This is a genomic window from Szabonella alba, assembly GCF_016765775.1.
Classification (GTDB): Bacteria; Pseudomonadota; Alphaproteobacteria; order Rhodobacterales; family Rhodobacteraceae; genus Szabonella; species Szabonella alba.
Map to the genome: position 1 here is coordinate 512,162 of NZ_JAESVN010000001.1, position 56,371 is coordinate 568,532.

Sequence of the window (56,371 nt, forward strand, 5' to 3'; positions counted from 1 at the left end):
CGATTCAGTCGATCCGGGAACGGAGCCACTGGAACATTGCCAATATCAGCCCCATTGACCCAGTTGCCTTGGGCCTGTGCCGCCAGTCGGAACTGGATGCCGCCGTGCAGGTGGCCGCACGGCGCAAGGCCTCCGAAGGGTCGGTCATGTCGGATGACGAACGGCGCAAGCTGGTGTCCACCGAACAAAGCCTTGGCATGGCACCCGAGCCGAAGATCCCGTCTTCCATCGCCGGGCTGGAAAACTTCTCGCTGAGCGAGCAGGAAGAAAAGGCAGCCGATTATTCGGATGCCGACAGCTTCTTCAACCTGCCCGAAGCGGATGAGGATGAGGACGACGAGGACAGCCCGGTCCGGTGATCCCGGGGCGCAGGGTAGGTTTCGGGTCGCATGATCCGCGCCAAGCCAGGAAATGCACAAAGGCCCCGGAGCGCTCCGGGGCCTTTGCCGTTCCGGGCGGACAGGATCAGCGCTTGGCGGTCAGAGCTTGCGCCGCGCGCGCAAGGCGGCCCCGATCGTGCCATCGTCAAGGTAATCCAGTTCTCCGCCCACGGGCACGCCCCGGGCCAGTGAACTGACCTCAACCCCCGAAGGCTCCAGCGCCTCGGCGATGTAATGCGCGGTGGTCTGGCCGTCGACGGTGGCATTCAGCGCAAGGATCACCTCACGCTGGCCTTCCTGCTGCACCCGGGTCAGCAATTCGGGGATGCGCAGTTCATCGGGCCCGACCGCGTCCAGCGGCGACAGGGTGCCGCCCAGCACATGATAACGCCCCTTGAAGGCGCCGCCGCGTTCCATCGCCCAAAGATCGGCAACATCCTCGACCACGCAGATCTCGCCCGTCTCCCGGGCCGGATCGGCGCAGATCGCGCAGATCTCGCCCGCGCCGATATTGCCGCAGATCGTGCATTCGCGCGCGCTTTGGGCCACCTGCGCCATGGCGCGGGCCAAGGGTTCCATCACCGAGCCGCGTTTCTTCAACAGCAGCAGCACCGCACGCCGGGCCGAACGCGGCCCGAGACCGGGCAGCCGGGCCATCAGGTCGATCAGATGTTCGATATCGCGCGGCGTTTCGGTCATTTGTCAGATCTGCATCGTTCAGAAGGGCAGTTTCATGCCCGGCGGCAGACCCAGCCCTTCGGTCAGCTTTTCCATCTCGCTGCGCGAGCGTTCGGCAGCTTTGCCCTGTGCATCCTTGATTGCGGCAAGGATCAGATCCTCGACCACTTCCTTTTCCGAGGCGACGAAGATCGAAGGGTCGATCTCAAGCCCTGTCAGTTCACCCTTGGCGGTGGCACGGGCGCGCACCAGTCCCGCACCGCTTTCGCCGATCACGACGATGCTGGCCAGATCGTCCTGCATCTGCGCCATCTTCGTCTGCATTTCCTGTGCGGTCTTCATCATCTTGGCCATATCGCCAAGCCCGCCCAAACCTTTCAGCATTCTGCCTCTCCATCGTTTCCTGCGGCCCTGACGGCCATGCAGCCCTGTTCCGTTCCGGGTTCAGCCCTCTTCGAACGGATCCCATTCATCCTCGACCTCCGGCAGGGCCTCGGCGGCGGCCTCGATCTGCGGTTTGCGGATCTCGCGGATCTTCGCGCCCGGAAAGGCCGCGATCACCGCCTGCACCAGCGGATTTTCCGCCATCACCCGCGCGCGGGCTGCCGCCTCATCGCCGTCGCGGGTTTGGGCGATGGTCGCCGCACCGCCCGAATTGACCAGCGTGACGGCCCAGCGGCTGCGGGTCCAGTTCTGCAATTGCTGCGCCAGACGGGCGGCCAGATCGCGCGGCGCGTCGTCGGTCGGCTGGAACTCGATCCGCCCGGGCGAATATTTCGCCAGCCGCAGGCAGGTTTCTACCTCGACCAGCAGTTTCACGTCGCGCCGGTCGCGGATCAGGTCGACGACATGATCGAAACTGACAAAACCGGCCAGCCCCGGGGCCTCCTGCGCGGCGAGTGCCGGTTGCGCGCCCGACATCGTGGCGCCCATCGCCGGGCCGCGCGGCGGGGCCATCGCGGGGCCCATGGCACCCGTTCGCGCCGCATGGGTCATCCCGCCCCCGCCGCCCCCTGCCGGGGCGCCGCCGCCCGCAGGCGGGTTGGGGGGCGGGGCAGGCGGCGGGGCCTCGGATTGCAGGCGGCGGATCAGGGTTTCGGGATCGGGCAGATCGGCCACATGGGTCATGCGGATCACCGCCATCTCGGCGGCCATCATCGCATTGGGCGCGATCCCCACCTCTTCCAGCGCCTTGAGCAGCATCTGCCACAGCCGCGACAGCACCCGCATCGGCAGACGGCCAGCCATGTCCAGCCCGCGCGTGCGTTCATCGGGGGGCGTGGTCGGGTCATCGGCGGCCTCGGGCGTGATTTTCAGTACGGAAACCCAATGCGCGATTTCCGCCAGATCGCGCAGCACCGCCATCGGATCGGCCCCGGCGGCATATTGGCCCGACAGTTCCGCCAGTGCCGCCGCCGCATCGCCCCGCAACACCATGTCAAAGAGATCCAGCGTGCGGCCCCGGTCGGCTAGCCCCAGCATGGCGCGGACCTGTTCGGCGCTGGTTTCGCCCGCACCATGGGCAATCGCCTGATCCATCAGGCTCATTGCATCGCGGACAGATCCTTCGGCGGCGCGGGTGATCAAGGCCAGCGCCTCGGGGGCAAGGCTTGCGCCCTCCAGCCCGGCCACGCGGGCAAGATGGGTCATCATCACCTCTGGTTCAATCCGGCGCAGATCAAATCGCTGGCAGCGTGACAGCACGGTGACCGGAACCTTGCGGATCTCGGTGGTGGCGAAAATGAATTTCACATGGGCGGGCGGTTCCTCAAGCGTCTTCAGCAGCGCGTTGAACGCGCCGGTGGACAGCATGTGGACCTCGTCGATGATATAGATCTTGTAGCGCGCCGAGGCCGCCCGGTAGTGAACGGAATCAATGACTTCGCGGATATTGGCCACCCCGGTATTCGAGGCCGCATCCATTTCCAGCACATCGACATGCCGGCCTTCGGCTATCGCGCGGCAGGGCTCACAGACCCCGCAGGGTTCGGTTGTCGGGCCGCCGGTTCCATCAGGGCCGATGCAGTTCAGCCCCTTGGCCACGATCCGCGCCGTTGTCGTCTTGCCCACCCCCCGCACGCCCGTCAGCATGAAGGCATGGGCGATCCGGTCGGCGGCAAAGGCGTTTTTCAGCGTGCGCACCATCGCCTCTTGCCCGATCAGATCGGCAAAGGTGGCGGGGCGGTATTTCCGGGCCAGAACCTGATAGGCAGGCGGCGCGGTCATGGGGGGGCTGTCGGTCATGCGCTTCCGGAAGATTCGATACCGCGTCACGTTAGGCCGGGACAGTCCCCGCGTCCACCCGACCCGGGGCCTGCCAAAGGCTGCGACCTGCGGAAAGCCGCTTTCCCCGGCGGCGGAAACCGCTAGGCTTGGAGCCGACGGAAACAGCGGGTCAGCGCGATGTCGAAGGTGCAATCGGTCCGGTTCATGCTGGTCCTCTGGGCGGTGCTGTTCGGCGGCTCGCTGGTGCTGCGCGCCATGGCCGGGGCCAGTGGCACGCCCGATGGCGCCATCGGGCACGGGCTGGCCGTTGTGGCGGCGCAACTGATGGCGGCGATGGCGGCGGTGATCTGCTGGCGCTTTGCCGGGACGCTGCACGCCGGTCATCCAATGCGCCGTGTGGGGCAGGTGCCGCTGGCGGTGACGCTGCTGGTGCTGTGCTATCTGCTGTGGTCCGTTCTGGGGGCCGCGATGCGGGGAAGGGCGTGATGGAGGGGGAAGCGCCCGGGATCACCACGCTTGCGCTGGCCGGGGGATGGCTGGGGCTGACGGCCTTTCCTGCGCCGGGTGAGGCACTGGCGCGGTTGCTGCACTGGCGACCCGATCTGGTGCTCAGCCTGACCCCGCTGGAGGAAATGGCACTACTGGGCGGTTCGGATCTGCCGCCACGGTTGGCGGCGGGCAAGATCGGCTGGCTTCATCTGCCGGTTGCCGATTTCGGAACGCCCGGCCCCGATGCCGCATGGCCCGTGCTGTCGGCGCGGATCCGGGCGCGGCTGGCAACCGGCGGGCGGGTCGTGATCCATTGCCGCGCGGGATGCGGGCGGACGGGGATGATTGCGCTGCGGCTGATGGTCGAGACGGGCGAGGCGCCCCTGCCTGCACTGGCCCGGCTGCGTGCAGTCCGGCCCTGTGCGGTCGAAACCGATGCGCAATATCGCTGGGCCGCCACTGATCAGCCCGCCACAGGGTGATTCCCCTATGGGGCCGGTACTGCGGTTGCCTGCAGCACCGGCCCCCCGAATCGCCCCGATTCGCGCAGATGAAGCGCAGCATTGCCGGATTTTTGAGGCCAGGCGGGCGTCATCCTGCCGTTGGGTAAGGCATGATTCCCCTTGTTTCCGGCTTCACCCCGTCCGCATTGCGCCCGACAAACCGGCACTTGTCATGGAACCGTTACACGGATGTTGCACAAGGTTCACAGCCCATCATTAGGCAGCGGATCAGGCCACAAGGCTGCCAATGCCAGACAGGAGACTGTGATGACGAATAAGATGCTCACCTCGGCGATTGCGATGATCGCGCTTTCGGCCGGAGCTGCCGCCGCACGCGATCAGGTTCAGATCACCGGTTCCTCGACCGTTCTGCCCTATTCCACCATCGTCGCCGAAGCTTTCGGTGAAAACTTCGATTTTCCCGCACCGGTCGTTGAAGGCGGTGGTTCGGGTGCCGGTCGCGCCAAGATGTGTGAAGGCGTCGGCCCGAACACCGTGGATATCGCCAACTCCTCCTCGCGCATCACGCAGCGCGACCTTGACACCTGCGCCGCGAATGGCGTGGGCGAGGTCATGGAAGTCCGTTTCGGCTATGATGGCATCGTGTTCGCGTCCGACGTGAACGGCGCGGAATTCGCCTTCACGCCCGGCGACCTTTACAACGCAGTCGCGGGTCAGGTCGCCAAGGACGGCGCGATTGTCCCGAACACCTACGCCCAGTGGTCGGAATTCAACACGAATCTGCCCGCCCAGAACATCCTTGTTCTGTCGCCCGGCACCAAGCACGGCACCCGTGAAGTCTATGACGAGCGCGTGATCCTTCTCGGCTGCAAGGAAACCGGCGCTTATGACCTGTTCCTGGCCGTCGCAACCGGGGATGACGACCGTGCCAAGCAGCGCGCCGCCAATGGCGAATGCACCAAGCTGCGCACTGATGGCCGCAATGTCGATATCGACGGCGACTATACCGAGACGCTGGCGCGTCTGGATGCCGACAAGGATGCTGTGGGCGTGTTCGGTCTGTCCTTCTACCAGAACAACACCGACAAGCTGCGTGTGGCCACGATGGGCGGGGTCGTCCCCTCGACGGAATCCATCGCCTCGGGTGAATATCCGGTGTCGCGTCCGCTGTTCTTCTACGTCAAAACGGCGCATCTCGATGTGATCCCGGGCCTGCAGGAATATGTCGAGTTCTTCGTGTCCGATGACATGGCCGGCCCGGATGGTCCGCTGGCGCAATATGGTCTGGTGTCCGACCCGGAACTGGCGGCGACGCAGGCGATGGTCGCTGACCGCACGCCGATGGCTCCGCTGAACTGATCCTGCTGCGGCGTCCCGGTCTGACCGGGACGCCGTTTCCACAATGCCCGATATCCGGGCCGGGGATTTCCTGATGTCGGTTTTCATTCTGATCCTTGCCCTGCTGGTCATCGGACTTGCGGGCTTCGTGCTGTGCCGCGCGCGCGCTGTGGCCTCGGTGCAGGGCAATGTGCGCCAGCTTCACTCGCTGCCGGGCTATCACGGCTGGCATGGGTTCATCATGGGGGTGCTGCCGGGGTTGGCGGTGCTCGTGCTCTGGGTCATCGCCCAGCCGATGGTGATCGAGCGCAACCTGTCGAATTACTTTCCCACCGCACAGTTCGAGGATGCCGCACAGCGCACATTGCTGATGGCCGATGTGCGCCGCGTGGCCGCCGGTCTGGATACCGCCGTGGCCCGGGGCGCGATGAACGCCGAGGAGTCGGTGACGCTGAGCACCGATACAGGATCTGTGCGCGACCGCCTGGCCTCGGTCGGGGTGGCGCTGGGGGCCGAGGTGACGCCGCAGGTGCTGGAGGCCGCACAGGCCTATCGCGCGCAGGCCGCGACTGGGGCGCTGTGGCGCACGGTGCTGACGCTGGCGGTTGCGGGTGTCGCCTTTCTTTGGGCCCTGCGCCTGACGCAGGGCGAATTCCGCGCCCGCAACCGGGTTGAAACCGTGATTCTGGGGCTTCTGATGCTGGCCTCGACCATTGCTATCCTGACAACCATCGGAATTGTGCTGTCGATGTTGTCGGAAACCATCCGCTTTGCCTCGATGTATCCGATTGCGGATTTCTTCTTCGGCCTGACATGGTCACCCAATTTTCAGGGCAACAGCGAACTTGGACTGCTGCCGCTGCTGTGGGGCACGTTGTATATCAGCCTTGTGGCGATGATCGTCGCCGTGCCCATCGGCTTGTTCACCGCGATCTATCTGGCCGAATATGCCTCGGCCCGGGTGCGGTCGGTCGTCAAGCCGCTGATCGAGATCATCGCGGGGATTCCGACCGTCGTGTTCGGCCTGTTCGCGCTGGTCACGGTCGGCCCGCTGATCCGCGACTGGCTGGCCGTGCCCAGCGGTCTGGGATCGTCGGGGTCGTCGGTGATGACCGCCGGTCTGGTGATCGGCATTCTGAACATTCCCTTCATCTCATCGCTGGCCGATGACATCATCAACGCGGTGCCGCAATCGTTGCGCGACGGATCCTATGGCATGGGGGCCACGCGGTCCGAAACCGTGCGGCAGGTGATCCTGCCCGCCGCCCTGCCGGGGATCGTCGGCGCCGTGCTGCTGGCCGCAAGCCGCGCCATCGGTGAGACGATGATCGTCACCATGGGGGCAGGGGCGGCCGCGCGGCTTGACCTCAACCCTTTCGAGGCGATGACCACCATCACCGTGAAGATCGTCAGCCAGCTGACCGGCGATACCGAGTTCAACTCGCCTGAAACGCTGGTCGCCTTCGCCCTTGGCATGACGCTGTTCGTCATCACGCTGGGGTTGAATGTCTTCGCCCTCTACATCGTGCGCAAATATCGGGAGCAATACGAATGACCGACGCGACCGCAGGCGGAATGTCCGCCGGACCCGACCGCAGATCGGCCTCTCTGCTGACCGCCGATCCCCTGATGCGCCGCCGCAATGCGGCCGAAACCCGGTTCCGTCTTTACGGCGTCGCGGCGATCATGATCAGCCTTTCGATGCTGTTCATCATGCTTTGGACGATCTTTTCCGACGGGGTCTCGGCCTTCCGCCAGACCAGCTTGACCATGGCCGTCACACTGGATGCCGAACGGCTGGACCCGCAGGGCAATCGGGCGCGCGATGACATGATGAAGGTCACGACAATCGGCTATACCAACCTTCTGAACGATGCGCTGAAATCCTATATGGAGGCCCGCGGCATCGACACCGGTGAGGTCAGCGACCGCGAGCTTTCGGCCTTCATCTCACGCGATACGCCTGCGCAACTGCGCAATCAGGTCATTGCCAATCCTGATATGCTGGGACAGACGATTGAGGTGAAAGGCTTTGCCACGGGCCGGATCGACGGCTATTTCAAGGGCCGCGTCACGCGGGAGACCGCGCAGGTCGATACCAATATCTCGGTCGCGCAGCTTGAACTGGCCGACCAGATGCGTGAGGCCGGAATCCTGACCGTCGGCTTCAACTGGAAATTCCTGACCAATACCGACGCCTCTGACCAGCGCCCCGAAGCGGCCGGTCTGGGCATCGCGATCATCGGTTCGGCCTATATGATGCTGCTGGTCGCGGTTTTCGTGCTGCCCATCGGGGTTGCCGCCTCGATCTATCTTGAAGAATTCGCGCCCAAGAACCGCTGGACCGATCTGATCGAGGTCAATATCTCGAACCTCGCCGCCGTGCCGTCCATCGTCTATGGGATCCTCGGGCTTGCGATCTTCATCAATTTCGCGAAGTTCCCGCAATCGTCGCCGCTGGTGGGGGCGCTGGTGCTGACGCTGATGACGCTGCCCACGATCATCATCGCGACCCGGGCCGCAATCCGCGCGGTGCCGCCCTCGATCCGCGATGCGGCGCTGGGGATCGGGGCCTCGAAGATGCAGACCGTGTTTCACCATGTGCTGCCGCTGGCCGCCCCCGGCATCCTGACCGGCACCATCCTTGGCCTTGCCTCGGCCCTTGGGGAAACAGCGCCGCTGTTGCTGATCGGCATGGTGGCCTTCGTTGCCAATTACCCCTCGGGACCGCTGGAGGGCGGGATGCTGGAACCCGCGACCGCGCTGCCGGTGCAGGTCTATTCCTGGGCCTCGCGGTCCGATCCGGCCTTCATTGAAAGGTCTTCGGGTGCGATCATCGTGCTTTTGGCCTTCCTGCTGGTCATGAACATCATCGCCATCGTGCTGCGTCGCCGCTTTGAACGCCGCTGGTAAGGACACCAAGATTATGAATGATATGAGAATCGTGGAGAGAGCCGTGGAAACCCGCAACATCAAGATTTCCGCCCGCGGCGTGCAGGTCCATTATGGTGACAAACATGCGCTGCGCGATGTCGATGTGGATATCCTCGACAATACCGTGACCGCCTTCATCGGCCCCTCGGGCTGTGGCAAATCCACCTTCCTGCGCTGTCTGAACCGGATGAATGACACGGTGGCGGTGGCGAAGGTTTCAGGCACGATCCTGCTGGATGGCGAAGATATCTATGACCGCCGCGTCGATCCGGTGCAGTTGCGCGCCAAGGTCGGCATGGTGTTCCAGAAACCGAACCCCTTTCCCAAGTCGATCTATGACAATGTGGCCTACGGCCCGCGTATCCACGGCCTGACCCGCAACAAGGCCGAACTGGATGAGGTGGTCGAAGCCTCGCTGCGCAAGGCGGCGCTGTGGAACGAGGTCAAGGACCGCCTGCAGGAGGGCGGCACGGGTCTGTCGGGCGGCCAGCAGCAGCGGCTTTGCATCGCCCGGGCGATTGCCACCTCGCCCGAGGTTCTGTTGATGGATGAACCCTGTTCGGCGCTGGATCCGATCGCGACCGCGCAGGTCGAGGAATTGATTGACGAATTGCGCGCCAGCTTCTCGGTGGTGATCGTGACCCATTCCATGCAGCAGGCCGCCCGTGTCAGCCAGCGCACGGCGTTTTTCCACCTTGGCAATCTGGTCGAATATGGGGAGACGGGTGCGATCTTCACCAAACCCAGCGATCCGCGCACCGAAAGCTATATCACCGGCCGGATCGGCTGAGGAGGCAGAAATGATGACGACCGAACCCCATATCGCCAGCGCTTTCGACCGCGATCTTGAGGCGATTCAGGCCATGATGCTCAAGATGGGCGGACTGGTGGAGGCCGCACTGCTGGATGCCGCGCAGGCGCTGGAAACCCGCGACGACGATCTGGCCGAACGGGTGCGCCGGGGCGACAAGGCCATCGACGCGCTGGAGGAACAGATCAATATCGAGGCTGCGCGCCTGATCGCGCTGCGCGCACCGACGGCGGGCGATCTGCGCACGGTGCTGACGGTGATGAAGATCGCCGCCAGTCTTGAACGCTGCGGCGACTATGCCAAGAACCTTGCGAAACGGTCGTCGGTCCTGTCGCAGATGTCGCCGATCAGCGGTTCGGCCGGGGCGATCCGGCGCATGGCCAAGGCGGTCGAAGTGCTGCTGCGTGAATCGCTGGACAGTTTCGTGCAGCGCGATGCGCGGCTGGCGGCGGATGTGCGGCTGCGCGATGCGGAAGTGGACCAGATGTATAACGCGCTGTTCCGCGAGTTCCTGACCCATATGATGGAAGACCCGCGCAACATCACCGCCTGCATGCATCTGCATTTCATCGCCAAGAATATCGAACGCGTGGGCGACCATGCAACCGGGATTGCGGAACAGGTGATCTATCTGGTCTCGGGTGCATTGCCCGAAGAGGCGCGGCCCAAGGATGACCGCACCTCGACCGCGTTGCCACCGGGGGCGAAGTGATGTCGCCCGCCAGCCAACCCACGGTCCTGCTGGTCGAGGATGAGCCGGCGCAACGCGAGGTCCTGTCCTACAACCTTGAGGCAGAGGGCTTCCGCGTCGTGCAGGCCGTGGATGGCGAGGAGGCCATGCTGATGGTCGAGGAAGCCACGCCCGACATCATCGTGCTGGACTGGATGCTGCCCAATGTCTCGGGCATCGAGGTTTGTCGTCGGCTGAAGATGAACCCCGAAACCCGCGGCATCGCGATCATCATGCTGTCGGCCCGGGCCGAAGAGGTGGACCGGGTGCGCGGGCTTGAAACCGGGGCGGATGACTATGTCATCAAACCCTATTCCGTGGTCGAACTGATGGCGCGGGTGCGTGCGCAACTGCGCCGGACGCGCCCCTCGACCGTGGGGCTGGTGCTGGAATTCGGCGATATCCGTCTCGATACCGAAACCCACCGGGTCTATCGCGCCGACAAGGTGCTGAAACTGGGACCGACCGAGTTTCGTCTGCTGACGACCTTCATGGAGAAACCGGGCCGGGTCTGGAGCCGCGACCAGTTGCTGGACCGGGTCTGGGGCCGCGATATCTATGTCGATACGCGCACGGTGGATGTCCATATCGGCCGTTTGCGCAAGGTGCTGATGCAGCATGGCGGCGAGGATCCGCTGCGCACGGTGCGCGGTGCGGGTTATGCGCTGGGGTGAAGCCGTGATCCTTGGCTGAACGGGGCAGGGGGGCTGTCTGCCCCCCTCGGATTTGCAAGACGCAAATCCTCACCCCCCGAGGATATTTCCGGACAGAAAAAGCGCGCGCCGGAAGGCTGGATCAGCCGCTGAACAGGAAATGCAGCACGTCGCCGTCCTTGACCTCATAGGTCTTGCCCTCGACGCGGAATTTCCCGGCTTCCTTGGCGCCTGTTTCACCCTTGCCCGCGATGTAATCATCATAGGCCACGGTTTCGGCGCGGATGAAGCCCTTTTCAAAGTCGCCATGAATCACGCCTGCCGCTTGCGGGGCCAGCATGCCTTTGGTGATCGTCCAGGCGCGGGCCTCTTTCGGACCGACGGTGAAATAAGTCTGCAATCCCAAAAGCTGATAACCCGCGCGGATCAGACGGTCGAGCCCGGCCTCTTCCAGCCCCATCTCGGTCAGGAACATTTCGGCCTCATCGGCGGAAAGCTGGCTGATCTCTTCCTCGATCCGGGCAGAAATCACCACGCTGCCTGCGCCCTGTGCGGCGGCCATTTCGGCCACGCGGGCGGATTGGCTGTTGCCTGATCCGGCCGAAGCCTCTTCGACATTGCAGACATAGAGAACCGGTTTCGAGGTCAGAAGCTGCAACAGCCGCCAGTTGCGCAGATCATCCGGGGCGACATCGACCGTGCGGGCGGGGCGGCCGCTTTCCAGCGCCTTCTGCGCCACGGCCAGCAGTCGGTCCTGATCGGCGGCTTCCTTGTCATTGCCCTTCAGCTTGCGCGCAAGATTGGCGCGGCGGCGTTCAATCGAGTCGAGATCGGCCAGCATCAGTTCGGTCTCGATGGTCTCGGCATCGGCCACGGGGTCGATCCGGCCCTCGACATGGGTGATATCGCCATCCTCAAAGCAGCGCAGCACATGGGCGATGGCATCACATTCGCGGATATTGGCCAGAAACTGGTTGCCCAGCCCCTCACCCTTGGAGGCGCCACGCACCAGCCCGGCAATATCGACAAAGGTCATCCGCGTCGGGATGATCTGTTTCGATCCGGCAATCGCGGCCAGCTTTTCCAGCCGCCCGTCGGGCACGGCCACATCGCCGACATTCGGCTCGATCGTGCAGAAGGGGAAATTGGCAGCCTGCGCTGCCGCCGTGCGGGTCAGTGCGTTGAACAGCGTCGATTTGCCGACATTCGGCAGACCCACGATTCCCATTCTGAATCCCATGACGCATCCCCTTGCAAAACTCCGCCGCTACATAGGCGGACGGGCGTTCCTGCGCAAGCAAGGGCTTTACCGGCGCGGGGAGTTGCAGTTAAAGTTGATATCAACATTATTTCGGAGGATCCCATGCGCATAACCCCCTATCTGCATTTTGAAGGCGGCTGCGAAGCGGCGATGTCCTTTTATGCCGCCACATTCGGCGCAGCCCTGCCCGAGTTCTTCCGCTTTTGCGACATTCCCGGCGGTTCGCCCGAAATGGCCGCTTCCCGCAAGATCTGCCATGTCAGCCTGACCCTGCCCGGGGGCGGAGAATTGTTCGCATCGGATTTCCCGCCGGGTGTGGCGGGCGATGCGCAAAAGGCGGTTTCGGTGCATCTGTCCCTGCCGACAGTGGCCGAGGCGCAGGCGCTGTTTGTCGGATTGTCCGAAGGGGGCGACGGGATCATGCCCTTCGCGCCCACCTTCTGGTCGCAGGGCTTCGGCATGGTGCGGGACCGGTTCGGCACGCATTGGATGGTTTCAGGTCCCGAGGTGGGCTGACCACCCTGCGCGTCCTGTTCCTGCCGCGCGCATGGCTTGCCTTTTCAGGCAGGCTGCCGCATGACGGTGGGATCAGAGCCGGAGGAAACCCTTGACCCGCATCGACCAGACATTCGCCCGCCTGCGTGCCGAGGGACGCAAGGCTTTCGTGTCCTATATCATGGCCGGAGATCCCGATACCGCGACCTCGCTTGCCGTGATGAAGGGCTTGCCGGGGGCCGGGGTGGATATCATCGAACTGGGCATGCCCTTCACCGATCCGATGGCTGATGGCCCGACGATTCAGCTGGCCGGGCAGCGCGCGCTGGACGCAGGCCAGACGCTGGAAAAGACGCTGGCCATGGCTGCGGAATTTCGCAAGGGCGATGACCGCACGCCGCTGGTGATGATGGGCTATTACAACCCGATCTATTCGCGCGGTGTGGACCGCTTTCTGACCGATGCCAAGGCGGCGGGAATTGACGGTCTGATCGTGGTGGACCTGCCGCCCGAGGAAGACGACGAATTGTGCATTCCGGCGCAGAAGGCGGGCCTGAACTTCATCCGGCTGGCCACGCCGACGACCGATGATGCGCGCCTGCCGAAAGTGCTGCAGAACACTTCGGGCTTTGTCTATTACGTCTCGATCACCGGGATCACCGGGGCGGCGGCGCCTGAGGCCGCCGATGTCGCGCCCGAAGTGGCGCGGATCAAGGCCGCGACCGATCTGCCGGTGATCGTGGGCTTCGGCATCACCACACCGGAGGCGGCCGAGGCCATTGCGGGCATCGCGGATGGCTGCGTCGTCGGTTCCGCCATCGTCAAGGATATCGGTGAGGGCAGGCCGGTGGCCGAGGTTCTGGCCCGTGTCGCAGCCCTTGCCGAAGGCGCGCATCGGGGCTGAAATCCGGCATTTGTGGCGGCGCCTCCCGCAGGTGCGCGCAATTGAAAAGGCCCGGCACTGCCGGGCCTGATTTTTTTGGGTCTGGTCAACTCAGGAAGCCTTACTTACCCCAGTTCAGCACCAGCGGATCCAGTGGCCGCAGGATATCCAGCAATGCCGCGCGCGTATCGGGATGCAAGGGCTGGATCGGGTGGCGCGAGAAGTCCGATTTGATGACCCCGCCCGCCATCATCGCTGCCTTGGCCGAGCGGAAACCGCATTGCCGGTTCTCGAAATTCACCGCCGGAAGGATGCGGTTATAGGCGGCTTCGGCCTCGGGTTTGCGGCCCGCATACCAATGGGTCAGCACCGGCTTGATCTGGTCGGAAATCATGGCCGAGGTCATCGAGCCGGTCGCGCCGGCCTGAAGATCGGCCAGCAGGGTGATCGCCTCTTCACCGTCGAACGGGCCCTCGATCGCATCGCCACCTTCGGCGATCAAGGCGCGCAGCTTGGCGGCGGCCTGCGGCACCTCGATCTTGAACAGTTTCACCATCTCGATTTCGCGCGCCATCCGCACCAGCAGCGGCACCGGCAGATCGACGCCCGCCAGCGGCGCATCCTGCACCATGATCGGGATGCCGACGCGGCCCACGGCCTCAAACTGTTCAAAGCTTTGCTGTGCCGTGCCTTTCAGCAGCGCGCCGTGATAGGGCGGCATCATCATGACCATGGCCGCGCCCAGATCCTTGGCCAGTTTCGCGCGCTCCACCACAATCGGGGTGGCAAAATGGCTGATTGTCACGATGACCGGAACGCGGCCCGCGACATGATCAAGGCACAGCCGTGTCAGCGCCTCGCGCTCGGCATCCGAGATCAGGAACTGTTCCGAGAAATTGGCAAGAATGCAGATCCCGTCCACGCCCTGATCAATCATCAGGTCCAGAACGCGGCGCATCCCGGGCAGATCAAGCGTGCCATCCTCATGGAAGGGGGTAGGGGCTACGGGCCAGATGCCGGTATAACGGGCCATGGGGTTTTCCTCCTCGGTGAATCGTGTCGCTGCATGGCATAGCAGGTTCGGAGGGTTCTGGTATACCAAATTTGCAGCCCGACGCGCCCGATGGACGCCGACCCCCGCTTGGATATAGTCAGGTGGCAGAAATTGCGGGGCAGGTTTGGCGGGGCGGTGACGGTGGATCAGATTGCAGGAATTGACAGCGGACGGTTGCGGGCCTTTGCCCGGGCCGAGGCCGCGCGCTTTGCAGCACAGCGCCCGCAGACACGCGCGGCACTGGAGGCCGGGGCGGATGCCTTTCTGGACCGGGTGCCGATGCATTGGATGCGCGACTGGCCAATGCCCTTTCCGCTGCTGGTGAAAACGGCCAGGGGCGCGCGGCTGGAGGATCTGGACGGGTTCGGGATCGACGATTTCTGTCTGGGCGATACCGGGTCGATGTTCGGCCATTCGCCGCCCCCCGTGGCGCGCGCGATCCGCAAACAGGCGCGGCGCGGCCTGACCTATATGCTGCCGACCGCAGCGGCGCTGGAGGCGGGGCGGCTGCTGTCGGATGTGTTTGGCGCCTTCCGCTGGCAGGTGGCGACTACCGCGACCGATGCCAACCGCTTTGCCATCCGGGTGGCGCGGGCGGTGACGGGGCGGGCGAAGATCCTTGTCTTCAACGGCTGCTATCATGGCACGGTCGATGATGTGATGGTTGCGTTGCAGGACGGGCGCACCGTGGCGCGGCCGGGGCTGGTGGGGCAGGTCGCGGATCTGACGGCGGGGGCCGTCGCGGTGGAATTCAACGATCTGGCGGCGGTCGAGGCGGCGCTGGCGGGGGGTGAGGTGGCGGCGATCCTGACCGAGCCGGTGATGACCAATTCCTGCATGGTGCTGCCCGAACCGGACTTTCTGCAGGGTTTGCGCGCGGCGGCGGACCGGCATGGCGCGCTGCTGATCGTGGATGAGACGCATACGATATCGTCCGGGCTGGGCGGCTATGCGCGGGGACAGGGCCTGCGCGCCGATATTCTGGTGGTCGGCAAATGCGTGGCGGGGGGCCTACCCTGCGCGGTCTGGGGCCTGTCGGATACGGTGGCGGCGCGGTTTCACGTCTATGATGCCGCGCGCGCGCCGGGCCATTCCGGCATGGGCACCACGCTGTCGGCCAATCCGCTGCAATTCGCGGCGCTGCGGGCCACTCTGGCCGAGGTGATGACACAGGCGAATTACGCAAGGATGGAGCGGCGCGCGGCGCGGCTGGCCGAGGGGCTGACGCGGGTGATCGCCGCCCATGGCCTGCCCTGGCATGTGGTGCGCGTGGGCGCGCGGGTGGAATTCATCTGCGCGCCGGGGCCCTTGCGCAACGGAACCGAGGCCGCCGCCGCCCATCAGCCGGAACTTGAGGCCGCACTGCATGTCGGGCTGGTCAATCGCGGCTGCCTGATCGCGCCGTTTCACAACATGATGCTGGCCAGCCCGGTGACGACCAAGGCGCAGGTTGACCGCCTGATCGCCGCTTTCGATGAAATCCTGACCGAATTGACGAGGCAAGAATGACTGATGCAGCAAGCCCCTCGGGCAGCAGCCCGGCCGAGGCCGAAGCCTTCCTAGCGGCCCATCCCGATATTGAGGCGGTGGATATCGTCTTGCACGATTCGAACGGAATTGGCCGGGGAAAGATCATTCGGCGCCATGAGCTTTTGTCGTTTTACAACAATGGACGGCATTTGCCGATTTCGATTCTGGGCCTCGACATCTGCGGCGAGGATGTCCATGAAACCGGGCTGATCTGGGATCAGGGCGATGGTGATCTGCGGGCCTGGCCGGTCCCCGGCACCTTGACGCGGCTGCACAATACCAATCCGCCCCGGGCCGAGGTGTTCATGTCGCTCTATGATCTGGACGGGGCGCCGATGACATCTGACCCCCGTCACGCACTGGCGCGGCAGGTCGCGGCGCTGGCGGCGGAAGGGTTGCATCCCGCCGGGGCGTTTGAACTGGAATTCTTCCTGCTGGACAAGGAGCGCGGCCCGGATGGCCGGGTGCGTCCGGCGCGCGATGTGCTGGACGGGCGCAGCAGCGACAAGACCGAGGTCTATTCCGTCGATCACCTGCACGGGATGCTGCCGCTGTTTTCTGATATCTACAAAGGCGCGGAACTGGCGGGCATCACCGCCGAGACGCTGATCTCGGAATATGCGCCGGGCCAGTATGAACTGACGCTGAATTACCGCAGCGATGTGATGCAGGCGGCGGATGATCTGATGCGGCTGAAACGCATCGTGCGGGCGCAGGCGCGGGCGCATGGGGTGACGGCCTGTTTCATGGCCAAACCTGTGGAGGACTATGCCGGATCGGGTATGCATTTCCATGTGTCCATGCAGGACAAGGCCGCGCGCAATGTCTTCATCGAGGCGCAGGAGGGGGAATGGTCCCCGATGATCCTGCACGCCCTTGGCGGGCTGCGCGCGACGATGGGGGAATCGATGCTGGTCTTTGCGCCGCATGCCAATTCATGGCGGCGCTTTGCCAGCCAGTCCTATGCGCCGGTTTCGCCCTCATGGGGGGTGAACAACCGCTCCGTCGCGCTGCGCATCCCGGCGGGCGATATCAAGGCGCGGCGGATCGAGCATCGTCCGGCCGGGGTGGATGCCAATCCCTATCTGGTGGCGGCAACCGTGCTGGCGGGTATCCGTCACGGGCTGGCGCATCGCATTGATCCGGGGCCCGAGACAACCGGCAACGGCTATGAAGGGTCGGATGATCTGCCGATGCCCGCCGACTGGCGCGAGGCGATCCGCGCGGCACAGGGATCAGCCTTTCTGAAGGATGCGCTGGGGCCGGACATGCACCGCACCTTCTGCGCGATCAAGGCGGCGGAACAGGCCCGGGTGGCGCGCACCATTTCGGGCGTGGATTACGATCTGTATCTGCATACGGTCTGATCCCCGCAACGGGATGTGAGGGGCGGACAAGCGGATTGCGCGGGCAGGCCTGAATTGGTAAGCCGATTTTACCAATACCCTGTTCCGCCCACCCCTCTGCCCCTGTCCAAGGACCGCCGCCATGCCCGTCATCACCGAAATCGCCGATCTCAAGCGCATCTACAAGCGGCGCGTGCCGAAGATGTTCTACGATTACGCGGAAAGCGGCAGCTATACCGAACAGACCTTCCGCGCCAATACCGAGGATTTCGCGAAGATCCTGCTGAAGCAGAAGGTCGCGGTCGACATGTCGGGCCGCAGCACCGAAAGCACGATGATCGGCGAAAAGGTGTCGATGCCGGTGGGACTTGCACCGGTCGGTCTGACGGGAATGCAATCGGCGGATGGGGAAATCAAGGCGGCCCGCGCGGCCGAGAAATTCGGCGTGCCCTTCACGCTGTCGACGATGTCGATCTGTTCCATCGAGGATGTGGCGGCCCATACGACCAAACCCTTCTGGTTTCAGGTCTATACGTTGAAGGATGAGGATTTCATGCGCCGCCTGTTCGAACGCGCGCGGGCGGCGAATTGTTCGGCCATCGTCATCACCGTCGATCTGCAGCTTCTGGGCCAGCGGCACAAGGATCTGAAGAACGGTCTGTCGGCACCCCCGAAATTCACCCTGAAATCCATGGCCAATCTTGCGACCAAGGTCGGTTGGGGGCTTGAGATGCTGGGCACCAAGCGGCGGTTCTTCGGCAATATCGTGGGCCACGCCAAGGGCGTCACCGACCCCTCCAGCCTGTCAAGCTGGACGGCGGAAGCCTTCGATCTGACACTGGACTGGAAGCGGATCGCGCGGTTCAAGGAAATGTGGGGCGGCAAGGTGATCCTGAAGGGCATCATGGATGCCGAGGATGCAAAGATGGCGCTGTCGGTCGGGGCGGATGCGATTGTGGTGTCCAACCATGGCGGGCGGCAGCTTGATGGCGCGCTGTCCTCGATCCGTGCCCTGCCGCGTATCGTCGATGCGGTGGGCGACAAGGTGGAAATCCATATGGACAGCGGCATCCGGTCTGGTCAGGACGTGCTGAAGGCGCTGGCGCTTGGGGCCAAGGCCACTTATGTCGGCCGGTCCTTCGTCTACGGTCTGGGCGCGATGGGCGAGGCCGGGGTGACCAAGTCACTTGAGGTGATCCGCAAGGAACTCGACATCACCATGGCGCTATGCGGGGAACGCGACGTCAAGGCGCTTGGGCGTCACAACCTGCTGATCCCCAAAGGGTTTGAGGGCGACTGGCAGGACGGCTGATCTTTTTCTGTCCCTCATTGTCCGGGGGGGAGGCGCGGAACGCGACGGGGGGCAGCGCCCCCCACCTTGACCCCCGAACCCTGCCGCCCGCCGGGTCAGAACCCCGCGACGCAGCGTTCGGTCAGCCGGGCCAGCATCTCCTCGCAGCGGTCGATCTCGCTGTCTTCGATGAATTCGTCGGGCGTATGGCCCTGCGTCATCGCGCCGGGACCGCAGACCACGGTGGGCAGGCCCAGCCGTTCGGCGAACATGCCGCCCTCGGTGCCATAGGACACCTTGCCGTGCGAATTGCCCCCGGTCAGCGATTTGACGAAGCCCACGACATCGGCATCGGGGGCGGTGCCCAGCCCGGGATAATCCCAAAGCCGTTCGATCGTGATTGCGGCCTCGGGGAAGGTTTCCCGCAGGGGCGCGGTGATCGCGGATGCGCGCCGTTCCAGCTCGGCGATCAGCAGCGCCGGATCATGCCCGGCCAGTGACCGTATTTCCATGTCGATCACGGTCTGATGCGCCACGACATTGACCTGCACCCCACCGCTGATCTTGCCGACATGCAGCGTGGTATAGGGCACGATATAATCGGGGTCGAAAGGGCCATCACTGGCAATCTGGGACTGCAGGTCACGCACCGCCCCGATGAAATCGGATGCCAGATGGATCGCGTTCAGGGCCAGCGGTGCCGCCGAGGAATGGCCGCCCCGCCCGGTGCAGGTGACGCGCAGCGCGACCTTGCCCTTATGGCCGATGGCGGCCTCCATGCTGGTCGGCTCGCCCACGATGCAGAGACGCGGCTGCACCGCCCAGCCCTTCATCGCGTCAATCATGGACCCGACACCGCGACAGCCCACTTCCTCGTCATGCGACAGCGCAAGGATCAGTGGCACCTGCAGGTCGCGGCCCTTCGCGTCGATCACCGCGCGGATGGCGCAGGCGACGAAAGCCTTCATATCGGTGGTGCCGCGCCCGTAAAGCCGGCTGCCCTCGCGCGTCAGTCGGAAGGGCGGGCGCGTCCAGTCCTGCCCCTCGACCGGGACGACATCGACATGGCCCGACAGGATGACGCCGGGGCGGTCGGCGGGGCCTATGACGGCCCAGAGATTGGCCTTTTCCCCGGTCGGGTCGGGGATCAGATGGCTGTCGATGCCATGCTGCGCCAGATGGTCCCGGACAAAGCCGATCAGGTCGAGATTGGAACGATGGCTGACCGTGTCAAAGGCGATCAGCCGGTCAAGAAGGGCGCGGCTGTCCATGGGGGCTCCTGCTGATTTGTCCCTGTTCTAGCGGATCGGGGCGCGACCCGGAAGGGCAGGCGTGGCGCGGGCTGTGGTTTCGGATGCCTCCTGCGGAGGTATTCGCCTCCGGGATGAAAGCATGCGCAGGACCAACCGGGGCCGGTCAGTCCTGCGCGCGCAGCACCTGCGCGGGGCGCGCGGCAAGGGGGCGCAGGGCAAAGACCAGCCCGGCCAGCAGCGTGGCGAGAAGGCCCCCCAGCACGATGGCAATGGCCGAGACCGGTTCAAACCGGTAGGTGCTGTCCATCACGAAGGTCATGACGCCCCATCCCGCCACGGCCCCCGCCGCGATGGCGACGATCCCTGCCGCAGCCCCGGTCAGGGCGGCGCGCAGCGCGAATCCCGCAAGGATGCGCCCCCGCGTCGCGCCAAGCGTCTTGAGCACCGCCGCCTCATAAAGCCGCGCGCGTTCCCCCGCCGCCGCCGCACCGATCAGCACGACAAAACCGGTGATCAGCGTGGCCCCTGCCGCCCAGGCGGTGGCGGTGGCAAGGCTCCGCAGCGCCTCGGCCACGCGGTCGATGGCGTCACGCACCCGCACGGCGGTCAGATTGGGATAGGCGCCCGCCAGATCGCGCAGGATCGCGGCCTCGGCAGCCTCGGTCGAATAGACCGTGGCGATATGGGTATGGGGCGCGCCCGCCACCGCGCCGGGGTTCAGCAGCATCACGAAACCGATCCCCCCGGTCGAGAAGTCGACCGCGCGGAAACTGGTGATCTCGGCCTCGATATCGCGGCCAAGGATATTGACGGTGACGCGGTCGCCCAGTTTCAGTCCCATTTCATCAGCCTCTTCCTGCGCGAAGGACAAAAGCGGCGGGCCGGAATAATCGGCCTCCCACCACGCGCCTGCCGTGATGCGCGTGCCGTCGGGCGGGGTGGCGGCATAGGTCACGCCCCGGTCACCGCGCACCACCCAGTGATCGCCTGCGACATCCCGCGCGTCCTGACCGTTGATCTGCGTCACCACGCCGCGCAGCATGGGCGCGGTATCGACGCGGGACACCTCGGGATCATCGGCCAGCCGGTCCAGAAAACCGTCGATCTGGTCATTCTGGATATCAATAAAGAAATAGGACGGCGCGACGCCGGGCAGGTCGCGGTCAATGGCGGCGCGCAAATTGGCGTCGATCTGGCCGACGGCGGCCAGCACCGACAGGCCCAGCCCCAGCGACAGGATGACGGGAACAGCCTCTTGCCGCGGGCCACCGATGGCCGCCAGCGCGCTGCGCAGGGCAACACGGCCCCGGGTCAGCCCGGTGCGGGCCAGCGCGCGCGCCGCGCGGCGCAGGCCAAGGGCCGCCAGCAGCAGAAGGACCAGCGCGCCCGCAATCCCCACCGCCGACCACAGCGCCAGAACCGGGATGCCCGAAAACAGCGCCGCCCCGCCGATCAGCGCCGCGCCGACCAGCCCCAGCGTGACCCAATGAACCGGCGCGGGCCAGACCTGCGGCCCGTCACCGCCCCGGTAAAGGGCGGCGGCGCGAACCTTTTCGCTGCGCGCCAGCGGCCAGAGCGTGAACAGGAACGCGGTCGCCGCGCCGTAAAAGGCGGCCTCGGCCATGGCGGCGGGGGAGATGGCAAACACCACCGGCAGCGGCAGGGTCGCCGTCAGCAGCGGGGCCAGCAGCAGCGGCACCGACACCCCGATGGCAAGACCGATGGCCACGCCAAGCGCTGTCAGTGCCGCGATCTGGATCAGATAGATCTGGAAGATCAGCCGCCCCGTCGCGCCAAGGGTTTTCAACGTGGCAATCGTGGCGGTCTTGCCGTCCAGATAGGCGCGCACCGCCGCGGCAACCCCGACCCCGCCCACGGCCAGCCCGGCCAACCCGACCAGCACAAGGAAGGACCCGATCCGGTCCACGAAACGCGCAACCCCCGGAGTTGCGCGGCGGCTGTCGGTCCAGCGCAGGCCGCTGTCGCGGAAGGTGCTTTCCGCCTCGTCGCGCAGCGCATCAAGATCGGCTCCGGGCGGCAGGATCAGGCGATATTCGGTCTCGAACAGCGATCCGGGCGCCAGAAGGCCGGAATTTACGAGATCTTCGGTCAGGACCAGCGTGCGCGGGCCCAGCCCGAACCCGCCTGTCGCGCTGTCGGGTTCGGTGACAATGGTGGCGCCAAGGCGGAAGCGTTGCGTGCCAAGCGCGAATTCCGCCCCCGGCTCCAGCCCCAGCCGGTCAACCAGAACCCGGTCCATGACCGCGCCGGGAAGGCCGTTTTCAGTTGCAAGCGCCCGGTCCAGCGGCATTGCGGGATCCAGAACCATCGTGCCCAGCAGAGGATAGGCGCTGTCGACGGATTTGACCTGCGTCAGGGCGCGGTCTTCCCCCACCACGGCCATCGACCGGAAATCGACCACCTCGGACACCCCGGTCGCGATCCGGTCCATGAAGGCGCGTTCTTCGGGATTGGCATAGCGATAGGTGAATTCCAGTTGCGCATCGCCCCCCAGCAGGACCGCGCCCTGATCGCTCAGCCCGCGCTCCACCGCGCTGCGCACCATGCCGACGGCAGTGATCGCCGCGACGCCTAGCGCCAGACAGGCCAGAAAGATGCGAAAGCCGCGCAGGCCCCCGCGCAATTCGCGGCGCGCCAGCCGGGCGGCAAGCGCAAGGCTCATGCAGCGGCCTCCAGCGCGTCGATACGGCCATCGGCAAGGCGCACCACCCGCGAACAGCGCGCGGCCAGATCGGGCGAATGGGTGACCATCACCAGTGTTGCGCCATGGCGGTCATGCAGACCGAACAGCAGATCCATGATGGCCGCCCCATTGACCCCGTCAAGATTTCCCGTCGGCTCATCTGCCAGCAGGATCGCGGGGCGGGGGGCGGCGGCGCGGGCAAGGGCGACGCGCTGCTGTTCGCCTCCTGACAACTGACTGGGGTAATGGTCCATCCGCGCGCCCAGCCCGACCGAGCGCAATTCCGCCTCGGCGCGGGCGAATGCGTCCTGCTTGCCCGCCAGTTCCAGCGGCAGGGCGACATTTTCCAGCGCGGTCATCGTCGGAATGAGGTGGAAAGACTGGAACACCACCCCCATATTCCCCCGACGGAAGCGCGCAAGGGCATCTTCATCCATCGCGGTCAGATCCTGCCCAAGCGCCTTGACCGACCCACCCGTGGCGCGTTCCAGACCGCCCATCAGCATCAGGAGCGAGGATTTGCCCGACCCCGAAGGCCCGATCAGCCCCAGCGTCTCACCGCGTGCCACATCCAGCGTGATGCCGCGCAGAATGTCCACCGGGCCCGCATTGCCCGCCAGTGTCAGCCGCGCATCCTTCAGCGCCAGAACGGTCTCGGTCATGGTTTCTGCCCTGTTGTCATGCCTTTCCCCTGCATATGGGGCGAAAGCGCTTTTCCGCAACCGCACAATGGCGCTGATCCTCGGGCTGGGGCTGCTTCCCGCGGTGGCGCAGGCGCAAGAGGCGGCGGAAGTGCCTGTTATTGTGGCACTTGGCGACAGTCTGACGCAGGGCTACGGCCTTCCCGCCGATCAGGGATTTGTGCCGCAGTTGCAGGACTGGCTGACCGCGCAGGGCGTCGGTGCCGGGATCGTGAATGCAGGTGTTTCCGGCGATACAACGGCGGGCGGGGCGGCAAGGCTGGACTGGTCGCTGTCGGGCGATGTCGATGCGCTGATCGTCAATCTGGGCGGCAATGACCTTTTGCGCGGGCTGGATCCGGATGTCAGCCGCGCCAATCTGGAAAAGATCATGGATGGGGCTGCGGCGCGCGATCTGCCGGTCCTGCTGGTCGGGCTGTCCGCACCCGGCAATTACGGGGCGGATTTCAAGACGCGCTATGACGCGATTTTCCCCGATCTGGCCGAACGCTTCGACGCGCTCTTGATGCCCGATTTCCTTGCCCCTCTACGCGATGCGGGTGGTGAGGCGGCAGCGGCGGCGCGCTTCATGCAGGCCGATGGCATCCATCCCAGTGCCGAAGGCGTGGCGGTCATCGTGGAAAGTATCGGCCCGCAGGTGGTTGACCTCATCGGGCGGGTGTCGCAGCCGGATGCGGGCGGCTGAACCGCTGGCAGGCATCGGCGGGTTGCAATCGGCTGGTTGCCGTGACCGGCGCAGGGCCATTCGGGGCTTGCGGCAAGCCGTCGAAGGCGTAGGTTGTCACCGCATTGTGACTCCGACCCCCAAGCGTCCGTCCCCTGTTCCGGGCGCCCATCAGTGAGACCGAAATGACCCTGTCTGATCAGACCAGCCCCGCCAATGCCACCCCCGCCAGTTCCTCGGCGCAAAAGGCGCTGCTGGCCGATCTGGCGGCGACCATCGGAGCGGGCCATGTGCTGACCGGGGCCGATATGTCGGGCCATACCGGCGACTGGACGGGCAAATACACCGCCGAACCCGTGGCCGTGATCCGGCCCGGATCGACGCAGGAAGTGGCCGAATGTGTGAAACTGGCCGCCCGCCACGGTGTTGCCATCGTGCCCGTTTCGGGGCGCAGCGGGCTGGTCGGCGGGGCGATGACGCAGGGCGGGCTGATGATCTCGGTCGAACGGCTGAACCGCATCCGCGAGGTCCGTGCCGGGTCACGGCTGGCAATGGTCGAGGCCGGGGTGATCTTGTCGCGCCTGCATGAGGCCGCCGAGGACGAAGGGCTTTATTTCCCGCTGTGGTTCGGGGCGCGCGGCTCTGCCATGATCGGCGGCGTGCTGTCGACCAATGCGGGCGGCTCGAATGTGCTGCGCTATGGGTCAACCCGCAGTCTTTGTCTGGGGCTTGAGGTGGTTCTGGCCGACGGGCGGGTGCTGAACCTGATGTCGGAACTGCACAAGGACAATTCCGGCTATGACCTGAAACAGATGTTCATCGGGGCCGAGGGCACGCTGGGCATCATCACCGCCGCCGTGGTGAAACTGGTGCCCAAACCGCGCGCCTATGCGACGGCAACGCTTGCGGCCGCCAGCCTTGGCGATGCGCTGCGCCTGCTGAACCGGCTGCAGGCCGAGACGGGTGGGCTGGTCGAGGCTTTCGAATATATGCCCATGGTCTATATGGACCGGCTGGAAGAGGTGCGCCCCGATATCCGCCAGCCTTTCGCGCCGAAACAGGCGGTCAATATCCTTGTCGAACTGGGCGCCACCGCGCCGCGCGACGTGACGCTGGCCGAGGATGGATCGCTGCCGCTGACGGGCCTTCTGGAAGAAGTACTGGCCGCCATGATGGAGGAAGGGCTGGTTCTGGATGCCGAGATCGCCAGCACCGAACAGCAGCGCCGCCTGATGTGGGAGCGGCGCGAACTGTCCGCCGAGGTCACCTTTGCCCGCAAGCCGCTGATCGACACGGATGTGTCGCTGCCGCTGGAAAAGATCGAAACCTTCCTTGCCGTCATGGCGCGGCGCCTGCCCGAACTGGATCCGGGTGCCACATCGCTTTGCGTGGCGCATCTGGGCGATGGCAATGTGCATTACACGGCCTTTCCCACCCGCGACGATCCCGCGCTTTACGATGCGGTCGTCTCGGCGGTTGAGGATGAGGTTGCGGCCCTGCATGGCAGTTTTTCGGCGGAACACGGCGTGGGCCTGTCGAAACGCAATTCCATGGCGCGGCGCAAGGATCCGGTTGCGCTGGACGTGATGCGCGCCGTGAAGGCGGCACTGGACCCCGAGGGGCGCATGAATCCCGGCAAGGTCATTCCGGCGCGCGGCTGATCCTGTCCAGTGCCGGGGCCACGGCGCGCAGGTCGCGGGACTTGCCGCCCAGCCACAGCACGGCCCCTGTCAGCGGTTTCAGCCAGAAGAACCCGCGCGCCATCCGCGCCGCCTGCGCCCAGACATCGGGCGCCTCGGCGCGATAGGCCGCGATGGCCGCCTCGCGCAGCGCCGCACCGTCAATTCCGGACGGCAGGTTCAGGGTATCAGCATGAAGGCTGTGCACGAAGATCAACAAATCCAGTGCGCGCGCCCGCAGGCTGCGCCGCCGTTCCGAGAACCGCTCAAGATCAATGAAGCGCGCCTCGGACCCATTCCAGCAGATATCGCGGATCGCAGGGCGGCCATGGGCATGACCTGCCCGGTGCAACCGGCCAAGCGCGCGCCCCCCCGCATGGAAGGCGGGCAGGCGCTGGTCGGTCTCCTGCCACAGCAGGCTGCGCAGCGTCTCGCCCAGATCGGGGGTCACGAACCAGTCCGGCCCTTCCGCGATCACCGGCGCGACCGGCAGGCCCAGATCGCCCAGCAGGCGCAGCCCTGCGCGCTCCCGCGCGAAACCCGTTTGCCCGTCCCCCTTCTGTAGCCGCATACGCCCGGTCAGTCGCTCGGCCCGTTTCAACCAGACCCGTTGCCCGTCGGTCAGGCGCAGCGCCCTGATCCGCACGGGCAGGTCAGCCAGAGCCAGCCGCAGCGCGGGGCCAAGATCATCGGGGGTGGAACTGTCGGTCATCGCAATCCGTCACCGGGGCGGGGTGCCCTCTGGCGGCTAAGATAACAATTCGAAGACCGGAATGTAACTGTCGCGTGTCGATTTGACGACAGATGCGGCGGGACGGGCGACGAGGCGCGGCGTCAGCCCCGCCAGTCGAAAAAGCCCTGCGGCGCGCGTGCCTTCAGCCTTGCTGCCAGTTCGCGGCCCATGGCGGCACCATCTTCGACCGGGCCCCGGATCGCATCACTCAGCGCCTCGGAGCCGTCGGGGCGCAGGATTTCTCCGCGCAGCCAGATCGTGCCCCCCTCCAGCAGTGCCAGCCCGGCAATCGGCGTTTCGCAGGATCCGTCTAATGCGGCCAGAAAACTGCGCTCGGCAGCCAGTTGCAGCCCGGTGGGAATGTCATGCACCGGCTCCAGCAGGGCCGCAACCCTTGCATCATCGCTGCGCCGCTCCACCCCGATCGCGCCCTGTGCCACGGCGGGCAGCATCACCTCAGGTTCAATCGCGGATCGCGCGACATGCGCCATGCCCAGCCGGGTCAGCCCTGCCATGGCAAGGAAGGTCGCCGCCGCCACCCCGTTTTCCAGCTTTTGCAGTCGCGTCTGCACATTGCCCCGAAACTCCACCAGCCGCAGGTCGGGGCGGCGCAATGCGAGTTGTGCCCGCCTGCGCAGCGAGGATGATCCCACCACCGCGCCTTGCGGCAGATCCTCCAGCCCTGCCGCGACCGGTGACAGGAAGGCATCACGCATATCGGCCCGCGCCAGATGGCAATCCAGCAACAGACCGGGCGGCTGTTCGGTCGGCATGTCCTTCATCGAATGCACCGCAATGTCGATGCCGCCTGCCAGCAGCGCGTCCTCGATCTCGCGGGTGAACAATCCCTTGTTGCCGATCTCCTTCAACGGCCGGTCAGCGGCGATCATGCTGCGGTCATCCCCGGTCACCTTGATGACCACGATCTCGAAGGCATCCTCAGGCAGATCATGCGCCGCCATCAGGCAGCGCCGCGCCTCATGCGCCTGCCACAGCGCCAGCGGCGATCCACGGGTTCCGATGCGCAAAGGACGGGCGGGGGAGGGCAGGGTCAGCATCATGACGCAGCCTTAGCGCGCCGCGCCGCGCCGGACAACTCACTTGACAAAGGGGCCCCGGCTTGGAACGGGATGAGGTCAGCCAAAGGAGCCTCCCCTTGACCGAAAAGACAATCCTGCGCGCCCTGCGGGGTGAGACCCTTCCGACGCCGCCGGTCTGGATGATGCGACAGGCCGGGCGCTATCTGCCGGAATATCGCGCCACAAGGGCGAAGGCGGGCGATTTCCTCAAGCTTTGCTATAATCCTGAACTGGCCGCCGAGGTAACGCTGCAACCGATCCGGCGTTACGGATTCGATGCCGCGATCCTCTTTGCCGATATCCTGCTGTTGCCGCAGGCACTGGGCGCGGATCTGTGGTTCGTCACCGGTGAGGGGCCGCGCCTGTCGACCGTGACCGACATGGCGGGGGTGCAGGGGCTGCGGCCAAAGGACGCGATTCATGAAACGCTGGCCCCGGTCTATGAAACCGTGCGCATCCTGTCGCGCGAACTTCCGCGCGAAACCACGCTGATCGGTTTTGCGGGGGCGCCCTGGACGGTTGCAACCTATATGATCGCGGGGCAGGGCACGCCCGATCAGGCCCCGGCCCATCGGCTGAAAAACAGCGACCGCGCCGCCTTTGTCGCGCTGATCGACCTCTTGACGGTGGCGACGGTGGATTATCTGTCCGCGCAGATCGAGGCCGGGGCCGAGGTCGTCAAGATCTTCGACAGTTGGGCCGGAAGTCTTAAAGGCCAGGATTTCCACGATTTCGCGCTGGAACCCGCGCGCCGCATCATTGCCGATCTCAAGGCCCGGCACCCGGACATCCCCGTCATCGCCTTCCCGCGTGAGGCCGGTGACGGCTATATCGGTTTCGCCCGCGCGACCGGGGCCGATTGCGTGGCGCTGGACAATTCCGTGACGCCGGAATGGGCGGCGGAGCATGTGCAGGTCGATGGCTGCGTGCAGGGCAATCTTGCCTCACGCCATATGGTGACGGGCGGGGCGGAACTGGTGACGGAAACCCGCCGCATCGTCGCGGCCTTCCGGGGCGGGCCGCATATCTTCAATCTGGGCCATGGCATCACCCCTGATGCCGACCCGGACAATGTCACCCGAATGATTGAAACGGTGCGAGGCGGCTGATCGCCGCGACAGGGTCTTTCCGCCTAGGTGAAACCACCGCCTGTCCGCTCCCTCACCTGGCTGAAATACCTCGGGGGTGAACTGGCCCTGCAAGGGCCAGGAGGGGGCAGCGCCCTTTCTTACTTCATGCTGCTTTCTCCAAGCCCCAGCCCCTTGCAAGCCGCCACCTGATCGGCTCATTTGGGGGCGACGGGTGACAGGAGATGGTGATGGAGTGGTGGCGCGGATCGGTAACCTATCAGATTTACCCGCGATCCTTTCAGGACAGCAGTGGCAGCGGGGTGGGGGATCTGGCGGGCATCACCCGGCGGCTTGACCATGTGGCACGGCTGGGGGTGGATGCGGTCTGGCTTTCGCCGGTCTTTCCCTCTCCCATGGCCGATATGGGCTATGACGTTTCGGATTATACCGATATCGACCCGTCCTTCGGCACGCTGGCGGATTTCGACGCGCTGGTGGCGCGGGCGCATGATCTGGGGCTGAAGGTCATCATTGATCAGGTGCTCAGCCATTCCTCGGACCGGCACCCGCATTTCATCGAAAGCCGCGCCAGCCGCGACAATGCGAAATCCGACTGGTATGTCTGGGCCGATGCGCGTCCCGACGGATCGCCACCCAATAACTGGCTGTCGGTCTTCGGCGGGTCGGCCTGGGAATGGGATTCGCGCAGGCGGCAGTATTACCTGCATAATTTCCTGCCCAGCCAGCCCGATTTCAACTTTCACAATCCGGCTGTGCAGGACTGGCTTTTGTCGACGCTGCGCTTCTGGCTGGACCGGGGCGTGGACGGGTTCCGTCTGGATACCGTGAATTACTATTTCCACGATGCCGCCCTGCGGTCCAACCCGCCCGAGCCCGGAAATGCCCCTGCGCCCGCCGTCAATCCCTATGACATGCAGCGCCATCTTCATTCCAAGACGCAGGCAGAAAACATCGGCTTTCTGGAACGGCTGCGCGCGCTGATGGACGAATACGACGCCCGCACCACGGTTGGTGAGGTCGGTGAGGCCGCAGCCCATTCCCTGCCCATCATGGCCGAGTATACAAGGCCCGGGCGGCTGCATATGGCCTATAGTTTCGCGATGCTGGGGCCGGACTTCACCGCCGCACATTTCCGCAGCCAGATCGAGGGCTTCTACCGCGCCGCGCCCGAGGGCTGCCCCTGCTGGAGCTTTTCCAATCATGACGTGATCCGCCATGTCAGCCGCTGGTCGGACCATGGCGAGCCCGAACCGCTGGCCCGGCTGACGGCGGCGATGCTGACGGGGTTTCAGGGCTCGCTCTGCCTGTATCAGGGGGAGGAGCTGGGCCAGACCGAGACCGATATCCTTTATCATGAACTGACCGATCCGCCGGGCTTCCGCTTCTGGCCCGATTACAAGGGGCGCGATGGCTGCCGGACGCCGATGGTCTGGGATGGCTCTGCCCATGGCGGGTTCACTACCGGCAGGCCATGGTTGCCGGTCAAGCCCGAACAGGCCGCCCGCCATGTGGCCGGGCAAGAGGGCGTTGCGGGGTCAGTGCTGGAAACCTGGCGTGCGCTGCTGGCCTTCCGCCGCGCGCAACTGGCGCTGCGGCTGGGGACCAGTGTGTTTCTGGACCTGCCTGAACCGGTTCTGGGCTTTGTGCGCCAACAGGGGAAGGCGGCTGTGCTGTGCCTTTACAACCTGTCCCCCCACCCGCAGGCGCTGACTGTTTCGGGCGCGGATGCGCTGATCGGGCCATCACAGGCGGTCACGCGCGACGGCGATGCCCTGCGGCTGGGGGCGAATGGCTTTGCCTTCCTGTCGCTGCCGGATGGAGGCAGGGGGCTGTCGGTTCGAGGCTGATCGAAACGCTTGGAGCAGGCGCTATTGCGCCAGCCCCTGCGCGATCAGGTAATCCGCGCCGCGACGCAGGCCGCGAAGGTCATTCACCTCAAGGATCAGCCTTGGATTGTGACGCAGCTTGCCAAGGGCGGCAAAGATCGCACGCCAGTTCAGCGGCCCGTCGCCCGGATGCCAGTGCCGGTCGGCAAAACCGTCACTGTCCTGCAGATGAACATGGTCCAGCCGCTTGCCCGCCGCCTTGACATACAGATCCACCGGCGGCCCGCCCAGAGTGACATGGGCATATTGGGCATGTCCTGTATCGAGGGACACCTTCAATGCCGTTGAACCCAGCGCATCGACAATGCGGCAGCGCGCGGCGGGGTCGACATCCTCGATATTCTCCATCACCAGCGTGACGCCCGCGCCCTCGGCGCGGTCCAGCACCGGGCCCAGCAGATAGCGCAGCCTCTCGATCTGGATCAGCGCCTCATTCGGGTCATCCTGATGGCCGCCATGATCCCAGCCGGTGACCGGGGAATGCACGACCATCTGCGTCGCCCCCACCGCCTCACACACTCCAAGACATTGCAGCAGCCGTTTCTGCACGATCAACGCCACTTCCGGGTCGGCTGTATCCAGCGCAAAGCCGATATAGGGCCCATGCAGGCCGATCCGCCCCTGCAGCCCGTCGATCAGGCGTTTCGTGCGCTCAATGGCCGGGGTCAGATCGCCGGTCAGCGCGCGCGCGGTGCAGAAGCTCTGGATTTCCAGATCGCGGGGGGCGGACAGCATCCAATCGCGATGCAGCTCCAGCATGTCAAGCGTCAGGGCAGCGCCAAGGACGGGCAGGGTCAATGCAGGTCTCCCTCAGGGGTGGTGGACAGGCGGGCGTGATGGATGGCGGCGATTGCGCAGGAGGCAAGCCGCGCCATCGTACTGTCGGATCGGGAATTCAGGATCACCGGCACTTTCGCGCCCATCACCAGTCCCGCCGATTCCGCATGGCTGAGATAGGCAAGCTGTTTTGCCAGCATATTGCCCGCATCAATGCCCGGCACGATCAGAACCTCGGCCCGGCCCGCCACTTCCGATGTCAGGCCCTTGGTGCGGGCGGCGGCAAGGGACACGGCATTGTCCATCGCCAGCGGCCCGTCGACATAGCCCCCGGTGATCTGCCCGCGTTCGGCCATCTTGGACAGAAGCGCTGCGTCAAGCGATGACGGGATCGCGGGGTTCACCGTTTCCACCGCCGACAGCACTCCGACCCGGGGCCGGGCAATGCCGATCGAGATGGCAAGATCGATGGCATTCTGCACGATATCGACCTTGGTCGGCAGGTCGGGCGCGATGTTGATCGCCGCATCCGAAACCAGCAGCGGATGATCCAGCCCCGGCACATCCATCACGAAAATATGGGTCAGCTTGCGCCCGATGCGCAGGCCCCGGTCACGGTCGACAAGGGCGCGCAGCATTTCATCGGTATGCAGATGCCCCTTCATCACCGCATCGGCACGGCCCTCATGGACCAGCGCCACGGCGCGGGCGGCGGCCTCGGGTGCCGATCCGCAGTCGATGATCTCCACCCCCTCCAGATCCGCGCCAAGCGCCTTGGCCGCCGCAGTGATCCGTGCGTTGCGCCCGACAAGGATCGGGGTGATGATCGTATGGCGCTGCGCCATCAGCGCGCCGCCCAGACTGTCGGCGGTTTCAGGGCAGATCACTGCAACGCGTAGGGGGGGCAGCGGGGCGGCAATGGCCAGCAGCGCCTCAAAATGCCGGTGGCGGCGCACGGTAAGGCCCGGCAGGGATGAGCCGTCGACCCGGTATTTCCGCAGGGGCAGGCGCACGGTCACCTCACCGGTCAGGACCGGCTCTTCGCCCGGCAGGCGCAGCACCTCGGCGGCAAGCGTGGCGCTGTCGGGCGACAGGGCCGTGACGGTGACGGTGGTGCGCAACTCCTCACCGGCATGGGCGCGGGTGTGAAAGCGGTAATTCTGCGCCAGCGTCACGATGCCCGGACCGGGAAGCTGCGTGCCAAGCAGGGCCGTGACAAGGCTGGCGGCAAAGGCGGAAGGCACCAGCGCCTCGGCCTGCCCGTCGCCATCGCCGTCCAGCCCCGGCAGATGCAGCGGATTGTGATTGCCGGTGGCGGCGGCAAAGATGAACAGGTCATCGGTCGTGCAAAGCCGCGTGGACGAGGCGCTTTGCCCCAGCCGCAATTCGTCAAACAGGTGGTTTTCAAGGATCATCCGGCAGGCCCCCGCAAGCTGCGCACAGTCTGACGCGGACGCGCGGTGCAGGCAAGGGCTGCAAGCGGGGGCGCGGGTGGAGTATTCGGGCCGTCGGGCGGGGCGACAGTCCCTTTGTCAGATCCGTCTGTCAGACCGGGGCGGCGGCAAAGCCGATGGCGGCAAGGGCCGCGATCACCGCTTGCGGGCTGGCCTGCGTGTCAATCTCCGCGCGCCGGGCGGGCAGGTCGATATGGGTTGCGGCCTGCGGATCAAGGGCTGCGACTGCGGATTCAATCGCCGACCTGCAATGGCCGCAGGACATGTCGGGTATGGAAAGGGTCAGCATCACAGCACTCCGGGTCATCGGTTCGGGATCCAGATGGACACTTCCGGTGGCAGGAAGGTCAAGCCCCTTGCGAAATATCGCCCGCCACCCTTGACCTTCCTGTGACTGGAAGCCTTATCTCCGATACCGAACAGACGAAACCCGGAGGGTTCGCGATGGACGGATACAGTTTCACGGTTGACGGAATGAGCTGCGCGGCCTGTGTGGGCCGGGTGGAGCGTGTCCTGTCCGCAGTTGACGGCGCCGGGCAGGCGCGGGTCAATCTGGCCGCAGGCCGCGCCTCGGTCAAAGGCGGCGCTGCGACGGATCTGGCGGCGGCCCTGTCGCGGGCGGGGTTCACGGCGCGGGAGGATCATCTGCGCCTGTCGGTGACAGGCATGGACTGCGCCTCCTGCATCGGGCGGGTCGAGGCGGCGCTGACGGCCTTGCCCGGTGTGACCGAGGCCCGGGTCAATCTGGCAGCTGGAACCGCAGATGTTCGATTTTTGGCGGGTTCATTGACAGTAAATACCTTGATTTCCGCCATTTCCGGAATTGGATATGTCGCAAATCTGCAAGAAAAATCTGCCTCCACCCCGGATGCCAGCCTGCCCTTGCGGCGCGATTTCTGGCTGGCGGCGCTGCTGGCCCTGCCGGTTTTCCTGTCGGAAATGGGCGGGCATGTTGTTCCCGCCCTGCATCACGGACTGCATGGGGTGATCGGACAACAGGGGCTTTGGATCCTGCAATTCCTGCTGACCACGCTGCTGCTGATCGGGCCGGGGCGGCAGTTTTTCATCCGGGGCTGGGCCGCATTGCGCCATGCGGCGCCGGATATGAATGCCCTTGTAATGATCGGCACCGGTGCGGCATGGATCTATTCCAGCATCGCCACTTTCGCGCCTGCGCTGCTGCCCGCCGCGTCGCGCGCGGTCTATTTCGAATCGGCGGCGGTGATCGTGACGCTGATCCTGCTGGGCCGCTGGATGGAAGCGCGCGCCAAGGGCCAAAGCGGGGCCGCGATTGCCCGGCTGGTCGGGCTGCAACCGCGTCAGGCGCTGGTCGAAACCGATGGCGGAACTGAGGAACGCCCCATCGCCGCCCTGCATCCCGGCGATATCCTGCATCTGCGCCCCGGGGAACGGGTTGCCGTGGATGGCGCGGTGATCGACGGAAATTCATGGCTGGATGAGGCCATGCTGACCGGAGAGCCGCAGCCCGTGGCCAAGGGTCCGGGCGATGCGGTGACGGGCGGCACGGTCAACGGCACCGGCGCGCTGCGCTATCGCGCGATGCGGGTCGGGCAGGATACGGTTCTGGCGCAGATCATCCGGCTGGTCGCGGATGCGCAGGGCGCGCGGTTGCCGGTGCAGGATCTGGTGAACCGGATCACCGGCTGGTTCGTGCCGGCGGTTCTGGCCGTGGCGCTGGCGACGGTCGGGCTGTGGCTGCTCTTCGGCCCCGAGCCGCGTCTGACCCATGCGCTGGTCGCAGGTGTGGCGGTGCTGATCGTGGCCTGTCCCTGCGCGATGGGGCTGGCGGTGCCGGTCTCGATCATGGTGGGGACGGGCCGCGCGGCGGAACTGGGCGTGCTGTTCCGGCGCGGCGATGCGCTGCAGGCGCTGCAGGGCATCGGCATACTGGCGCTGGACAAGACCGGCACCCTGACCGCAGGCCAGCCCGAACTGACCGATATCGCGCTGGCCGGGGGGGAGGATGAGCCGGCGATTCTGGCCGCCATTGCCGCCATCGAGGCGCGGTCCGAGCACCCGCTGGCCCGCGCGATATGCCGCGCGGCAAATGCGCGGGGGCTGGACCTGCCCGCGGTCACCGCCTTCACTGCGCTGCCCGGCCATGGGGTCAGCGCCGAGATTGCGGGCGCGCGCTGGATCATCGGGGCGGATCGTCTGATGCGCGCCGAAGGGGTGGAGACCGCGCCGCTGTCGGACCGCGCAGACGGTTGGGCCGCCGAAGGGCGCAGCCCGGTCTATGCCGCGCGCGACGGGCGGATTGTGGCGGCGCTGGCCGTGGCTGATCCGGTGAAACCCGGCACGCCCGAGGCGCTGGCCCGCCTGCGCGCCTTGGGGCTGCGGCTGGTCATGGTGACCGGCGACAACCGCGCCGCGGCGGCGGCGATTGCTGCAAGGCTGGGGCTGGATGAGGTCCGCGCCGAGATCCTGCCCGAAGGCAAGGTTGCGGTTCTGGCCGAACTGATGCAGCAGGGCCGCACCGGGTTTGTCGGCGACGGCATCAACGATGCCCCGGCGCTGGCCCGGGCGGATGTCGGCATCGCCATCGGCACCGGCACCGATGTCGCGATGGAAAGCGCCGATGTCGTGCTGGTCTCGGGCGATCTGCGCGGCGTGGTTGCCGCACTGGAGATCAGCCGCGCCACGATGCGCAATATCCGCCAGAACCTGTTCTGGGCCTTCGGCTATAATATCGCGCTGATCCCGGTCGCGGTGGGGCTGTTCTATCCCGCCTTCGGGATGCAGCTTTCGCCCATGCTGGCGGCAGGCGCCATGGCGGCCTCGTCGCTGCTGGTGCTGGGCAATGCGCTGCGGTTGCGGTTTGCAGGAGGACGGGCATGAATATCAAACAGGCCGGAGAGGCGGCGGGACTGCCCGCCAAGACGATCCGCTATTATGAAGAGGTGGGCCTGATCCGACCCTTGCGTGGGGCCAATGGCTATCGCCATTTTCGCGAAAGCGATGTGCACAAGCTGGGCTTTCTGGGCCGGGCGCGCGCCCTTGGCTTCACCATCGAGGATTGCCGGCTGCTGCTGTCGCTTTATGAGGACAAGACCCGCGCCAGTTCCGAGGTGAAGGCCATTGCCAGCCGGCATCTGGCGCAGATCAGCCACAAGATTGCGGAACTGCGCGCGATGGAGGCAACATTGTCGCATCTGGTCTCCTGCTGCGCGGGGGATGCCCGGCCCGATTGCCCGATCCTTGGCGATCTGGCACCGCCGCCGAACCAGCCTGCATAAGCCCGGCTACATAAGCTTGCGCAACTGCCCCAACAGGCCGGTGCTGCGCAGCGTGCGGACCGGGTAATCGGGATCGCCCAGCATTCGGTCAAGGGTAAAGCCGGGTTCGATCTCTTCCAGCCGTTCCTTCATGCTGTTCGCGCGGTCCAGATCGCCCTGATGGGCGTAAAGCGACAGAAGATAGCGGTAAGCGGGGCGCAGCGAGGGCGCGGCAAAGGCGGCCGCCTCGGCGGCACGGATCGCCTCGGGCAGGCGGCCGGTCGCGACGCAGACCGTGGCGTGATGCGCGTCCCACCAATGCCGGAAGGTGGACCGGCTGGCATGGCTGCGGCCCAAAGCCGACATGCGGTAGGCTTCCTCGCCATCCCCGGCCAGCATCTTCGCCACCGCCATGGCCTGCAGCGCGAACGGATTGCGGGGGTTTTCTTCAAGGGCTGCCAATGCGGCCTGACCGGCGGCCACCGCATCGCCGAACAGCATGGCGCGGGTCTGTGAGACCAGCGCCTTGACCGTGGCATTGCCGTCCTGCCGCTCCATCGCATGGGCGGTCAGTGACAGGGCTGCATCATGCAGTTCGGGCTTGCGCGCCTGCCCCAGTTCGATGGCCTTGACCATCTGCAACAGCCCGCGCCATGCCAGATGCACGGTGTTGCCCTCGACCTCCCATGCCTGTTCCATCAGGCGGTCTGCTTCGGCCAGTTGCACCTCGTTGAACGAGAACATCTTGTGCAGCGCCAATTGCCCCAAGGCCGCCGATTTCGGCGCGTTGCGCGCCACGCCCAGAACATGCGGCACCCGTGCCACGGTCCGCTCGGCGGCCTCCCACGCGGTCTGGACCAGCGCCTCGGACCCCGCAAGCGCGGTTGCCGTGCCGGTGAAACGGCAGTCCCGGGAATACAGCACCCGACCCGAGGCCAGATGCACGATCTTGATGAAGGCAAGGCAGATGCCGTTATCCTCGATCACATTGCAGTTGATTTCCAGATCTGCGGCGGGCCGCACGGTTCCGCCCCCGTTCGGGGCGATGGTGCAAGCTGTCAGATGCTCGGCAATATCGGCGGCGATGCGGGCTGAGATGATTTCGGCCACGATCCCCGACCCTGTGCCGGGCAGGTTGGCCGTGGTGCAACGCAATGTGACGGGTTCGCCCGCGGGCGTCACATCGGCGCGGATCAGGCCCGCAACCACCGCAGCACCTGATGCCGCGCGATGCTCGGCCTCCCGCCAGCGCAGGAAGGCCGGATCCCGCACCGAGACGCCTTCCAGCAATTCGCCGCCGGTCTCGGCTGCCGGGCAAAGGCGCAGGGCGCCGGGGTGCAGCGACAGCCATTCGCGATCGGCGATCAGAATATCGTCATGGGCCCCAAGCGCCTTGCGCAGATCGACCAGCGCCTGCCGCAGGCTGCCTGCCGCCTGTTGCGGGCCCCGGTCACTCCAGAGCCGTTCCTCGATCCAGCGGCGGCTGCGGCGCTGATCGGGGGCAAGGGCCAGCATGGCAAGGATCGCGCGCGACTTATGCGGGCGCAGGGACAGATCCTGCCCGTCCTTCAGGGATCGCAGGGTGAACGGGCCGTAAAGGCCAAGCTCCACCACTGCCGGCTCCGGGGCCCGCTCCGCGTTCATGGTCTATCCTGCCTTCCCGGCTGAACCGTTCCGCCATTCTCCGGCACCCCTTAACCCTGCGTGACACACACCCGACCGGACAGCAAACCGGCACCCATTCCCAAACGTCAAAATACCGCAAATTCTGTCACTTGGACAAAAAGGATTTTTGCAGCCCTGACGCGTCCAGCCTAGACTGCCCCTGCGCGGCGCGAAAGAGGTTAAGAATGGCATATTCCGGCACCCAGGGAACTCAGGGCACGCAAGGGACGCAGGGCACCCAGGGGACGCAAGGGACCCAGGGGACGCAGGGCACCCAAGGAACACAAGGGACGCAGGGAACCCAAGGCGCGGGCGGCTCCTCGGGCCCCTATCTTTCGCTGGCGCTGGCCACGACGCGCGACGGGATCGCACGGCACTGGACCGGGGCGGGCGGACAGGTGCCGGACCGGCCCACCCCGGGCGGATGGGACGGGTTCCGGCGCATGCAGGACGGACCGCAGGCGGCGGTGCTGGATTACGAACTGGGCGCGCTTGCCGGGCTGGACCTGTCGCAACCGCAGGCGGGGGCGGTCACCAGCCCGGTCACCGGCGGCGCGGCGGTGGTCAATCTGACGCGGCCCGTCTTCGATCAGGCCTTTGTCGATGCGCAGATGGCCCTGATGCGCAGCTATGCCGATCTGCGCATCGACCGGATGGCGGAAATTCAGGTTCAGACCGGGGATTTCCTGTCCTTCTTCGGGGCGCAGGCCTATCTTGACCGGGTGGCGACGAAACGCACGCTGGATCTGATCGGGGCGCTTTTGCGGATGATGGGACGGCTGGAAATGCGGCTTAAGCTGCATTTCGATTTTCCCCGCCCGGTCACCGTCAGCGATGAAATGCAGCCGATGATCCAGACGCCCGGCCATGGCGCCTGGCCCAGCGGTCACGCGACCGAGGCCTTTGCGGTCGCGGTCCTGTTCTCGGCGCTGAAGGCCGGAAGCGGCATTGACGCGCTGGCCGAGGTTCAGGCCCGCAGTCAGCCGATGCGCCTTGCAGCCCGGATCGCGACCAACCGCACCATTGCCGGTGTGCATTACCCCAGCGACAGCATGGCCGGGGCCGTTCTGGGCATCGGCACGGCGGAACTGCTGACCAACTGGTTGTCGGGCGCAACTGCGACCCCGGCGCGCGCCTTCAATGGCACCGCTTTCCTTGAGGATTTCACGCTGGATACGCTGGAATCCGTGCTGCCCGCGACGGGCATGATCGCCTTTACCGCGCCGCCACCGCCGCTTCTGGCGGATCTGTGGCAGATCGCGCGGGATGAATGGGTGCGCTGACGACAGCTTCCCCAGAGCTGATGCGCATTCTGGAAAGGACCGCTGTATATGTCCCTCAGCGGTCCTTTTCTTTTTTCTTTCCGGTTCTGTGCGGGCCGGAAACCGGGGCAGGCACGCGGACCAAATGACCCGCGCCCCGCGATTCCCGGTCAGACCAGTGCGGGAACCGGGATGCCGGTCCCGGTCAGGATCCCCGCGCCTTGCCGGTCCTGCCAGTGTGGATCGGCCGCTTCGCCGTAAAGGGCCACCAGCGCTGCCGCCTCGGCAGCACCCGGCTGTTCGGGGAAGGTGCCATTGTCCAGTGCGGTCGCGATGACCCGGCTGACCCGCGCCGCCGCGACCGATGTGCCATTCGCAACCCGGCCCGAACCGGAAAATGTGCCAGCCGCGACCAGCCCCGTCAGGGCGGTGCCCCGGTCCCCCGGCGCGGAAAGCGTGGGCGCGGCCCGGGTGCGCGCCGATCCCGTGGCGGAATAGGGCGCGGGGGGCAGGTCTGTTAGGTCGACCGCCGCCGCAACCGCATGCACGCAATCCGAACGCGCGGTGACGAAACTGGAATGGCTGGCCCCGCGGGTTATCGGGCAATCGCTGCCCGGTGCCGTCCAGTCGGCGCTTTCGGGATCCCAGTCATGGGCGCGCGGATGGTCTAGATAGCTTTGCCTGCCATTCGTGCGGTATCCGTTCGGTGTATCGCCGCGCTGCACCTCCAGCCGCAGCGGCAGCGGACCGCCACGCAGGATGCCCAGGCCGATTGTCCAGCCGCCCGCCGGAGTGCGGATCAATCCGCGTTCCGCCTCGGTCGGGGCCATGGCCAGCACGGCATGGGCGGGCGTCACCACGCCGGGCGCGCTGGAGCGCGCGCCAAGATGATAGAACCGCCCGACCAGCCTGCCCGAGACGTCGCGGATCGCGCGGCTGCTATTGGCCGGGACGCCGCCCAGATCCACTGGCCGCGCGCCCGGTCCGGGCGCGGTCAGATGCAGCGCCAGCCGTGACAGATCAGCCGGATCATCCGGGCGGACCTCTAGATAGCTTGCCGCGAAATCATCGGGCTGCAGACGCCATGTGATCGCTTCGTCATGGCCGGGGGCCAGTGTCAGATGCGCGCCCTGATTGGCCAGCCGCGCATTGCCCCAGGCATAGACCACGCGCACCCGGCGGCCATGGCGGGCCTGCCAGTCGGCGGCCATCCGGGCGATCAGCGCCTCGATGGCCTTGCTGCCGTCCTTGGGACCCGCAAAGGTGGCAAAGGAAATATTGATGACGACGGGGCTGTCGCGATTGATGCGCAGCGCCTGTTGCAGGATCCAGCGGACCCCTGCGACGATGCAGGGTTCAAGCTGGGTTCCGGCGGTATTGTCCACCGCCTCGGGCGGCAGTTGCACCGCCAGAAGCGGCCAGTCCCCTGCGGGGTCATTGCGATCGGGATCGGCGCCTGCGGCCAGATCCAGCACATGGGTGCCATGGCTGAACCCCTGTTCGGTCGCGCGATGCGCCCCCGGTCCATAAAGCTGCAGGTTCAGCGCGCGATAGACCGCGCCTTCATCCAGGGCCGCCCCCCGCGCCAGCAGCGCGTCGATCTCGGGCCGGTGCAGAACCTCACCCGTCTGCCTGTAGGCCGCGCCGAAGGCTGGGGCGGGCACGGAGCGGAACGCCTGCAGCCAGATCGCGTGAAACCGCGTGCGATAGGCGGCGGCCCCGCCATCGCGGCTGTCGCGGCGGCAGAAGCGACGGTTGAGAAAGCCGATTCCGTCATCAATCACCGCGACGATCGGGGCGGCGGGGCGCTGGGCGCAGCCGCAGTCGGGTGGCGGGCACAGTGTCAGCGGTTCAGCGCCCCGGGTGATCGGGCGGCAGGGATGCAGCACCTCCAGCACGCCCGCGAACCGGCGCTGGAATTCGGCCAGACCGAAGTCGGACCAGTAGACCGTGAAGGGTTCATCTGCGGGGGATGTCGCGCGGTCGGTCGGTGTGGCTCTGGCCTGTTCTGCCGTCTCGCGCGCGATCTCTGCGGCATCCTCGGGGTCAAGGAACACCGCCCCCTCGGCCATGGCCCGGATCAGGGCCGCGCGCGCGTCGGGCCGGTCACCGCTCCAGTCACCGGGCCGGTCACCGGGTTGGCTGGGGCACAGCCGCACGAGTGCCGATTGCAACGGGCCGGGACCGGTTTGTGCGGGGCCTGTGGCGGTGCCGGCCCTGCGCTGTCCTGCGCTGCGCCCCCGGCCATCGGCGCGACGGGTGTTATCGCCCCGCCCGCCAGCATCCCGGCCGTCCTCTTCTTGCGCGTTATCGCCCGAAAGGTGGTCCTCCCGGTCGCGGGCCAGTTCGGCCGCCCAGTGAAGATAGGCGCTTTCTGCCGGGGCAAGCGGGTCCGGTCTGGCGGGATCATCAGGGGTCATGGTGCGCTCCGTCATCGGGTCCGGATGACGAAAAGGACTCCGCATCCGGACCTTACTATGAAAGCCCGGATGCGGTCCGGTCAAACCCGGCGAGAGGGAGGGCCGGATTTTGACGCAGCTTTCACGCGCCGCAGCCCTTGCCGCCTGCCCAAAAGGCCGGACGCCTGCGGCAAGAGCGGCGGAGCGCGGGGATCACTTGGTCAGGATCAGCTTTCCGGCGCGGGTGATGCGCAGGGCGTAGATCTGGCCGTCCAGTTCAATCCGCGCAAGGCTGCCGCCCCGGGTCAGTTGCCGGGCCTGATGCACCGGCAGGGACTCGGTCCCCGCTGCGGGCAGCGCAAGGCGCGGGCGCGCAGGCGTTGCGGGCAGCCCCCGGGCAAGGGTGATCTGGGCGGGATCGGGGCGCGCGTTCATGTCCGTCCCTCCAGCCGGTCAAACCAATGGGCGATCAGCCCGCCCGAGGGCAGATGGCCGTCAAGCGAAAGGCGCAGCATTTCAGTCAGGTCAGGGGCTGGAACGCGTGCCGGCGCAGGGGGGGAAGTCAGGACTTTCTCCATGAGGGTCTCCGCTGGAAAATGGGTTCCGGGCTGACCATCGGGCTGGCTTGGATTGACCCAACCATGGCGCGAATCGCATCGCTTGTAAATCCTGATTATTTTACTCTGAAAAATTTTTTGCCACTTCGGCCCGGGTTCGGCCTTGCCGCCCTCGCCCGACTTTCGTTGCCGTGCCTCCATTGCCCTGCCTCCATTGATCGCCGGGTCCATGCTGCCCATATCGCGGGCTGTTGGCGCGCAAGCCGCGCAGATCATTGCAGGAGACTGGTATGAAAGACGCGAAATCACTTCTGGACGGGCTGCTGGGGCAACTTGGCGGGGTCGGAGGGGCGGCTTCGGGTGGCGGCGGCGTCGGCGGTGCGCTGGACCGGGCAGGCGGGCTTGCGGGCCGGGCCAAGGGCGCCTGGGACGGTCAGTCGGGTCTGGCCAAAGGGGCGATTGCGGGCGGTCTTCTGGGGGTTCTGCTGGGAGGGAAATCCACCCGGCGCATGGCGGGCTCCGCGCTGAAGGTCGGGGGGGCGGCGCTGATCGGCGGTCTGGCCTACAAGGCGTGGCAGGACTGGCAGGCAGGCAAATCGGCCAGCGCGCAGCCGCAGACCGGCCCGGTTGAACTGCCTGCCCCCGAGGGCACAGTGTTCCTGCCGTCGGATGCCGGCGCGGCGGATGAACTGGCCACGCGGCTGCTGCGGGCGATGGTGGCGGCGGCCAAGGCCGATGGTCATGTCACCCCGGCTGAGCGTCGCCGCATCGAGACGCAGTTGCAGACGCTGGGGCTGGGGACCGAGGCGCAGGCGCTGATCGGTGCCGAACTGGACGCGCCGCTGGATGTGGGCACGATTGCCGCGCTTGCGCGGGGACCCGAGGAAGCCGCCGAAATCTATGCCGCGTCGTTGTTGGTGGTCGACCCCGATGCCCCGGCCGAAAAGGGCTATCTGGCGATGCTGGCAGCACGCCTGCAGCTTGAACCGGGATTGGTCGAGCATCTTCACGCCAAGGCCGCCGCGCTGGAGGCTTAAGGGGTTGATGAACAAGCCGCTTCACGTCTTGGCAAGAGAGAAATCTTTCCGCATTGCTTTGCCGCTGTGATTGTTTCGGGCAGATCAGGAAAAGCACCGCTTTTCCCTGCCCGCAGCCCAACACCTGCCCCTTAACCACCAGCCACACAAGAGACCAGAGGACAGCGCCTGCCCGGGCGGGGGCGAAGCACCCGCCATGGGGCGGGCGGGCGGGTGCTGTCCGGCGGCTTTTGGGGCCACCGGACGGCAAAGCTGAACCGTTCCGCGTGACCGGGGCGATGGCCCCGGCCAACGCAAGTTCTGCTGTTCTGAACATGAAATGAAGGGGCGAATGACCTTTTCAAAAGCCCGTTCCGCCTCCCGCCGCTGCCGCAGGCCCTGTCAGGGCCGCTGGCCGCCCGTCGCCTCGGTGACGCGGTCGGCGGCCTCGACCACCAGCGCGCCGATGCGTCCGGCATCCTCCAGCCCGATGCGGAAGGCGGGGCCTGACACCGAAAGCCCCGCCACAGCCTCGGCATGAGCGTTGAAGATCGGGGCCGCGATGCAGCGCATCCCCTCGGCCCGTTCCTGATCGTCGATGGCATAGCCGCGGTCGCGGGTTCGGGCCAGATCCAGCATCAGCGCGCCCTGATCGGTGATCGACAGCGGCGTGAACCGTGCCAGCCCCTTGCGGGCCAGAATACCCGCCACCCGGTCCGGTGGCAGGAAGGCCAGCAGGGCCTTGCCAATGCCCGAAACATGCATCGGCCCCTTGGTGCCGGGCGGAAAGAAGGCGCGGATCGCCTCATGCGTTTCGACCTGACTGAGAAACAGCACCTCATCGCCGCTTTCCATACCCAGATTTGAAGTTTCCCCGGTCGCGCGCATCAGCGCATCCATCGGCTGGCGCGCGCGTTCCACCACCTTGGTGCGGCGCAGGAAGGCCGAGCCGACGCGGAAGGCGCCGCTGCCGATATGCCAGATCTGGCCCGGTTCTTCCAGTTCCACCATCCCGTGCCCCTGCAGGGTGATCAGCGCGCGGTAAACCGTCGCGACCGGCTGGCCCGCGCGTTCGGCCAGATCCGACAGGGTCAGCCCGGGATGCACGGCCAGCACCGACAGCAGCGCCACGCCCCGGTCCAGTGCCTGCACGCGGTTCTGGTCAGTCTTGTCATGAAAGGCCCGCGGTCGGCCACGCGGGCGGGGGGATGGTGCTGGCGCGATGTCCTCGGTCGGGGGGGGCGTCATGGTGGGAAATCCTTGCGGGATGTCTGAAAATAATGCGGCGGGCCGAACATCGCCCGTCGCGATGAAAAAAGCCTTTACCCCTGTTATTGCACGGAATTCCGATTTTTAAAACAGAATGAAAAACAATTTCGAAAAAATTGCACCGCAGCGGCCCGGACCCTAATCTGCCCTCAGACAGCAGCGAAAGGATTGCCCATGTTCTCGCCCAATCCGGTCTTCATTCCCGGCCCGACCAATATTCCCGAGGCGATCCGCAAAGCCTGCGACGTGCCAACGCTGGATCACCGGTCCGCCGCGTTCGGGCGGCTTTACCGTCCGGCGGTGGCGGGCGTGCGCCGCGTGCTGCGCATGGATGAGGGAGAGGTTTTCCTGTTCCCGTCAACCGGCACCGGGGGCTGGGAGGCGGCGGTGACCAATACGCTTTGCCCCGGCGATACGGTTCTGGCGGCGCGGTTCGGCATGTTCTCACAGCGCTGGATTGATCTGTGCCAGCGTCACGGCCTCAACGTGCAGGTGATTGAGGCGCCCTGGGGGGAAGGAGCGCCCATCGGCGCCATCGAAGGGGCCCTGCGCGCCGATATCGGCGGGACGATCCGCGCCGTGCTGGCAACGCATAACGAGACGGCGACCGGGGTCCGGTCGGATATCGCGGGCCTGCGCGCTGCGATGGACCGGGCCGGGCATGGCGCGATGCTGTTCGTGGACGGCGTGTCCTCGATTGCCTCGATGCCCTTTGACATGGCGGGCTGGGGCGTCGATATCGCCGTGGCGGGCAGTCAGAAAGGCTTCATGCTGCCACCGGGTCTGGCCATTCTGGGCGTCAGCCCCAAGGCGCTGGCAGCGATGGATAGCGCAACCCTGCCGCGCGCCTTTTTCGATTTCCGCGATATGGCGCGGGCCTGTGCGGCGGGGGGCTATCCCTATACCCCTGCTGTCGGGCTGATCGCCGGGCTGTCACGGTCAATCGAGATGCTGGAGGATGAAGGTCTGGACGCGGTCTATGCCCGCCATTACCGTCTGGCCGAGGGCGTGCGCCGTGCGGTCACGGCCTGGGGTCTGCGACCCTGTGCGGCCACGGCGGATCTGCAATCGGACACCGTGACGGCGGTGGTCGTGCCCGAGGGCGCCAATGGCTCCGATCTTGTGAAGCTTGCCGCCGACAAATACGGGGTCGCCTTCGGTGTCGGGCTGGGTGAGGTGGCGGGCCGGGTGTTCCGCATCGGCCATCTGGGCATGCTGACCGATGTGATGGTGCTGTCGGGACTTGCCACGGCCGAGATGTGCATGGCCGATCTGGGCTGGACCATCCGGCTGGGGTCAGGCGTTGCGGCGGCGCAGGATTACTATCGCGGCTCGACCGGGATCGTACAGCAGGCAGCGGCCTGAGCGGGATTACGGGAGGGCCGGGGGCCAGCCCCCGGACCCCCGAGGTATTTGGGCCAAGATGAAAGGGCCAGTGATGAAGGATGTGGCAGGAATGGAAATCCCGGGTTTTGATGATGTTCTGGCGGCGGAGGCGCGGATCCGCCCCTATATCCACCGTACGCCGGTGCTGACCTCAAGCCATCTGAATGCGCTGACCGGGGCGGAACTGTTCTTCAAATGTGAGAACTTCCAGAAGGCCGGGGCGTTCAAGGTGCGGGGTGCCTGCAATGCGGTTTTCGGGCTGGATGAGGCGCAGGCGGCGCGCGGGGTTGCGACCCATTCCAGCGGCAACCATGCGCTGAGCCTTGCCTATGCCGCCGGACGGCGGGGGATTCCCTGCCATGTCGTGATGCCCCACACAGCACCCGAGGCCAAGAAAGAGGCGGTGCGCGGCTATGGCGGCGTCATTACGGAATGCGAGCCCTCGACCTCCTCGCGCGAGGCGGTCTTTGCCGGGGTGGCGACGCGGACCGGGGCGGAATTCGTGCATCCCTATAACGATCCGCGCGTGATTGCCGGGCAGGCCACCTGTTCGCGCGAATTGCTGGAACAGGTCGAGGGGTTGGATACCGTGATCGCGCCGATTGGCGGCGGCGGCATGGTCTCGGGCACCTGTCTGACGGTCAGTTCCATCGCGCCGGGGGTGGATGTCTTTGCCGCCGAACCGAAAGCTGCCGATGATGCCTTCCGCAGCTTGCGCGCCGGTCATATCATCGCCGATGATGCGCCGGAAACGGTGGCGGACGGGCTGAAAGTGCCGTTGAAGGATCTGACATGGCATTTCGTGTCACGCCATGTGACCGATATCCTGACGGCCGAGGAAGATCAGATCATCGCCGCGATGAAACTGGTCTGGAAACGCATGAAGATCGTGATGGAACCCAGTTCCGCCGTGCCGCTGGCCGTGATCCTTGCCAATCCCGGGCTGTTCCGGGGGCGGCGGATCGGGGTCGTGGTGACGGGTGGCAATGTGGATCTTGACCGGCTTCCCTGGATGAAAGGATAGGATGATGAACAGACATGTGAATTTCGAAGGACTGGAGGTCGGTTACGACATTCCCGCCCTGCCGGGGATGACTGAGGCCGAGATCCAGACCCCCTGTCTGATCCTCGATCTGGACGCGCTGGAGCGCAATATCGTCAAGATGGGCGATTACGCGCGGGCGCATGGCATGCGGCACCGGGTCCACGGGAAGATGCACAAATCGGTGGATGTGGCGCTGCTGCAGGACCGTCTGGGCGGCTCTTGCGGGGTCTGCTGCCAGAAGGTCAGCGAGGCTGAGGCATTCGCGCGGGGCGGGATCCGCGATATTCTTGTCAGCAATCAGGTGCGCGATCCGGCCAAGATCGACCGGCTGGCGCGGCTGCCAAAACTGGGCGCGCGCACCATTGTCTGCATCGACGAGATCGCCAATGTCGCCGATCTGTCGGACGCGGCGATGCGCCATGGCACCGAAATCGAATGTCTGGTTGAAATCGACTGCGGCGCGGGGCGCTGCGGGGTGCGGTCCACGGCGGATGTGCTGGCGATTGCCCGCGCGGTTGCGGCGGCGCCGGGGCTGAAATTCAGCGGTATCCAGGCCTATCAGGGCGCGATGCAGCACCTCGACAGCTATGAGGACCGCCGCGCGAAGATCGACATTGCCGTGGCCATGGTGCGCGACGCGGTCGAGGCGCTGGCGGCCGAGGGTGTCGCCTGTGACATCGTTGGCGGCGGCGGCACCGGCAGCTATTATTTCGAAAGCGCCTCTGGCGTCTATAATGAACTGCAATGCGGCTCCTACGCCTTCATGGATGCCGATTACGGGCGCATCCTTGACCATGACGGCCAGCGCATCGACGCGGGCGAATGGGAAAACGCGCTGTTCATCCTGACCTCGGTGATGAGCCATGCAAAGGCGGACAAGGCGATTGTCGATGCCGGGCTGAAGGCGCAGTCGGTCGATAGCGGATTGCCGGTGATCTTCGGGCGCGACGATGTGAAATATGTCAAATGCTCGGATGAACATGGGGTGGTCGAGGACCCGCAGGGTGTGTTGAAAGTCAATGACCGGCTGCGCCTTGTGCCGGGCCATTGCGACCCGACCTGCAATGTCCATGACTGGTATGTGGGGGTCCGCGATGGAAAGGTTGAACTGCTCTGGCCGGTTTCGGCACGCGGCAAGGCGTTCTGACCCTCTTCTCTTTCCAAATATCCCACGGGGGCGCGGGGGTGTGAACCCCCCGCTCTTTACTGCGGGCACGGGGGTGAGTCCCCCCGCTTTTGCCCCTTAAGTTTTGTCCCGCCGGTCAAAGGACCCTTGCCCATGCTGATCCTGCCCGAAGCCCTGATTGCCGATCTTGTGACCCCCGATGCCGCGATGGAGGCGGTGGCCGATTGCTTTCGGGCCATGTCGGACGGCAAGGCGCGGAATTTTCCGGTGGTGCGTGAGGCGCTGGGTGAGGGGCGGCAATACGGGTTCAAATCCGGGCTGGACCTTGCCGGGGCGCAGATGGGCGTCAAGGCTGGGGGGTATTTTCCGGGCAATGCTGCGAAAGGGATCATCAATCATCAATCCTCGGTCTTTCTGTTCGATCCTGAAACCGGGCGGCCCGTGGCGATGGTGGGGGGCAATCTGCTGACCGCCTTGCGCACGGCGGCGGCCAGTGCGCTGTCCATCGACCGGCTGGCGCGGGACGATGCGCGGGTGCTGGGCATTGTCGGGGCCGGGCATCAGGCCGCATTCCAGTTGCGGGCGGCGGCGCGGGTCCGGCGCTTTGAGCGCGTGATCGGCTGGAACTACCATCCCGAAATGCTGCCGCAACTGGCAGCAGTCGCCGCCGAACTTGGCCTGCCTTTCGAGGCGGTGGACCTGCCCGGGATGCGGCAGGCGGATGTGATTGTCACGATCACCTCATCCCCGGCCGCAAGCCTGATGGCCGATCATGTCGCGCCCGGCACGCATCTGGCCTGCATGGGCACCGATACCAAGGGCAAGCAGGAGGTGGAAACGGCTCTGCTGGCGCAGACGCGGCTTTTCACCGATGAGGTGGCACAATCCGTGACCATTGGCGAGGCGCAGCATGCCGTGGCGGCGGGGCTGGTCAGCGCGGGGGCGATCACGCCGTTGGGCGATGTGCTGACCGGGCGGCATCCGGGACGCAAGTCGGCCAAGGAGATCACGCTGTTCGACGGAACCGGCGTCGGGCTGCAGGATATCGCGGTGGCCGCGCGGGCGGTTGCAGCAGCGCAGGCGCGGGGGTTGGGCATCGAGGTTGCGGTCTGACGCGGGCCGGGGGCGGGAAAGGCGCGCGGTCCCTCAGCCCCGGATTGCGGCCTCGATCCGGGCGATGTCGATGCGGCCCATCTCCATCATCGCGGCAAAGGCGCGCGCGGCCTCATCCCCGCCGCGTGCCATCGCTTCGGTCAGCACGCGCGGGGTGATCTGCCAGTTGATCCCCCAGCGGTCCTTACACCAGCCGCAGGCGCTTTCCTTGCCACCATTGCCGATGATCGCGTTCCAGTAGCGGTCGGTTTCCTCTTGCGTCTCGGTGGCAACCTGAAGCGAGAAGGCTTCGCTATGCGGAAAGGCCGGACCGCCATTCAGCCCGATGCAGCGAAAGCCCGCGACGGTGAAATCGACGGTCAGCACATCGCCCTTCTTGCCCGAAGGATAATCCCCCGGTGCGTGGTGAACGGCATGAACGGCGCTGTCGGGAAAGACGCTGGCATAGAAACGCGCGGCCTCTTCGGCGCCACTGTCATACCAGATGCAGATGCGGTTTGCGCTGCGGTCCATCGGGGCCTTCCTCCGGGTATAGGCGTCTGCAGTCAGAGTGACATGCGCGGGACAAGGGCGCAACGGAAGCGGTGGCGAGGGGCGGGGCTTGCGCGGCCTTTTGCCAGAGTCACTGCGCAGGACCCGGCGGGATCGGGGCGGGATTGGGGCTGGCGGCGGGCGTGGGTGTCGCGCAGTCTGGCTGCCGGGCGACTCGGGGGCTACCGGGTTGCGGTGCAAGGCAGGACGGAGAAGATCATGGCAGACCGGATCAGGGTGGCACTCAACGGCTTTGGCCGGATCGGGCGCACGGTGCTGCGCGCGGCACTGCGCGGCAGCTGGCCGGGGATTGAGATTACCGCCATCAATGACATCGCCAGCGCCGAGGACTGCGCCTATCTTTTTGAATATGACAGCGTTTTCGGGCGCTGGCCGGGGCAGGTGATGCTGGAGCCGGGGGCGCTGGTGATCGACGGGCACCGCCTTCGCCTGACCCATCAGGCGGATCTGTCGCAGCTTGACCTGTCGGATGTGGATCTGGTGATGGAATGCACCGGACGCGCCGACAGTGCCGAGATCGCGCGGCGCGGTCTGCGGGCAGGGGCGGGAAGGGTGCTGATTTCGGGGCCCTCGGCGGCGGCGGATTACACCGTGGTTCTGGGCGCGAACGAGGCCGGGCTGACGCGCGAAATGGCGGTGATTTCCAACGCCTCCTGCACCACCAATGCACTGGCGCCTCTGGCGCGGGTGCTGGATCGTGCTTTCGGGCTGCAGACCGGCTGGATGACCACGATCCATTGCTATACCGGCAGTCAGCCCACGGTGGATGCGCCGCGCGGCGATCCCGCGCGCAGCCGGGCGGCGGCGCTGTCCATGGTGCCGACGACCACCAGCGCCAGCCGTCTGCTGGATCATGTGTTGCCGGAACTGGCGGGGCGGCTGTCGGGGGCTGCGGTGCGGGTGCCGGTGGCCAGCGTCTCGGCGGTGGACCTGACCTTTCTGCCCGGGCGCGGCGTGACGGTGGCCGAGGTGAATGCGGCCCTGGTCGCGGCGGGCGGCGTGATCGGGGTGACGGATCGTCCGCTGGTCAGTTCCGACCTGCGCGCGCGGGATGAAAGCGTGGTCATGGCGCTGCGCGAGACGGCGGTGACGGGGGGCGGGCTGGTCCGTGTTTTCGGCTGGTATGACAATGAATGGGGATTTTCCTGCCGGATGCTGGATATGGCAGAGCGGATCGCGCGTCTGTAAGAAAAGGGCAATCCCCCGGCGATGCGCCGGGGCCGGGCCGGGCAAGCGGGGGTTTTGCACCCCCGCACCCCCGCAGGATACTTATCGACGAAAAAACCGCGCGGGGGGTGCCCCTTTCGCCGTCAGTCCCCCAGATCCTCGGGCAGGGCGAGGTTCAGGGCGATGGCGATGCCCGCGGCGGGCAGCAGGCCCGAGGTCAGCAGGATCTGTGCCGTGTCGCCCATATGCTGCAGCGCCGAGGGTTCCAGTTGCAGCCCGAGGCTGACCGAAAGGGCGGTTGCGAAGATCACCATGTTGCGGCGGTTCCATTTCACATCCGACAGCATGTTGACGCCCGAGGCGCAGACCATGCCGAACATCACGATCACGCCGCCGCCCAGAACATTGATCGGCACGGTATTGATGATCGCGCCGACCTTGGGGATCAGCCCGCAAAGGATCAGGAAGACCGCGCCGATGGTGACGACATGGCGGCTCATCAGTCCGGTCATGGCGACAAGGCCGACATTCTGCGAGAAGGAGGTGTTGGGTAGGCCGCCGAACATACCGGCAATCCCCGAGCCGACACCATCGGCAAAGGTCGCACCTGTGATCTCACTGTCGGTCGCCTCCCGCCCCGCACCGCCCTTGGTGATGCCCGAGACATCGCCCACGGTTTCGATTGCGGAAATGATCGCCATGAAACACATGCCGATGATGATGGCGGCGTTGAACTCGATCCCCCAGCGGAAGGGGTTGGGCAGCGCAAACCCGGCGGCGCGGCCGACATTGGCAAAGCTGACCTGACCCATGGCAAGGGCCACGAGATAGCCCGCGATGATGCCGATCAGGACGGCAGCCACGGCCATGAACCCCCGGGTGAAGAACTTGATCGCAAGCGTGACACAGACCACGACCAGCGCAGGCAGCCACATCGCAAGCGAGCCGAATTCGGGCGTGCCCATGCGCGGCACGCCGCCTGCGGCATATTGGATGCCGACCTTGACCAGCGCCAGACCGATCATCAGCACGATCAGGCCCGTCACCAGCGGCGGCAGCGCATAGCGGATCCGGCCCACGAAAAAGCCAAGGCAAAAATGGAAGATGCCACCGATCACCACTCCGGTCATCAACCCGCCAAGCCCCGCCGTGCCAAGCCCCGCGACGGCCGGGATCATCACAGGCACGAAGGCAAAGGAGGTGCCCTGCACGATGGGCAGCCGCGCGCCGACCGGGCCGACGCCGATGGTCTGGAATAGCGTCGCGATGCCTGCGAACAGCATGGACATCTGGATCATGTAATTCATGTCGGGAAAGCCGAGGGCGGCCTGATCAGATCCGAAACCGATGCCTGCCGCGCCGCAGACGATGATCGCGGGGGTGACGTTCGAGACGAACATCGCCAGCACATGCTGGATGCCAAGCGGCACCGCCGAGGCGAGCGGTGGCATGAAATCGGGATCACGCAATTGCGCGGGCGTGCCGAGGGTGCTGTCGGCCATGGGAGTTTCCTTCGCTGTTGGGGCGCGGCCTCTCTGGCGGGGGCTTCGCGCGGGATCTCGACCTGAGAAAATCAGGCGGCAAGCAGGATCAGGGCTGGCGCACCTCATACGGGGTGGCGAAGCGGTGTTCCTCAAGGTTCGGGGTCGGGCCGATCCGATCGACCACGGCGAAAAGTCCGGGCGCATGCAGCGGGGTCAGCACCCCATGCCATGTGCCGCGCGCCAGATTGATGCCCTGCGCGCCATTGGTGATGAAGGCGAGCGGCGTGGCGCCGGGATGGTCGGCGACGATGACGAGAAAGGGATATTGCGTCATCGGCAGGAAGGCCTGCGAGCCTTCGGGATGACGTTCGATCAGGTCGAACGTATAGGGCAGGGCGCGGGGTTCGGCAGAAAAGATCGAAATCCCCGCGCGGGCATCGCCGAAATCGAGACGGGCAAGATCATTGTGCCGTTGGCAGAGCCCGGCATTGATAAGCCGGTAATCGCTGCCGGTCTCGATCACGTCACCATAAGGGGCGAAGGCCTGGGGCGTCAGGGGGCGGGAATGCAGGATGCGGGTCATTGGATCTGGCTCCGTCGCGCTGGTGTCTGTGTCGGGCGGGGGGCTGCCTGCCCCCCCGCGCCCCCCCGTGGGTATTTTTCCAAAGGAAAGGGGGACGCGGGGGAAAGGGACGGTTCAGCGCGGGGGGCCGAAGGCGCCGGGGCCGCGCAGCTTGGCATGGCGGTTCACATCCTTGTAAAGCAGATAGCGGAACGGGCCGGGGCCTGCGGCATAGCAGGCCTGCGGGCAGAAGGCGCGCAGCCACATGAAATCGCCCGCCTCGACCTCGACCCAGTCGCGGTTGAGCTTGTAGACCGCCTTGCCCTCAAGCACATAAAGCCCGTGTTCCATGACATGGGTTTCCTCGAACGGGATAAGGCCGCCGGGCTGAAAGGTGACGATGGTCACATGGGCATCATGGCGCAGATCTGCGGGATCGACGAAACGGGTCGTGGCCCAGCGGCCTTGGGTATCGGGCATCGGCGTCGGGGGAATGTCGGCTTCCGCGATGATCAGCGGATCGGGCGCGGCAAGCCCGGGCGCGGGTTCATAAAGCTTGCGCAGCCAGTGGAACCGGGCGGGGGCGGAGCCCTCGGCATGCAGCGTCCAGCGGCATCCGGGCGGGATATAGGCGAAACTGCCCGTCTCAAGCTCCTGCCCCTCGCCGTCGATGGTCAGCGTTGCCAGACCGGTGGTGAAGAACAGCCAGTGTTCCGCCCCGGTTTCAGGATCGGGGGCGTCGGAACCACCGCCGGGCGAAACCTCCATCACATACTGGCTGAAGGTCTCGGCAAAGCCGGTCATCGGGCGGGCGATGACCCAGAGCCGGGTTTTCGTCCAGCCCGGCAGGAAGCTGGTCACGATATCGGAAAACACCCCGCGCGGCAGGAAGGCATAGGCCTCGGTAAAGACCGCGCGGCCGGTCATCAGTTGCGTCTGCGGCGGCAGTCCGCCGGGAGGGGAGAAATAGGGGCTCATGGCAGCATGTCCTGAAGGCGAAGCCGTGCGATGCGTTCGACCTGCGCGCAGGCCGTGGCGAATTCGGTCGTCGTGTCATTGTCGATACGGGCGCGGAAGGCGGCAAGGATCGTGGCCTTCGTGTTGTCGCGCACCGCGATGATGAAGGGGAAGCCGTGTTTCGCGACATAGGCCGCGTTGAGATCTTCGAACTGGGCGCGTTCGGCATCGGTCAGCGCGTCCAGCGCGGCGCTGGCCTGTTCGGCGGTGGATTCCGCCGTCAGGCGGCGCGCAAGGGCCAGTTTTCCCGCAAGGTCCGGATGGGCCCTGAGAACGCCGAGTCGTTCTTCGGGTGTGGCCGTGCGGAAGATGCGGGCCAGCGCATTGGCAAGCCCCGCAGCGCCGTCATGGGCGGGGCCCAGTTCCAGCCCCCAGGCGCGTTCCGCGATCCAGGGGGAATGTTCATAAATCCCACCGAAACGGGCAATGAAGGCGTCGCGGTCCATGCGGCTGGGGCGCTCATGGCGCCGATATGGATGGAGCGCCGCCCAATGTTCCGCGATCTCGCCGCGCGTGGCGAACCAGACGCCGGGATGCGATTGCGCGTGATCCAGAAAACGCATCAGCCCCGCAATCTTGCCGGGCCGTCCGATCAGGCGGCAATGCAGGCCGATCGAGAACATCTTCGGCGCTCCGGCCTCTCCCTCTGCGTAAAGCACGTCGAAACTGTCTTTCAGATACTGAAAGAACTGTTCGCCCTCGATATAGCCGGGGGCGGTGGCAAAGCGCATGTCATTGGCTTCCAGCGTATAGGGCAGGATCAACTGGTCGCGGTCGCCAAATTCCATCCAATGCGGCAGGTCGTCGTCATAGGTATCGGCGATCCAGTCAAAGCCACCTTCCTCGGCCACCAGCCGCAGCGTGTTGATCGAAGACCGTCCCGTATACCAGCCGCGCGGGCGCGTGCCCGTGACCTCGGCATGCAGGCGGATCGCCTCGGCAATCGCCGCGCGCTCCACCTCGGCGGGCATGTCGCGGTGATCGACCCATTTCAGCCCGTGGCTTGCGATTTCCCAGCCTGCCCTCTGCATCGCCTCGACCTGAAGGGGCGACCGGGCAAGGGCAGTGGCGACCCCGTAGATCGTGACCGGCAGGTTGCGCGTGGTGAACAGACGATGCAGCCGCCAGAACCCGGCCCGCGCGCCGTAATCATAGATCGATTCCATATTGGCATGGCGCATTCCCGGCCAGGGCTGGGCGCCTGCGATATCGGACAGGAAGGCCTCACTGCCCGCATCGCCATGCAGGATGTTGTTTTCGCCGCCCTCTTCGTAGTTCAGGACCAGCGATATGGCGATTTTCGCGCCGCCGGGCCATGCGGCATCGGGCGGGGTTTCACCATATCCGGTAAAGTCGCGGGGATAGCGGTTCATCGGCAAGCTCCGGCGGTTCGGGGGGCGGTTCGGGGTGATTATCAGCCTAGGCCATAGGATCGGGGATGTTTTTCAAATAATCCAAGAAAGACCTGTCGGAAATCTTCGGGGGGCGATTCCTGCATGGTTCTGCGACAGTTCCGGGCGATGCGATGTGAATGGAGGCGAGAGATGAGCGGCGGACGACTGACAACCCATGTTCTGGATACGGCCCGGGGCAAACCTGCGGCCGGGGTTCGGATCACGCTTTACCGGATCAGCGGGGACATGCGCCACAAGATCGGCGAAACGGTGACCAATGCCGATGGCCGCAGCGATGCGCCGATGCTGGCCGGTGCCGATCTGACTGAAGGCAGCTATGAACTGGTCTTTGCGGCCGGTGATTATTTGCGCGCGACCGGTCAGGCGGCCAAGGGGGTGCTGTTTCTGGATGAAATCCCGATCCGGTTCGGCATTTCCGATGCGGGCGCGCATTATCATGTGCCGCTGCTGATCTCGCCTTTCGCCTATTCCACCTATCGCGGCAGCTGAAGGCCCGTGCCATGCCGGGCGGGCTTGCGCGGCTGTGGGGGGAGGCCGCGTTCAGGCCGAACGGCTGATGCGGTCTTCCAGCACGTCGAAGGGCACGCCGGGATCGTCCTTTGCGCAGCGGATCACAAGGCTGGTCTTCACGCTGGCCACATTCTCGGCTTTCAGCAATTCGCCGGTCAGAAAGCCCTGAAAGCTGGACAGATCGGGCGCGACGCATTTCAGGATGAAGTCGATCTCGCCGTTCAGCATGTGGCATTCGCGGACCAGTGACCAGGCCCGGCAGCGCGCCTCGAATGTGGAAAGATCTGATTCGGCCTGACTCTGCAACCGGACCATGGCAAAGACCTGCACCTCGAACCCCATTTCGCGGGCGTCGATATCGGCGTGGTAGCCGCGGATATAACCTGCCTCCTCCAATGTGCGGACGCGGCGCAGGCAGGGAGGGGCGGAAATGCCGACCCGCTTGGCCAGTTCGACATTGGTCATGCGCCCGTCGGCCTGCAATTCGGCCAGGATCTGGCGGTCGATTGGGTCCAGCTTCGATCCGGCCATGGTCGGGGGTCCTTGTTGTTGCTATGGGGGTCGTGGGGTCGCGCAGGGCGGTTTCGTGCCGGACCTTATGTTTTCTGCCCGGTTTGCGCAATATTGTTTCAACCTGTCCCCTGCGGCCTGCCGCCCCCTTCCGGCCCGGGGCGGCTTTGCCTATATCGGGCGGGAAACGGGACAGGCGCGGACCGCAAGGCCGGGCGAAGGCATGAGGGATATCATGGGCGAGACACGGCACACTTCGGTTCTGATCATCGGTTCGGGGCCGGCGGGCTATACCGCTGCGGTTTATTCGGCGCGTGCGATGCTCAATCCGGTTCTGGTGCAGGGGCTGCAGCCCGGCGGGCAGCTGACCATCACCACCGAGGTGGAAAACTGGCCCGGCGACAGCCATGTGCAGGGGCCTGACCTGATGGTGCGGATGGAAGACCATGCCAAGGCCATGGGCGCCGAGATTGTCGCCGATTACATCACCACACTG

53 protein-coding genes (2 of these 53 cut by a window edge) are annotated in these 56,371 nt (G+C 65.7%); 29 read left to right on the forward strand and 24 right to left on the reverse strand.

All coding sequences use genetic code 11. The features are described 5' to 3' along the window. Positions 1-359: the final stretch of a DUF1013 domain-containing protein gene (locus JL811_RS02370; RefSeq protein ID WP_202686704.1), read on the forward strand. 394 nt of this gene lie to the left of the window's left edge; only the last 359 of its 753 coding nucleotides appear in the window; its start codon lies off the left edge, out of view; it ends in the stop codon at positions 357-359. A gap of 120 nt (positions 360-479) precedes the next feature. On the opposite strand, the gene recR is transcribed toward JL811_RS02370, so the two are convergent. The 3 genes from recR to JL811_RS02385 are packed head-to-tail and all read right to left on the reverse strand — an operon-like array spanning position 480 to position 3,302. Further along, complete coding sequence (recR, locus tag JL811_RS02375; protein ID WP_202686705.1) at positions 480-1,079, reverse strand: recombination mediator RecR; 600 nt, start codon at positions 1,077-1,079, stop codon at positions 480-482. 18 nt (positions 1,080-1,097) lie between these two features. Beyond that, on the reverse strand, positions 1,098-1,442 hold the full coding sequence (locus JL811_RS02380) for a YbaB/EbfC family nucleoid-associated protein (RefSeq protein WP_202686706.1): 345 nt from the start codon (positions 1,440-1,442) through the stop codon (positions 1,098-1,100). A gap of 60 nt (positions 1,443-1,502) precedes the next feature. Next, positions 1,503-3,302: a DNA polymerase III subunit gamma/tau gene (locus tag JL811_RS02385; RefSeq protein WP_202686707.1), complete on the reverse strand. Its 1,800-nt coding sequence runs from the start codon at positions 3,300-3,302 to the stop codon at positions 1,503-1,505. Between the two features lie 159 nt (positions 3,303-3,461). Here JL811_RS02385 and JL811_RS02390 point away from each other — a divergent pair, with 159 nt between their 5' ends. The 8 genes from JL811_RS02390 (at position 3,462) to phoB (ending at position 10,724) form a co-directional block, all read left to right on the forward strand. Further along, entirely contained in the window at positions 3,462-3,770 is a 309-nt protein-coding gene (locus JL811_RS02390) for a hypothetical protein (RefSeq protein WP_202686708.1), read from the forward strand. Beyond that, a complete protein-coding gene (locus tag JL811_RS02395; RefSeq protein ID WP_202686709.1) occupies positions 3,770-4,255 on the forward strand; it encodes a phosphatase domain-containing putative toxin in 486 nt (161 codons plus the stop codon). Before JL811_RS02390 ends, JL811_RS02395 begins: the two co-directional genes overlap by 1 nt. Before the next feature lie 288 nt (positions 4,256-4,543). After that, positions 4,544-5,596, forward strand: a complete 1,053-nt coding sequence (locus tag JL811_RS02400; RefSeq protein ID WP_237684736.1) for a substrate-binding domain-containing protein — start codon at positions 4,544-4,546, stop codon at positions 5,594-5,596. Positions 5,597-5,669: 73 nt separating this feature from the next. Continuing rightward, positions 5,670-7,130 carry a phosphate ABC transporter permease subunit PstC gene (gene pstC, locus JL811_RS02405; protein WP_202686711.1) on the forward strand — a complete coding sequence of 487 codons (1,461 nt, stop codon included), beginning with the start codon at positions 5,670-5,672 and terminating at the stop codon, positions 7,128-7,130. After that, positions 7,127-8,488: a phosphate ABC transporter permease PstA gene (pstA, locus tag JL811_RS02410; protein WP_202686712.1), complete on the forward strand. Its 1,362-nt coding sequence runs from the start codon at positions 7,127-7,129 to the stop codon at positions 8,486-8,488. Before pstC ends, pstA begins: the two co-directional genes overlap by 4 nt. A 13-nt stretch (positions 8,489-8,501) precedes the next feature. Next, positions 8,502-9,299, forward strand: a complete 798-nt coding sequence (gene pstB / locus JL811_RS02415) for a phosphate ABC transporter ATP-binding protein PstB (protein ID WP_202686713.1) — start codon at positions 8,502-8,504, stop codon at positions 9,297-9,299. Positions 9,300-9,312: 13 nt separating this feature from the next. Next, a complete protein-coding gene (gene phoU / locus JL811_RS02420; RefSeq protein ID WP_202687178.1) occupies positions 9,313-10,032 on the forward strand; it encodes a phosphate signaling complex protein PhoU in 720 nt (239 codons plus the stop codon). Continuing rightward, positions 10,032-10,724, forward strand: a complete 693-nt coding sequence (gene phoB / locus JL811_RS02425) for a phosphate regulon transcriptional regulator PhoB (RefSeq protein ID WP_202686714.1) — start codon at positions 10,032-10,034, stop codon at positions 10,722-10,724. The genes phoU and phoB overlap by 1 nt, the downstream gene beginning before the upstream one ends. 121 nt (positions 10,725-10,845) lie before the next feature. Here phoB and ychF read toward each other — a convergent pair whose 3' ends face one another. Next, a complete protein-coding gene (ychF, locus tag JL811_RS02430) occupies positions 10,846-11,943 on the reverse strand; it encodes a redox-regulated ATPase YchF (protein WP_202686715.1) in 1,098 nt (365 codons plus the stop codon). A 123-nt stretch (positions 11,944-12,066) separates the two neighbouring features. On the opposite strand from ychF, the gene JL811_RS02435 reads away from it, so the two are divergent. Together JL811_RS02435 and trpA are read left to right on the forward strand one after the other, a co-directional pair. Further along, positions 12,067-12,480 carry a VOC family protein gene (locus JL811_RS02435; RefSeq protein WP_202686716.1) on the forward strand — a complete coding sequence of 138 codons (414 nt, stop codon included), beginning with the start codon at positions 12,067-12,069 and terminating at the stop codon, positions 12,478-12,480. Positions 12,481-12,571: 91 nt separating this feature from the next. Beyond that, the gene (trpA, locus tag JL811_RS02440; protein WP_202686717.1) at positions 12,572-13,363 is read left to right on the forward strand and encodes a tryptophan synthase subunit alpha; all 792 of its coding nucleotides are present in this window, start codon (positions 12,572-12,574) and stop codon (positions 13,361-13,363) included. Between the two features lie 100 nt (positions 13,364-13,463). Here the strand turns inward: trpA and JL811_RS02445 are convergent, their stop codons facing one another. Further along, entirely contained in the window at positions 13,464-14,375 is a 912-nt protein-coding gene (locus JL811_RS02445; protein ID WP_202686718.1) for a dihydrodipicolinate synthase family protein, read from the reverse strand. A gap of 162 nt (positions 14,376-14,537) precedes the next feature. Here JL811_RS02445 and JL811_RS02450 point away from each other — a divergent pair, with 162 nt between their 5' ends. The 3 genes from JL811_RS02450 (at position 14,538) to JL811_RS02460 (ending at position 18,584) form a co-directional block, all read left to right on the forward strand. After that, entirely contained in the window at positions 14,538-15,905 is a 1,368-nt protein-coding gene (locus JL811_RS02450; protein ID WP_420496758.1) for an aspartate aminotransferase family protein, read from the forward strand. Beyond that, positions 15,902-17,293, forward strand: coding sequence for a glutamine synthetase family protein (locus JL811_RS02455; protein ID WP_202686720.1), 1,392 nt, complete (start codon positions 15,902-15,904; stop codon positions 17,291-17,293). The genes JL811_RS02450 and JL811_RS02455 overlap by 4 nt, the downstream gene beginning before the upstream one ends. 121 nt (positions 17,294-17,414) lie before the next feature. Then, positions 17,415-18,584, forward strand: a complete 1,170-nt coding sequence (locus tag JL811_RS02460) for an alpha-hydroxy acid oxidase (RefSeq protein ID WP_202686721.1) — start codon at positions 17,415-17,417, stop codon at positions 18,582-18,584. Between the two features lie 95 nt (positions 18,585-18,679). Here JL811_RS02460 and argE read toward each other — a convergent pair whose 3' ends face one another. The 3 genes from argE to JL811_RS02475 form a co-directional block, all read right to left on the reverse strand. Continuing rightward, positions 18,680-19,834, reverse strand: coding sequence for an acetylornithine deacetylase (gene argE / locus JL811_RS02465; RefSeq protein WP_202686722.1), 1,155 nt, complete (start codon positions 19,832-19,834; stop codon positions 18,680-18,682). A gap of 145 nt (positions 19,835-19,979) precedes the next feature. Beyond that, the gene (locus JL811_RS02470; RefSeq protein WP_202686723.1) at positions 19,980-22,499 is read right to left on the reverse strand and encodes an ABC transporter permease; all 2,520 of its coding nucleotides are present in this window, start codon (positions 22,497-22,499) and stop codon (positions 19,980-19,982) included. Continuing rightward, complete coding sequence (locus tag JL811_RS02475) at positions 22,496-23,182, reverse strand: ABC transporter ATP-binding protein (RefSeq protein WP_202686724.1); 687 nt, start codon at positions 23,180-23,182, stop codon at positions 22,496-22,498. The genes JL811_RS02470 and JL811_RS02475 overlap by 4 nt, the downstream gene beginning before the upstream one ends. A 67-nt stretch (positions 23,183-23,249) precedes the next feature. Here JL811_RS02475 and JL811_RS02480 point away from each other — a divergent pair, with 67 nt between their 5' ends. Continuing rightward, positions 23,250-23,906 carry an arylesterase gene (locus JL811_RS02480; protein WP_237684738.1) on the forward strand — a complete coding sequence of 219 codons (657 nt, stop codon included), beginning with the start codon at positions 23,250-23,252 and terminating at the stop codon, positions 23,904-23,906. 164 nt (positions 23,907-24,070) lie between these two features. Further along, the gene (locus JL811_RS02485; RefSeq protein WP_202686726.1) at positions 24,071-25,546 is read left to right on the forward strand and encodes an FAD-binding oxidoreductase; all 1,476 of its coding nucleotides are present in this window, start codon (positions 24,071-24,073) and stop codon (positions 25,544-25,546) included. Here the strand turns inward: JL811_RS02485 and JL811_RS02490 are convergent. Both JL811_RS02490 and hemC read right to left on the reverse strand, forming a co-directional pair. Further along, a complete protein-coding gene (locus JL811_RS02490; RefSeq protein WP_202686727.1) occupies positions 25,527-26,276 on the reverse strand; it encodes a BUD32 family EKC/KEOPS complex subunit in 750 nt (249 codons plus the stop codon). The genes JL811_RS02485 and JL811_RS02490 overlap by 20 nt on opposite strands. 122 nt (positions 26,277-26,398) lie before the next feature. Further along, on the reverse strand, positions 26,399-27,358 hold the full coding sequence (gene hemC / locus JL811_RS02495) for a hydroxymethylbilane synthase (RefSeq protein WP_202686728.1): 960 nt from the start codon (positions 27,356-27,358) through the stop codon (positions 26,399-26,401). A gap of 95 nt (positions 27,359-27,453) precedes the next feature. Here hemC and hemE point away from each other — a divergent pair, with 95 nt between their 5' ends. Both hemE and JL811_RS02505 read left to right on the forward strand, forming a co-directional pair. Beyond that, positions 27,454-28,485: a uroporphyrinogen decarboxylase gene (gene hemE / locus JL811_RS02500; RefSeq protein ID WP_202686729.1), complete on the forward strand. Its 1,032-nt coding sequence runs from the start codon at positions 27,454-27,456 to the stop codon at positions 28,483-28,485. A gap of 206 nt (positions 28,486-28,691) precedes the next feature. Continuing rightward, complete coding sequence (locus JL811_RS02505; protein WP_202687179.1) at positions 28,692-30,314, forward strand: alpha-amylase family glycosyl hydrolase; 1,623 nt, start codon at positions 28,692-28,694, stop codon at positions 30,312-30,314. 21 nt (positions 30,315-30,335) lie between these two features. On the opposite strand, the gene JL811_RS02510 is transcribed toward JL811_RS02505, so the two are convergent. From JL811_RS02510 to JL811_RS02520, 3 genes are all read right to left on the reverse strand, one after another. Then, positions 30,336-31,151, reverse strand: a complete 816-nt coding sequence (locus tag JL811_RS02510; protein WP_237684740.1) for a sugar phosphate isomerase/epimerase family protein — start codon at positions 31,149-31,151, stop codon at positions 30,336-30,338. Then, complete coding sequence (locus JL811_RS02515; protein ID WP_202686730.1) at positions 31,148-32,545, reverse strand: bifunctional enoyl-CoA hydratase/phosphate acetyltransferase; 1,398 nt, start codon at positions 32,543-32,545, stop codon at positions 31,148-31,150. Before JL811_RS02515 ends, JL811_RS02510 begins: the two co-directional genes overlap by 4 nt. A 130-nt stretch (positions 32,546-32,675) precedes the next feature. Continuing rightward, positions 32,676-32,873 carry a heavy-metal-associated domain-containing protein gene (locus JL811_RS02520; protein WP_202686731.1) on the reverse strand — a complete coding sequence of 66 codons (198 nt, stop codon included), beginning with the start codon at positions 32,871-32,873 and terminating at the stop codon, positions 32,676-32,678. Between the two features lie 155 nt (positions 32,874-33,028). Between JL811_RS02520 and JL811_RS02525 the strand changes: the two genes are divergently transcribed. Together JL811_RS02525 and JL811_RS02530 are read left to right on the forward strand one after the other, a co-directional pair. Beyond that, the gene (locus tag JL811_RS02525; protein ID WP_237684741.1) at positions 33,029-35,443 is read left to right on the forward strand and encodes a heavy metal translocating P-type ATPase; all 2,415 of its coding nucleotides are present in this window, start codon (positions 33,029-33,031) and stop codon (positions 35,441-35,443) included. Next, the gene (locus JL811_RS02530; RefSeq protein ID WP_202686732.1) at positions 35,440-35,841 is read left to right on the forward strand and encodes a MerR family DNA-binding protein; all 402 of its coding nucleotides are present in this window, start codon (positions 35,440-35,442) and stop codon (positions 35,839-35,841) included. The genes JL811_RS02525 and JL811_RS02530 overlap by 4 nt, the downstream gene beginning before the upstream one ends. 6 nt (positions 35,842-35,847) lie before the next feature. Here JL811_RS02530 and JL811_RS02535 read toward each other — a convergent pair whose 3' ends face one another. Continuing rightward, positions 35,848-37,464 carry an AfsR/SARP family transcriptional regulator gene (locus JL811_RS02535; RefSeq protein ID WP_202686733.1) on the reverse strand — a complete coding sequence of 539 codons (1,617 nt, stop codon included), beginning with the start codon at positions 37,462-37,464 and terminating at the stop codon, positions 35,848-35,850. A gap of 206 nt (positions 37,465-37,670) precedes the next feature. On the opposite strand from JL811_RS02535, the gene JL811_RS02540 reads away from it, so the two are divergent. After that, entirely contained in the window at positions 37,671-38,768 is a 1,098-nt protein-coding gene (locus JL811_RS02540; RefSeq protein ID WP_202686734.1) for a phosphatase PAP2 family protein, read from the forward strand. A gap of 149 nt (positions 38,769-38,917) precedes the next feature. On the opposite strand, the gene JL811_RS02545 is transcribed toward JL811_RS02540, so the two are convergent. From JL811_RS02545 to JL811_RS02555, 3 genes are all read right to left on the reverse strand, one after another. Next, positions 38,918-41,167 carry a S8/S53 family peptidase gene (locus JL811_RS02545; RefSeq protein ID WP_202686735.1) on the reverse strand — a complete coding sequence of 750 codons (2,250 nt, stop codon included), beginning with the start codon at positions 41,165-41,167 and terminating at the stop codon, positions 38,918-38,920. A 192-nt stretch (positions 41,168-41,359) separates the two neighbouring features. Then, positions 41,360-41,581 carry a hemin uptake protein HemP gene (gene hemP / locus JL811_RS02550; protein ID WP_202686736.1) on the reverse strand — a complete coding sequence of 74 codons (222 nt, stop codon included), beginning with the start codon at positions 41,579-41,581 and terminating at the stop codon, positions 41,360-41,362. Then, a complete protein-coding gene (locus JL811_RS02555) occupies positions 41,578-41,724 on the reverse strand; it encodes a hypothetical protein (RefSeq protein ID WP_202686737.1) in 147 nt (48 codons plus the stop codon). The genes hemP and JL811_RS02555 overlap by 4 nt, the downstream gene beginning before the upstream one ends. Before the next feature lie 269 nt (positions 41,725-41,993). Here JL811_RS02555 and JL811_RS02560 point away from each other — a divergent pair, with 269 nt between their 5' ends. After that, positions 41,994-42,740, forward strand: coding sequence for a tellurite resistance TerB family protein (locus JL811_RS02560; RefSeq protein ID WP_202686738.1), 747 nt, complete (start codon positions 41,994-41,996; stop codon positions 42,738-42,740). A 381-nt stretch (positions 42,741-43,121) separates the two neighbouring features. On the opposite strand, the gene bhcR is transcribed toward JL811_RS02560, so the two are convergent. After that, positions 43,122-43,967, reverse strand: a complete 846-nt coding sequence (gene bhcR / locus JL811_RS02565; RefSeq protein WP_202686739.1) for an HTH-type transcriptional regulator BhcR — start codon at positions 43,965-43,967, stop codon at positions 43,122-43,124. A 195-nt stretch (positions 43,968-44,162) separates the two neighbouring features. On the opposite strand from bhcR, the gene bhcA reads away from it, so the two are divergent. From bhcA to bhcD, 4 genes are all read left to right on the forward strand, one after another. Beyond that, complete coding sequence (gene bhcA / locus JL811_RS02570) at positions 44,163-45,353, forward strand: L-aspartate--glyoxylate aminotransferase BhcA (protein ID WP_202686740.1); 1,191 nt, start codon at positions 44,163-44,165, stop codon at positions 45,351-45,353. Positions 45,354-45,426: 73 nt separating this feature from the next. Continuing rightward, on the forward strand, positions 45,427-46,398 hold the full coding sequence (gene bhcB, locus JL811_RS02575) for a beta-hydroxyaspartate dehydratase BhcB (protein WP_202686741.1): 972 nt from the start codon (positions 45,427-45,429) through the stop codon (positions 46,396-46,398). A 4-nt stretch (positions 46,399-46,402) separates the two neighbouring features. Then, complete coding sequence (gene bhcC / locus JL811_RS02580) at positions 46,403-47,566, forward strand: 3-hydroxy-D-aspartate aldolase BhcC (protein ID WP_202687182.1); 1,164 nt, start codon at positions 46,403-46,405, stop codon at positions 47,564-47,566. Positions 47,567-47,698: 132 nt separating this feature from the next. Then, entirely contained in the window at positions 47,699-48,658 is a 960-nt protein-coding gene (bhcD, locus tag JL811_RS02585) for an iminosuccinate reductase BhcD (protein ID WP_202686742.1), read from the forward strand. A gap of 33 nt (positions 48,659-48,691) precedes the next feature. Here the strand turns inward: bhcD and JL811_RS02590 are convergent, their stop codons facing one another. Further along, entirely contained in the window at positions 48,692-49,171 is a 480-nt protein-coding gene (locus tag JL811_RS02590; protein WP_202686743.1) for a VOC family protein, read from the reverse strand. A gap of 237 nt (positions 49,172-49,408) precedes the next feature. Here JL811_RS02590 and JL811_RS02595 point away from each other — a divergent pair, with 237 nt between their 5' ends. Next, positions 49,409-50,398: a type I glyceraldehyde-3-phosphate dehydrogenase gene (locus JL811_RS02595; protein ID WP_202686744.1), complete on the forward strand. Its 990-nt coding sequence runs from the start codon at positions 49,409-49,411 to the stop codon at positions 50,396-50,398. Between the two features lie 122 nt (positions 50,399-50,520). Here JL811_RS02595 and JL811_RS02600 read toward each other — a convergent pair whose 3' ends face one another. From JL811_RS02600 to puuE, 4 genes are all read right to left on the reverse strand, one after another. Continuing rightward, a complete protein-coding gene (locus tag JL811_RS02600) occupies positions 50,521-51,879 on the reverse strand; it encodes a uracil-xanthine permease family protein (RefSeq protein ID WP_202686745.1) in 1,359 nt (452 codons plus the stop codon). Between the two features lie 88 nt (positions 51,880-51,967). Beyond that, complete coding sequence (locus JL811_RS02605; RefSeq protein ID WP_202686746.1) at positions 51,968-52,444, reverse strand: ureidoglycolate lyase; 477 nt, start codon at positions 52,442-52,444, stop codon at positions 51,968-51,970. A 114-nt stretch (positions 52,445-52,558) separates the two neighbouring features. Beyond that, positions 52,559-53,401 carry a bifunctional allantoicase/(S)-ureidoglycine aminohydrolase gene (locus tag JL811_RS02610; protein WP_202686747.1) on the reverse strand — a complete coding sequence of 281 codons (843 nt, stop codon included), beginning with the start codon at positions 53,399-53,401 and terminating at the stop codon, positions 52,559-52,561. Continuing rightward, a complete protein-coding gene (gene puuE / locus JL811_RS02615) occupies positions 53,398-54,813 on the reverse strand; it encodes an allantoinase PuuE (protein WP_202686748.1) in 1,416 nt (471 codons plus the stop codon). The genes JL811_RS02610 and puuE overlap by 4 nt, the downstream gene beginning before the upstream one ends. A gap of 171 nt (positions 54,814-54,984) precedes the next feature. Here puuE and uraH point away from each other — a divergent pair, with 171 nt between their 5' ends. Beyond that, on the forward strand, positions 54,985-55,344 hold the full coding sequence (uraH, locus tag JL811_RS02620; protein ID WP_202686749.1) for a hydroxyisourate hydrolase: 360 nt from the start codon (positions 54,985-54,987) through the stop codon (positions 55,342-55,344). A gap of 51 nt (positions 55,345-55,395) precedes the next feature. Here uraH and JL811_RS02625 read toward each other — a convergent pair whose 3' ends face one another. Next, positions 55,396-55,896: an Lrp/AsnC family transcriptional regulator gene (locus tag JL811_RS02625; protein WP_202686750.1), complete on the reverse strand. Its 501-nt coding sequence runs from the start codon at positions 55,894-55,896 to the stop codon at positions 55,396-55,398. A 214-nt stretch (positions 55,897-56,110) separates the two neighbouring features. On the opposite strand from JL811_RS02625, the gene trxB reads away from it, so the two are divergent. Further along, a protein-coding gene (trxB, locus tag JL811_RS02630) for a thioredoxin-disulfide reductase (RefSeq protein ID WP_202687183.1) crosses the window boundary here: on the forward strand, positions 56,111-56,371 show its start. It continues 681 nt past the right edge of the window; only the first 261 of its 942 coding nucleotides appear in the window; its start codon is at positions 56,111-56,113; the stop codon falls past the right edge of the window.

Excerpts from the sequence above, each read along its gene's own strand:
- recR (WP_202686705.1), bottom strand. The coding sequence starts at position 1,079 with ATGACCGAAACGCCGCGCGATATCGAACATCTGATCGACCTGATGGCC.
- JL811_RS02380 (WP_202686706.1), bottom strand. The coding sequence starts at position 1,442 with ATGCTGAAAGGTTTGGGCGGGCTTGGCGATATGGCCAAGATGATGAAG.
- JL811_RS02385 (WP_202686707.1), bottom strand. The coding sequence starts at position 3,302 with ATGACCGACAGCCCCCCCATGACCGCGCCGCCTGCCTATCAGGTTCTG.
- JL811_RS02390 (WP_202686708.1), top strand. The coding sequence starts at position 3,462 with ATGTCGAAGGTGCAATCGGTCCGGTTCATGCTGGTCCTCTGGGCGGTG.
- JL811_RS02395 (WP_202686709.1), top strand. The coding sequence starts at position 3,770 with ATGGAGGGGGAAGCGCCCGGGATCACCACGCTTGCGCTGGCCGGGGGA.
- JL811_RS02400 (WP_237684736.1), top strand. The coding sequence starts at position 4,544 with ATGACGAATAAGATGCTCACCTCGGCGATTGCGATGATCGCGCTTTCG.
- pstC (WP_202686711.1), top strand. The coding sequence starts at position 5,670 with ATGTCGGTTTTCATTCTGATCCTTGCCCTGCTGGTCATCGGACTTGCG.
- pstA (WP_202686712.1), top strand. The coding sequence starts at position 7,127 with ATGACCGACGCGACCGCAGGCGGAATGTCCGCCGGACCCGACCGCAGA.
- pstB (WP_202686713.1), top strand. The coding sequence starts at position 8,502 with ATGAATGATATGAGAATCGTGGAGAGAGCCGTGGAAACCCGCAACATC.
- phoU (WP_202687178.1), top strand. The coding sequence starts at position 9,313 with ATGACGACCGAACCCCATATCGCCAGCGCTTTCGACCGCGATCTTGAG.
- phoB (WP_202686714.1), top strand. The coding sequence starts at position 10,032 with ATGTCGCCCGCCAGCCAACCCACGGTCCTGCTGGTCGAGGATGAGCCG.
- ychF (WP_202686715.1), bottom strand. The coding sequence starts at position 11,943 with ATGGGATTCAGAATGGGAATCGTGGGTCTGCCGAATGTCGGCAAATCG.
- JL811_RS02435 (WP_202686716.1), top strand. The coding sequence starts at position 12,067 with ATGCGCATAACCCCCTATCTGCATTTTGAAGGCGGCTGCGAAGCGGCG.
- JL811_RS02445 (WP_202686718.1), bottom strand. The coding sequence starts at position 14,375 with ATGGCCCGTTATACCGGCATCTGGCCCGTAGCCCCTACCCCCTTCCAT.
- JL811_RS02455 (WP_202686720.1), top strand. The coding sequence starts at position 15,902 with ATGACTGATGCAGCAAGCCCCTCGGGCAGCAGCCCGGCCGAGGCCGAA.
- JL811_RS02460 (WP_202686721.1), top strand. The coding sequence starts at position 17,415 with ATGCCCGTCATCACCGAAATCGCCGATCTCAAGCGCATCTACAAGCGG.
- argE (WP_202686722.1), bottom strand. The coding sequence starts at position 19,834 with ATGGACAGCCGCGCCCTTCTTGACCGGCTGATCGCCTTTGACACGGTC.
- JL811_RS02470 (WP_202686723.1), bottom strand. The coding sequence starts at position 22,499 with ATGAGCCTTGCGCTTGCCGCCCGGCTGGCGCGCCGCGAATTGCGCGGG.
- JL811_RS02475 (WP_202686724.1), bottom strand. The coding sequence starts at position 23,182 with ATGACCGAGACCGTTCTGGCGCTGAAGGATGCGCGGCTGACACTGGCG.
- JL811_RS02480 (WP_237684738.1), top strand. The coding sequence starts at position 23,250 with ATGGCGCTGATCCTCGGGCTGGGGCTGCTTCCCGCGGTGGCGCAGGCG.
- JL811_RS02485 (WP_202686726.1), top strand. The coding sequence starts at position 24,071 with ATGACCCTGTCTGATCAGACCAGCCCCGCCAATGCCACCCCCGCCAGT.
- JL811_RS02490 (WP_202686727.1), bottom strand. The coding sequence starts at position 26,276 with ATGACCGACAGTTCCACCCCCGATGATCTTGGCCCCGCGCTGCGGCTG.
- hemC (WP_202686728.1), bottom strand. The coding sequence starts at position 27,358 with ATGATGCTGACCCTGCCCTCCCCCGCCCGTCCTTTGCGCATCGGAACC.
- JL811_RS02515 (WP_202686730.1), bottom strand. The coding sequence starts at position 32,545 with ATGATCCTTGAAAACCACCTGTTTGACGAATTGCGGCTGGGGCAAAGC.
- JL811_RS02520 (WP_202686731.1), bottom strand. The coding sequence starts at position 32,873 with ATGCTGACCCTTTCCATACCCGACATGTCCTGCGGCCATTGCAGGTCG.
- JL811_RS02525 (WP_237684741.1), top strand. The coding sequence starts at position 33,029 with ATGGACGGATACAGTTTCACGGTTGACGGAATGAGCTGCGCGGCCTGT.
- JL811_RS02530 (WP_202686732.1), top strand. The coding sequence starts at position 35,440 with ATGAATATCAAACAGGCCGGAGAGGCGGCGGGACTGCCCGCCAAGACG.
- JL811_RS02535 (WP_202686733.1), bottom strand. The coding sequence starts at position 37,464 with ATGAACGCGGAGCGGGCCCCGGAGCCGGCAGTGGTGGAGCTTGGCCTT.
- JL811_RS02540 (WP_202686734.1), top strand. The coding sequence starts at position 37,671 with ATGGCATATTCCGGCACCCAGGGAACTCAGGGCACGCAAGGGACGCAG.
- JL811_RS02545 (WP_202686735.1), bottom strand. The coding sequence starts at position 41,167 with ATGACCCCTGATGATCCCGCCAGACCGGACCCGCTTGCCCCGGCAGAA.
- hemP (WP_202686736.1), bottom strand. The coding sequence starts at position 41,581 with ATGAACGCGCGCCCCGATCCCGCCCAGATCACCCTTGCCCGGGGGCTG.
- JL811_RS02555 (WP_202686737.1), bottom strand. The coding sequence starts at position 41,724 with ATGGAGAAAGTCCTGACTTCCCCCCCTGCGCCGGCACGCGTTCCAGCC.
- JL811_RS02560 (WP_202686738.1), top strand. The coding sequence starts at position 41,994 with ATGAAAGACGCGAAATCACTTCTGGACGGGCTGCTGGGGCAACTTGGC.
- bhcR (WP_202686739.1), bottom strand. The coding sequence starts at position 43,967 with ATGACGCCCCCCCCGACCGAGGACATCGCGCCAGCACCATCCCCCCGC.
- bhcA (WP_202686740.1), top strand. The coding sequence starts at position 44,163 with ATGTTCTCGCCCAATCCGGTCTTCATTCCCGGCCCGACCAATATTCCC.
- bhcB (WP_202686741.1), top strand. The coding sequence starts at position 45,427 with ATGAAGGATGTGGCAGGAATGGAAATCCCGGGTTTTGATGATGTTCTG.
- bhcC (WP_202687182.1), top strand. The coding sequence starts at position 46,403 with ATGAACAGACATGTGAATTTCGAAGGACTGGAGGTCGGTTACGACATT.
- bhcD (WP_202686742.1), top strand. The coding sequence starts at position 47,699 with ATGCTGATCCTGCCCGAAGCCCTGATTGCCGATCTTGTGACCCCCGAT.
- JL811_RS02590 (WP_202686743.1), bottom strand. The coding sequence starts at position 49,171 with ATGGACCGCAGCGCAAACCGCATCTGCATCTGGTATGACAGTGGCGCC.
- JL811_RS02595 (WP_202686744.1), top strand. The coding sequence starts at position 49,409 with ATGGCAGACCGGATCAGGGTGGCACTCAACGGCTTTGGCCGGATCGGG.
- JL811_RS02600 (WP_202686745.1), bottom strand. The coding sequence starts at position 51,879 with ATGGCCGACAGCACCCTCGGCACGCCCGCGCAATTGCGTGATCCCGAT.
- JL811_RS02605 (WP_202686746.1), bottom strand. The coding sequence starts at position 52,444 with ATGACCCGCATCCTGCATTCCCGCCCCCTGACGCCCCAGGCCTTCGCC.
- JL811_RS02610 (WP_202686747.1), bottom strand. The coding sequence starts at position 53,401 with ATGAGCCCCTATTTCTCCCCTCCCGGCGGACTGCCGCCGCAGACGCAA.
- puuE (WP_202686748.1), bottom strand. The coding sequence starts at position 54,813 with ATGAACCGCTATCCCCGCGACTTTACCGGATATGGTGAAACCCCGCCC.
- uraH (WP_202686749.1), top strand. The coding sequence starts at position 54,985 with ATGAGCGGCGGACGACTGACAACCCATGTTCTGGATACGGCCCGGGGC.
- JL811_RS02625 (WP_202686750.1), bottom strand. The coding sequence starts at position 55,896 with ATGGCCGGATCGAAGCTGGACCCAATCGACCGCCAGATCCTGGCCGAA.